Here is a 57,671-nt window from a genome sequence, read left to right as displayed (position 1 = left end):
GATTCGGTCATGATATACCTGATAAAGTCCGCGGTCTTGGATCAGACAAGGCCGGTTTAGTTAAGTTGTTACATTGTCCAAAAAATCTGATCAAGCAATGCTTCAACTGATAAAAAAATTGTGTATCTATTTTATACGGCTATTGATATAGTCAACCATCAACTGAAACACTTCATTGATGCCTATTGTAGAACTATCAATGACATACGCATCATCAGCGGGCTTGAGTGGAGCAACTGTACGCTCCATATCTCTTTTATCTCTAGCCTGTATGTTAGATAAAATGTCGCTTATTTTAGCATCAAGACCCATACCCTGCAACTGTTTTACGCGTCGCTCTGCACGAGACTCTGCCGATGCTGTTAAATAAATCTTGGCTTGAGCTTCTGGAAAGATCGATGTTGCCATGTCACGACCGTCCGCAACCAATCCTGGTGCTTGAATAAATGCACGCTGACGTGCAAATAATGCTTTTCTTAATTCAGGAATGGTTGCAACTTTAGACGCATACTCTCCCACTTGTTCAGTACGAATGGTCTGGGTGACATCGACACCTTCTAAGAGAATCTTTGTCGCAGCGTCTGAGGATTGAAACTCAATATCCAAATGTGTAGCGCATTCAACACATTCATCTAAATGCGCATCAATCTGATCCAGTAGACCACGTTGGAACAATGACAATCCAAGTAAACGATATAACGCACCAGAATCTAATAAATTAAAACCATAATGTGCGGCAATTTTTGCAGCCAATGTTCCTTTACCTGAACCACTTGGACCATCAATCGTAATTATATGAACTGTCATTCCCATCTCTTATGAAGCAACTGATTTGGCTAATTTTGAAAAACCTAGTGTAATCGCTGCTTTGAGTTGTGCAAGAACTAATTTGCTTACTAAGGGCGCTTTTGCCGTAAATTCAATCTTATAAGTGACTAAAGTAATAAAAGGAGTGATTTCCTTAAAGTCAATTTGCCCCAAATGATGCTTCACCAAAGGGTTATTGATTAATTTATACTCAATTCGCTTATTTTCTTCCAATAAAGTGATTTCTTCTTGAAGCGGCTTGATTGGACCAAAGCCCATACGACGAACCGAGCCAATACCATCAGGGCGTTTTGGATCAGCGGAGTCTTTGACACGTACAACCTGTAATGGTGCAAATGCCTTATTATAAGTGGCATGCTTTGACAGCAAGTCAAACACTTCAGAAATCGGTGCATTAAATTCTTTTTGTATGGTGATTGCATTACGCATAAGTTCGCCTTTTGATGTGACCCAAAATCATCGGAGGCTTAGTTTGCCACAACTCATGAGACATTTTTAATCATTTAAGGACGTTTTTGACGAACGGATTTTCTTCTTTTCATGTCTTCTTTGCTTAAAAAAATCACTCAATTGCAATGAGCATTGTTCTTGTAAACAACCCTGTTCGAAAACAAATTTATGATTGTAATAACCACTGTCAAGCAATTGTCTAGCACTCACCAATGAACCTGCTTTAGGTTCAGTCGTCGCAAAAACCACACGCTGAATTCGCGCATGAATTAATGCACCCACACACATGGTACAAGGTTCGAGTGTCACATAGAGCGCTGTATCTTCAGGCAACCGGTAGTTATTCAAAGACTGGCAAGCAGCACGTAAAGCCTGTATTTCAGCATGAGCCGTTGGATCTGACAATTTAATGGGTGCATTGTAGCCTGCACCGAGTACCTGTCCATTACTCACCAGAATAGCCCCGACGGGGATTTCACCCTGCGCTGCGGCTAATGCAGCCTGCTCATAGGCAAGCTGCATCCAATATTCATCATTACAATTTTCTGAACTCATAACAATCAGGCAATGACACCATATTGCTTTAATAACGCATTCCAGCTTTCAATATTAGTCACTGGAGCACAGTCACCCAAAATACCTTTTAAGCTCAATTGCTCGGTTGCTTTCCACTCTGGTGACAAATCTTTATCAACCAAACGGGCACGCACACCTTCGACAAAGTCTGGATGACGGATCTTCCAATCAGAAATTTGCGCTTCTAATGCAAACACTTCATCCCATGCATGACCTTGTTTGCCCCATTGCCATAACAGCCATGTGATCGCAGCTGTACTTGGAGAGCCCTTCTGCAAGTTCTCGCTGGCTTGGCGCAACCAATCACTACTTGCATCACTTAAACCAATAATAGATTGATAGTCATATTCAAAACTTTGTCCACGACAGACACTATGAATCACATCAATCGAGTTCTGTAATGGTCCAGATGCAACTGGGCGATGCAAACTATTTAAAGTGTCATCAATGGCTCTGAATGCACCCGCTGGATAATGATTCCAATCGACATTCAAAACTTTCTGAAGCACATTGTCACGTTGCGCTTCACAGATGTGTGTTGCCCAACCAATACTAAATGCGCCAGCGGCAGTCATGATTGAACCTGTTAAGCCAGTGAACAAGCCGATCTGCCCACGATCAGCCAAGAAGCGACTCGCACCAACATCAGGGTATAAACCGATATTGATTTCTGGCATCGCCAAACGTGAGTACGGCGTAACCAAACGGAATGGTGCAGCCATGAACAAGCCCAATCCACCACCCATCACATAACCTTCACCCCAGACAACAATCGGTTTGGCGTAATTATGCAACAGTAAATCAAGTGCATATTCTTGCTGGAAGAATAGGTTCGCAGCATCAACTTCCTGATTAATCACCAACTGGCGTAATTTGCGAACATCACCGCCCGCACAAAATGCTTTTGGTGTTGTTGAATCAAACCAAATCGCTTTTACAGTATCATCTACATGAAAATCTTCGAAAACTTGCAGTAGAGCACTTACGATTGGCTCATCTAAAGCATGCAAAGATTTAGGTCGATTAAGACGAATGATTCGCCAACCGTTTTTTGCATGTTCAATAACTAAATCTGGATGATAGCTATTTAAATCAGGAGAAGTCATTATGCGTCCAATTGCCAGTCTATAGGCTCAATGCCATGTTGTTTCAAATATTGATTGGTTTTAGAAAATACTTTACAGCCAAAGAAACCACCACGGTTCGCAGCAAGTGGTGATGGATGCGCTGCTGTTAGAACAAGGTGCTTATTACGGTCAATACGTTGCCCTTTACGTTGAGCATAAGCGCCCCATAAAATAAACACGATATGTTCACGTTGTTCATTTAATACATCAATTACAGCATCAGTGAAGTCTTCCCATCCCTGTTTCTGATGTGAGGTTGGTTGTCCTGCTTCTACCGTTAGTACACTGTTCAGTAACAGTACACCTTGTTCAGCCCATTTGCTCAAGTCACCATGACGTGAAACAGGCACAGCTAAATCTGTATGCAACTCATGGAAAATATTACGTAAAGATGGCGGTAATGCAACCCCTCTGTGTACCGAAAAGCTCAAACCATTGGCTTGATTCGGACCATGATAAGGGTCTTGTCCTAAAATCACGACTTTAACACCCGTTTGTGGCGTGGTATTCATCGCGTTAAAAATCTGTTTACTTGGTGGATAAATCGTTTTCTGTGCAAGTTTTTCTTGCTGTAAAAAATCACGCAAATTATCCATTTTTTGACTGAGCAAGAACTCTGACAATGAAATTTTCCAAGACTCGTCCAACTGAACTTTACTTAATTTGTCCTGTTGCTGTTCAGTAAATTGCATCCATATTCCTTGAAAATAAGTTCACTCACCTGAGTGAAAAGCACTCAAATATTAACTTGTAATTCTACGTTTGGATTTTGGAACTTGATTCCTTTTTTCAGATTTTCATACATCTGAACATCACTCCATTCAGCCTGTACTTGTTCTGAAAATACGATTTGATCCAGACTCAATGCACCCATTTGTGCATTATCAATATCTTCTTGAAAACTTTGAGCGTAGCCCGTATCGGTCTCATGTACGATCACTGAATAAACTTCAACATCACCCTCACCATTTTGAGTCGTTGTTGAGTTTAATACTTGCTGAGCAAGATAAAAGAAAATACGCGAAAACTGTTCGGCCGAAGGCGAAACGGGTAAAGCGATCCAACGTGCACTAAATGTTTTACATGCATCTATATAAGCAGGATCATCTTTCTGCCAAAAACAAATTGCATGATCAAAACTATCATACAATTCTTTGATCACGCCTTTGAGTAAGCCGAAATCATAAACCATTTGTCCGTGATCGAGCTTTGACGCTTTTAATAATAATTCAACTTTATAACTATGCCCATGAATCGAACGCTTACAGCGATCCGATGTACAGTTACGCACAATATGAGCATTTTCAAACTTAAACAATTTTCGAATTAACATGCACCAAGCTAATCTTTATCTGCAAACGGATTTTATTATAAAGCAAAAAAACGTGCATTGGGATTGATTTTAAATCTTGTCACCATTTGATAAACCAATATTAAAAGCTACTGAAATGGTGAAAGACTTCTTGAATATACAAAGACTTGCTTATCTTTCCGGATCAAAGAACTGGTAAATTGCCGTTTCCGTTCGCTTAAAACAACCTCAATTTGTGCAGTAAAATAATTGGACTTGCTATCCAATAAAGCAGCGGCATCAGTTTTATTTTGCTCTTCTATCCCAGAAAAAGCATTTAATTTCCACAAATCATCAACATTATTGAAATAGGTCAAATTCGCTTGCTTGGTTTTAAGCTCTTGCTCCACTGCTTTGATATCAACTTTTGGATCAATACTGGCAAGCAATAATGCTGGTGCGGTATTCATATTCACTTTCGTTTGTTCAGGCAATGCCGTGACATAGGGCTTAATTAAGTCGTAATTTTTACCCTCAAATCCCCTCACCAGCTTCAACTCTTCAACACTGTGAAACTTGGTGTTTGGGGCCAAATATGCAGGATCTAAACCTTGATAATAATTACTCTCAGCTCCCATTGCACCTGTAGTTTCATCATCGACATCTTGCCAATCAATGACCGCTTGACTCAACTCTGCTGGCAAGCCAACACGTTGCAGCAAATTTTCAAACCAACGTCGAGCAGAATCATCCACTTGACTTCCATCTGCTTTCACCAAATTATTAAGATTGAATTTGCCTGACTCATCCATCAAACGTCCAGAAACAGAGCCATCCTCAACTGGAAATGGGGGCATAGGCTTGGCCCAATTCTCTTGCAGGTGATCAATACTGCTTCCATTATCACTATCTTGAATCAAGAGTTCAGAAAAAAAGGCTTCAGCACTTTTTGCATACAATAAAGATTGATCTTGACGCATCAGATACCCTGTATTTTCAGAGGTATTGGTTTGTCGTTTAGCAATGGTCGCGGCAAGAATGGTTGCCAAAGCCACCATAACAAGAATGGTCAATAATGCAATGCCACGCTGAGATGTTCCATAACTTTGAGCTGTTTTAATCACGGGATATTGCCTCTTGCTCATTGTGTAGGAAGCTCAGTGGGACTTGGGGAATTTGATCCATCTTTATTTGGTGGATTTGTACCTCCACCCGTGCCATTTAAATTTCCTATCGCCTGCAAATACGCCTGTGTATTCAATAAGCTATAAATCCATTCATAATCTGTACCTGCAACAGTTAACTGTATCTTTATACCCAGCGGTAATTTTTTCAGTTCAGCAATATTGCTTGGATCATTATTTTCGGGCCACTGCATCAATTCTTGTGGATTCAAAACCATCACTTTAAATTGATCTACATTTTCCAATAATGTACTTGAAACAGGCTGTACACGATTGGGAATATTTAGATTTGAATATTTCAATCGATATACTTTCTTCTGTGCAGAATCATAGCGATATTCAATACGTTCATAGGGTGACAGCCCTTGCTTTAATGGATCTGAAACACCAGCCTTACTAAATATAAAACTTCCATTATTCAAGACCAAAGCTGCTTGCAGTTGCCTGCCATCATTGGCGGTCAATGGAATGATTTGCAGGCTGTCTCTTAAAACCTGCTGATAGGCATCTTGCAATGCAAATAGGTGTAACTCATGCTCAGCATTACGATCTTTTACTTTTAATAAATAATCAAAAACCTTCCAGCCCAACATAGAAAGTACTGCAAAGATTGCAATTGCAACCAGTAACTCAACCAGAGTAAATCCTGAGCGTGTATATTTCATTGTGTTCTAGCCTGTGCCGGATAGTTAAAGAACACAAGATTGGTAACACCTGCTTCAACCTTACCTTGCTCATTATTAAACAAGCTGACTTGCAATTCGATGCGCTGTATCTTGGGACTAATCGTGGATTGGGCTTTTTTGTCAATTTGCCATGTTTCACCTTGAGAGGTCACTTGTTTTGACTGTGTTCCGTCCAGCCATTCCTGATTGATTTCCATCATAGCGACTTCATTCATGGCCACAAATTGCGCCTTAGTACGTAAAATCGCATTGGACGTTGATTGTGTGTATTGCATAGCGACTTTAGTTAGTGCAATCGCTGCAACAGCAAAGATCGCCAGTGCAACCATCACTTCAAGCAATGTAAATCCTGAGCGAGGGTTAGTGAAACAACGTTTCACCCGAGCGCAAGACGAAGAGCTATGCTCGAAGTGAGCAGGTCTCCGCCGAGCACCGCTCTGCCCCGCTGCAAGACCGAAAGCTATGCTTGAGGTGCGAGATTTCTGTTCCTCTGCAAGAGAAAAAGCTACGCTTTGAGTGCAAAGGTTAACTTTATAAGACGGCAAAGCACGATCTTCTGAGTATTTAATTTTCATCTATTTTACCCAAGTGATCTAATGCAAACTCATGGCCAATAGGTTGTTGCTCATAATAGAACTGGATCCGAACAGGTTTCACTTCACCATTCCCAAACCAAATCAACTGAGGAGCTCTGCCGCCCAATAAGTCTTCATTTTTTGCTTTGTTATAGTTTTCAGCATCTAAGCTTTGAATACTAAAAGAGACACGATCTGGTAATTGACGTGTTTTAAATTCTTTATACAGTTGCCAAGTACGATCAGCCTGCTGAATTTGTTCACGGCTTTGGTCATGATATTCAAATAAATTATAACTAAATGGTGCAACATCGGTGGCATTTTGAGTATTTAAAGCAAAGACCTTGGCTTGATCAGTCGCTTCTTTATTAATTTTTTTGAGATCTAGAATAAACATCTCTCTGGCTTGCATTGCTCGGCGTTGATCGACCCCACCAATATTTAAGACCACCAAAGATGCCATGATGGTCATAATGACAATCACCACCATGACCTCAATAAGCGTAAAACCTGTTTGTAATCTCTGTGGTGATTTCATTCTATTTTCGACTATGGAACAGATTGTTCTAGTAGCTTTGGCAATGCTAAAGCTTGCTCTATATAAGCGACACGCAATGTATCTCTCGATCCCAAATAACGCTGATAGAAACTTGAATTCAGGATAACCGCCGCACCATAGGTCAACGACCAAACTGAAGCGAGATAATCGCGTGTGGTCATCGTACTATTAATGTCCAGCAAATAACTTTCAGTCATACGGATGATAATACGCAACCGCTGTCTTCTCACTTTATACAACTCACTGAATAGTAATTGAATACCCTGTCCAGTAGTTGATAGACGCTCCTCAATTTGGTGAAATAACGCAGTACGCTCAGGATGATGTAAATGATGCAACATGAAGAAAGCTAAATGTTCTGGAAAAGCCTTTTCAGTGTCTTGAATCATTTCAAGCAACATTCGCTCATTACGAATAATGAGTAACATATACAGTTCATCTTTACTCTGAAAGTGCTTATATAACGTACCCTTGGCAAGATCTAGCTCTGCTGCAAGAGCATCGAGCGTCATGCCAGCTTCACCATTTTCTAATAGGAGTTGCTCCGCGATTTGAAAAATTAATACTTCTCGTGCTCTAAACTGAGCTTGACGATCCATTTTCACGTAATAACTCTCTTTCCTAGTACAACAAAACCGTTTATTTCAAATTTAAGAGATTCTCAAAATTTTGCGTTGTAATCATGCCAATCTCTTCAACCGATTTATCATATACATCACTTAGCGCTTTTGCTACAAAAGGAACGTATTTAGGTTCATTGGTTTTACCACGATACGGGACTGGTGCTAAATAAGGGCTATCCGTTTCAATCAGTAAACGATCCAGTGGCACCTGCTTGGCAACATCACGCAAGTCCTGCGCATTTTTGAAAGAGACAATACCAGAGAAAGAAATATAATATCCGCAATCCAAAACAGCTTTTGCAGTTTCCCAATCTTCGGTAAAACAATGCAAAATACCATGCGTGGATTGTTCCGCGCGAATGATATCAACAGTATCGTGTTTTGCCGCTCGCGTATGAACCACGACAGGCTTTTTAACAATTTTAGAGGCTTCAATGTGACGTGCGAAACAACGCTTTTGCTCAGCCACAAAGTCAGTACTGTGATAATAATCCAGACCTGTTTCACCCAAAGCCCACACCTTGTCTGACTGAGCAAGATTGACCAGATACTCTGTTGTTGCACGTGCCATGATCTGCTCATCTTCACAAGGATGCACACCTACAGAATAGCCAACATCATCATGTCGGGCTGCAATTTCTGCCAATTTAATATGATCTTCCAGATCAACTGAAATCCCCATGAATTTCGAAACACCTACAAGTCGAGCTTGTTCAAGTGCTTGATCCAAATCTCCTTGATAAGGATTTAGATCTAACATGGTTAAATGGCAATGCGTATCAACAAACACTCTGTCTTCCTATTCTCTTTACAACTACATCGTATAACTTGGACGATCCAAGCCTTTCATACCCGCTAATAACTTTTCAGCTTCATTTTTATAATACACACCTTTTTCACCAACCAACTGGATTGCAAATCCTTGTGGCTTAAAATGTGTTTGTTTATGTGAAATCCAGATCACTTTACCCGTTAAAGGAATCTTCTGTGATTGCTCTGGTAAGGTCGCCAACACAAAAACTTCCTGCCCCATTTTAACGGCTTGCTTGGTCGGTACGAACAAACCACCACCGACAACAAAAGGCATAAAACTGGATTGCAATGTCGCTTTATCTGGAATATTAACCTGTATAATTCCACCCATCATTTGTGGTTGCATAACATTCCCCTGTTAAATACTTAATCGATTAAAACATTAATAATTTTATACCGTTGATAAATCTAAAAAAATATCATTCCTTTTGATAAGTTTTATAGAATTTCCATTGGTGACCGTTGAATAAAGATCTATATGTGATTTATGACCTGATTATAGAAAACAATCAAGCAAACAACAAATACTGTTTCAGCAAAAGCCTTGTAAAACAACTAAAATTACCATGATTAGAGCAAATAACGTATTGTATAAAGCGTTATTTAAAATCTTATGACAGTTACTTATGGATGGATAAGACCATTGGAAGGTATTGGTTAGCGACTCAGTACAATTGAGATAAAACAACAAGGAGATACATCAACCTAAATGCAATATGATCTAAATGAAGATGAATACTCTGAAACATAATTATTTAGTACATTTAGATAGCGATGCTGATGCCGATAAATGAAAACTAACTTAAACTACGCCGCTCACAAAAACTGCTCAACTTGTTAATAAACATCAGCTTTCATTTTCAAATCAAAGTGATATAGCAAGACCTGCTTGCTATATCTCCGTTATGAATTATTTTGCCGCCTTGACAATTTCTGCCTTGTCAAAGGAGAACCAACATTCGCCTTGAGTCGCCCACTTTGATTCTGTTGTGCCTAATACGCCAGTGACTACAATTCGATCACCAACTTTTAAATTGCTGATTTTGTCTGTATTTACTTTTAAATCATCACGAGTAAGTCCTTGCCCTTTACACTTCCCATTGCTTGGATCTTTAAAAATAATCGCAATCTGATTTTGAGAAACGATTTCACCCGTTTTAGTAATACGAGTAATAATTCCAGGTACCTCAAGGCGTTGTGAATCCCACTTGCGTTTCGCGGTGATTTCATTTTGCTGCCAGTCTTTCCATATTTCAGACAAAGTTGCTTTCTTTGCAGGCCCTAAACCGCGAAAGTCACCACTCAAAATATCTCCAGTTTTATTGAGTATCCCATCCGTTGCAGACATGGCCGAATCCAGAGTCTGGCAACCACTCAATGAAAGAAGGCTTAAAGTAACTAAAAGTGTTTTTATATGCATCTCAAAATTCCCTAACTTACATAGCAAATCGCTATGTGAAAAAATAACATATTTAATAAAAGATGTGAATTTTTAACATTCTGAAGAATGAAAATTTTTTTCCCATAAAAAAACCGCTCTTAAGAGCGGTTTTTTTCCTGTCTAGCTTATGTTTATGCTTTTCTATTTTTCGGTACATTTATAATCAAAGTTTAGCTTACTGATCATTTGATCGGTATTCCGCGTAAGTACCGAAATATTGTTTACCCCAGCTTCAATATAAAACTTACCACTAAACTGATTTCCAGCAGAACTTTGAGCATGATTAAAAGAATAGCTATAAACACACTCGTATGCCTGTGTACCCAAATTCGAAGCATTAATCTCAAAAGATGAGCCATTAATATTCGATACAAACTTTGGTTCAGCTTTCGTAATGCTTGGCATCATGGTAAGTGATAAAGCAATCGCTATAAATGTTGTTTTCATCTCTATATTCCTTATTTTTTAATATTATTGTGAAGTAACTCACATTTTATATACTTTCAATCAGGATTAAAGAGCGACGAACAATTTATATACAAAACTCACTTAAATGCTATAAAAACAAAGATCTATCAAAATCACAATAAAGCTTATTTGATAAAATCTAACTTCATTCTGTATTAAATCTTACTTAACTCACATTCATTAACTGAATAAATAATTCATCGAGAACCAATTGGGTTTGTACATTTTGCTCAACCATTAATTTCTTTTGCTGCAAATCCGAATAGATCGTAAACAAAGCGTCCAAACTATAAAATTCTGCCAATGGGTTAAAATCTAAATCATCATTTTTTAACGATTGGTTCAGTTTTAAACTCACGATATCAGCTAAAAGATATTCAAACATCGTGATAAATTCAGAAAAATTTAATTCTTTAGACCATTTATTTGAATAGTTTAAAGGCATATTTTTTTCAGCTACCAATTTAAACCAATCATTCAAGAATAAAGCTCGCTTTTGTAGCCAAACACTCTTTTCAATCTCAATGGCCGTCAGTGGCATATCATTGGCAAGATTCAATAACAGTTTGACCTGTTCTGCTGTGGTCTCTGGAATTTGTTGTTGTACAAATGCTTGTGCATCTTGAATCGACATTCGGTCTAGCGCAAAATGTTGTAAACGACTACGAATCGTGGCAGGAAGTTTTAAGTAATGATCTGCAAGTAAAATCAGAACAACTTTTTCACCAGGCTCTTCTAAGGTTTTTAACAATGCATTTGCTGATGCGGTATTTAATGCTTCAGCAGGTTCAATCATTACAACACGCCAACCTTCACCAGTTTGCTGAACAAAGGGCAAAAGTTCTCGGATTTTCTCAATTTTTATTTTGGCATTTTGTTTTTTATTATCTTCATCCGTCGTGATATGCACATAATTTGGATGCGTATCTGAGCGCAACCACTGACAACTTGAACATTCACCACAAGCATGTTGCTGCTGTTTATTCAAACACAGTACCCAAGCAATAAAACGCTCTGCAAACTCTTTTTTGGCACAGCCCTTCTTTCCATAAAACAATAGACCATGTCCAAGTTCTGGGAATCGTGTACTAAGCAATTCCCAAGTCTGCTCATGCCATGGGTAAATCACTGTTAATTGAGTATCGACCATAATATTATTCAAACAAGCTCACAGACATTGCATTTAATCGATCTAGATCCGCTTGGGTGTCTACACCAGGGGGTAAATTTGCTTCTGCCACAGCAATGGCAATACGATGACCATTTTCCAGTACCCGCAATTGCTCCAAGCTTTCCAATTTCTCAAGTTGGCCCTGTTCCCAAGTCACATACTCTTGTAGCAATTTGACACGATAGGCATATAAACCTAGATGACGATACGCTTGATTATGTAACTGCTGTTCTGCCTGCTTTGCTCCATCACGATCATAAGGAATAGTTGCACGGCTAAAATACAATGCCTCATTACGATTACTCATCACCACTTTGACAATACTATCGCGTTGAAATTCGTCTAACTGATGAATCGGCTCACATAAAGTAGACATGGCACAGTGTGGATGATCAATCAGAAGCTGACTCACCTGTTGCACTAGTTGCGCAGGAAGTAAGGGCTCATCCCCCTGAACATTCACAATAATATCGTCTGCTGACCATCCTTTAATACGAGCAACCTCACTAAGACGATCAGTACCCGAAGGATGATCTGGGTTTGTCAAAACCACATCAACCCCTTCAGCACGACATACTTCAGCAATGCGCTCATCATCGGTAGCAACGCACAAGTCATCAAAACCAGCAACTTTTTTCGCTTGATCGACCACACGAAGAATCATTGGACGGCCATGAATCAGGAGTAACGGTTTTGCAGGAAGACGAGAACTCGCAAAACGAGCTGGGATGACGATATGTTTCATGGTCGCTCTCTAAGAAAATTGGATACCGAGGTGCTGTAATTGTTGTTTCAATACATCATAACAATCTGCTGATAAAACAGCTTCTACGGGTACTACCCAAATCGGGGTCGTGAATTCAGGATGTTGCTTTAATAAAATCTTAAACTTTACGGCATCTTTTTCAGTGGTAATAATGGCATCATGATTTTCAAATATTAAATCATCAATTTCATAATCATGGTGATCTGGGAATTCATGTGCCTGGTATTGTTGCACACCCAAAGATGCTAAGGTTTGATAAAAACGTTGAGGGAAACCAATTCCAACAACCGCATTGAAATATTGATTGGGATCAAACCAATGTGTATCTGTATTTGCATTTAAAAGATAAGGCTTACCCACGGCTAGATGCATATTCTTTTGTGTTTGTGCAATTTTAGTATGCTCAATAACCGTACTTTCATTTAAGCGTGACTTAGGTTCACGTAAATAGCCTTCGGGCAATAACTTCTCATTGCCTAAACCACGATTTTGATCTAACACAATCCATTCAATCTGGCGTGCCAAAGCCCAATGCTGCAAACCATCATCACTAATAATCAGATCAAGCTGCCCATTTTCCAATAGCAACTCAATAGAAGCTTGACGATTAGGACCGACTGCCATGGGCACATGGGTAGATTGAACAATCAGACAAGGTTCATCACCTACAATATCAGGCTCGGAACGCGAAGTAACTAAAACAGGAAAAGGACCTGCGCCACCGTAACCACGGCTGATTACACCGACGCGCACATTGTGTTGCTGCAAATATTTGACCAATTGAATCAGCAGCGGTGTCTTACCACTGCCACCCACGGTAATATTCCCAATCACCATAACAGGTACAGGCGCTTTATATACGGGTTTAATCCCATGTTGATAAAGCGCTTTATTCGCACAAAAACCAAATCGGTATAACCATGACAAGGGGCGCAACACCACCAACCATGACGCTTGTTGATTCCAAGCGTCCTGAATACGTTGCGCCATCGACATGTTTAGTTTTCCTCGAAATTACGTTGATGTAATTGATAATACATACCATGTTTTGCTAAAAGCTCAGCATGTGTGCCTTGCTCAATAATCTGACCTTTATCCATTACCACGATCAGATCTGCATTTTCTACCGTAGATAAACGATGTGCAATCACAATCGTGGTACGGTCTTGCATCGCTTTATCAAATGCCTGTTGAATGAAATATTCTGATTCATTATCAAGCGCACTGGTTGCTTCATCTAAAATCAGAATTGGAGAATCTTTTAAGATTGCTCTAGCAATGGCAATACGTTGACGCTGACCGCCTGAGAGGTTCAAACCTTGCGCACCCAAAATGGTGTCATAACCTTGCGGCAGGTTCATAATAAAGTCATGTGCATACGCAGCTTTCGCTGCAGCAATGACTTGCTCATCGCTTGAGTCTTGTAACTGACCATAGGCAATGTTATCGCGAACTGAGCGATTGAATAACACAACTTGCTGATTCACTGTCGCAATTTGAGAACGTAAATAAGCCAGCTCAATATCCTGAACTGGAATATCATCAAAATAGATTTGCCCTTCACTCAACTCTTGGAAACGTGGCAGCATATTTACCAATGAAGTCTTACCAGCACCTGAACGTCCAACTAAAGCAACGGTTTGCCCTGCTTTGATATCTAAAGAAAAATCCTTGATCGCATGCGTACCGTCTTCATAACGCAAGTTGGCATGATCAAATTGAATATTGCCCTTTAAAACAGGTTTCAATTGACCATTATTAATTTCTTCAGGCGTATCCAATAGCTCAAACACAGAATGTGCTGCAGCTAAACCACGTTGTAACTTTTCATTGATATCGGTTAAATTCTTAACAGGCTTAGAAATGAGGCCCGCAGCGGTAATGAATGAAATAAATTCACCCGCAGAAGTATCACCAAAAACCTGCGGACGTAAAGCCAACCAAAGAATGATTGCCATCGCCATTGATAATAAAAGCTGAATGATTGGGCTGTTAATATTTTGCACCACAACCATTTTCAAACCACGACGCAAGTTCTCTTCAGACGATTTATAAAAGCGCTTCTGCTCAAACTCTTCTCCAGTAAAACTCTTCACAACTGAATTCGCGGTAATGGTTTCTTGTACCACGTGGTTTACATCACCCATGGTATTTTGTACTTGGATCGAAAGCTTACGCATCTTCTTGGATGCAACTCTGACCAATATACCAATAAAAGGCATGAAAACCACAATACATAAGGTTAATCGCCAGTTGGTGTAGAGCAAATACCCGAGCAAACCAAGAACAATCAAACCATCTTTGATCAGAGTCTGTAAAGATTCAGATGAAGCAGCGGTTAACTGCTCCACGTTATACATCAATTTTGCACTAATATGACCAGCACTATTATCTAAATAATATTGCGCTGGTAATCTCAATAATTTTGCATACACTTCTTGGCGGATGCTAAACACTAAACTACGCGAGATGACCGCTGAAAAGTAACCACCAAGGAACAGACCAACGCCACGAAAGAACATCAATAAAACAATAAGCGCTGGAAACCAATCCAGATTGCTACGACTACCCTCTTGAATAGCGTCAATGATGTATTTCAATAGCTTTGCGACAGAGACTTCCGTCGCCGCGTTGATACCAAAACCAAGCAAGACGAGTAAGGCAACGCCCCAATAAGATTTTAAATACGATATTAAACGGACATAAACCTTAAAATCTTGATTCACTCAGTAAAACCTCTCGTTGGGACTTTAGTGCTGATATTGACGTTAACAAAACCAAGTTGACCGGCGACATCCATTACACGAATTACATCTTGATGCGCTGCTTTGGCATCAGCTGCAATAATAAACATAAAATCACGACGATCTTGTGCAACTTGCTTAATCGCGGTGCTTAAATCAGCGATATCTTTACTAGATAACGCTTGACCATTTACAGAATAATGCCCTGTGGAGTCTACCATGATTTCAATTTTGTGATCGAATTGTTTAGGTGGAACACCTTGTGCATCGGGCAATGTCAGATTTATACGACTTTGCTGACTAAATGTCGTTGATAATAATAAAAACACCAAAATAAATAACATACAGTCAATCATTGGCGTCAAATTGATATGAATATCTTCAACTTGAGAGCGTTTAAACTTCATGATGCCACCTCGGCTTAGCTTGCACGACGGTGTTCTTGGACATGAGCAGCTTTTTTATAGAAAAGTGCTGCATGGAACAAGGTTGATTGCTGTTCTAATTCAGCAATATATTCATGTACTACACGCTGAAAATAACGATATGCAATCATTGCAGGAATCGCAATCAGCATTCCGACAGCTGTGGTAATCAAGGCCTTAGAAATACCTGGCATCATCATACTGGCATTGCCCGCAGAACCGATATCAATCACCAAAAAAGACTCAATGATGCCCAGAACTGTGCCGAGTAAGCCCAACAAAGGCGCAATTGCACTTAAGGTTCCAAGAAAGTTAATATTTTTTTCGAGATAACTGATTTCTTGAGAAGCTGTTGCTTCCATTTGCGCACGGGCAAATTGCTCACCTTGATCGCGCTGATCGTAGCCAGATTTAAGAATACGACCTAATGGACTTTTTTGAGCATCTTCTTGTTCTAATTGCACAATAACTGCATCAACATCAGAACCATTTACAAGCAATGCTTGCGGTAAAACTTGTGACCGTTTTAAACGAATGTATCGTTCAATTGTAATGGCAACCGTAAAAATTGATGAAAGAATAAGGGGCAGCATTAACCAGCCACCCGCTTTCACAAGTTCCCACATATTATTCCCCAATAATATCTAAAATATAAAAGGATGCGCCCTCAAGATTAGTTAGGTAAGCAAATATTGAGGATTCCATCCAATTCATCCAATGAGTGGTAATGAATGACCATTTTCCCTTTACCTTTCTGGTTATGGTCAATTTTCACATTCGCTCCGAAACGCTCGGAAAGCTTCTGAGTCAATTGTTCAATATCTGGAGAAATCTGAGCCTTTTCCTTTTCAGGTTTTGGTTCACTCCACTCACGAACTAACTGTTCAGTTTGACGTACCGACAAAGCTTTTTCAATCACGATTTGTGCAACCGCAATTTGATCTTTTGCCTTCAGCGTCAGGATCGCACGGGCATGCCCCATGTCAATCTGACCTTGTTGCATCAAGTCTTTAATCGGATCAGCCAAGCTCAATAAGCGTAACAGGTTACTCACCGTGGTACGTGCCTTACCTACCGTATCTGCAATTTCTTGGTGACTTAAACCAAATTCATCATGGAAGCGCTGTAAAGCAACTGCTTGATCAATCGGATTAAGATCTTGACGCTGAATATTTTCAATCAACGCCAAAGCAATTGCGACTTGATCATTTAAGTCACGCACAATTGCCGGAATTTCTGCCAAACCTGCTAATTGGGCAGCACGCCAACGACGTTCACCCGCAATAATTTCGTAAGGATGTTGTTCATCATCCACAGGACGAATCACAATTGGCTGCATCACGCCATGTTTTTCAATCGATGCTGCAAGCTCTTGTAAATCTTGTTCTTGGATAAAGCTACGTGGTTGATATTCACCACGTTTCAATAAACTGACATCAATTTGCTTGAGTTGACCATGATCCAAGGCTTGTGCTTCAAGTTGCAATTTCTCTTTTTGAATTGAACCTAATAGCGCATCTAAACCACGACCTTTAGCCAATCCGCGTTTTTTGATGCTCATACAGCACTTCCTTTTTTCACTTTACTTTTCTTCAACATTTCTGCGGCTAAATTCAAATATGCAATTGCACCTTTTGAACTCTTTTCAAAATAGATTACAGGTAAACCATGAGCAGGTGCTTCTGCCAAGCGAATATTTCGAGGAATCACCGTTTCATAGAGTTTTTTACCAAAATATTGCTCCAACTCTGCCGACACATCACGTGTCAACGCATTACGAGCGTCATACATGGTACGTAATACCCCAACAATTTCCAAGTTTGGATTAAGGGCTTTTTGTATACGATCAATGGTCTGGGTAAGATCAGCCAACCCTTCCAAAGCATAATATTCACATTGCATTGGAATAATTACACCATTCACGGCAGCCAAGGCATTGACGGTAATTAAGCTGAGGCTTGGCGCACAATCGACAATAATATAGTCAAATGCAGCATCTACTTCCTGCAAAGCATTCTTCAGAATAAACTCTCGGCCTTCTTGCTCGGCAATGGCAAGTTCTACACCTGCTAGCTCACGGTTTGCACCTAAAACTTTATAACCTACTTCTGCTTTTTGAATCGCAGTTTCAATTGGCACTTCACCCAACAACACATCTGTGACTGAGTAAAGTAAATCATTCTTTTGAATACCTGACCCCATGGTGGCATTCCCTTGTGAGTCCATATCGACTAACAAGACACGTTTTTTCAAGATCGCCAAAGAGGCAGCAAGATTGACTGCTGTCGTGGTTTTTCCCACACCACCTTTTTGGTTTGCAATCGCAATAATTTGAGCCATGACTACCCTTAATATTTTTTATTGAATACGTTGAAGTAAAAGTAAGTGACGCTGTTCATCCAATCTCGGCACACGCAGTTCAATGATCTTACATGAATACTGATCTTTCATCTGCTCAACTTCATCCTCTGGGATCAAGCCTTTCATTGCCGCAATGATACTTTGCTCATGCATATAAGGTTGTGCTGCATCAACAAAATCAGTCAAAGAAGCAAATGCTCGACTTGTAATGACATCGAACTGACCAAGTTCGCCAATGCTGTCTTCATTTTCAACACGTGTTTGAACTGCAATTACATTTTTCAGTTTTAAGTCAGCAATAAATTGCTTTAAGAAACGAATCTTTTTCCCATTCGAATCTAATAGTACACAAGAACGTTCTGGTTGACATAATGCAATGATCATGCCCGGCATACCACCGCCCGTACCTACATCTAATAAACGGCCTTGTGGCAAATCATTTAAAATACTTAAACTATCTAATAAATGTTTAACCAACATTTCTTTCGGCTCACGAATGGCCGTTAAATTATATGCCTTATTCCACAGCACCAGCGCATCTTGATATTTCAATAAGAGTGTTAGGGCTTCTTCACTCAGGTTGAGACCTAGAGCTTGACTACCTTGCTTTAATTCTTGAAAAAAAGGATGCATAACAGTGCGACATCTCGATAAACTTGCTGTGCAGTATACCGATTTCTGATACAAGGCACAGCAGGACTTGTTGAACGATTATGCAGTTAAACATTTACAAGCATGATAAACTGCACAATCCTTTAAGTTTTTGTCTTTTCTTATGCAAATCACAGATAGACAAAGCATTTTTTTATTATGCGAATGCGCCCTGCTTGATTTGTTGATCAAGCTGCTCCAAACGCTCAGGTGTACCAACATCCACCCAAATTCCTTGCAACTTTTCAGCTGAAACTTGCTGCTGCTGCATGGCTTGTTTCAATAATGGCGCTAAAGGTCGTTTACCATTTTCCAAACCTACAAACATGTGTGGTGCCAATACCGCAACACCACTATAAGTTAAAGCCTCACCCAACTGTTCCTGCTCAAAAGTGTAAGCCAAATCATTCGCAAGGATAAAGTCACCTTTTAAATGCTGGGGTGGATTTTCAACCAGCACTAAATGCGCTTGTTTATCCTCCAACTGAACATTTAACAAAGAAGCAAAATCCATTGTGGTCCAGACATCACCATTGACGAGAATAAAAGGCTCATCACCCAGCAATGGCAGCGCATTGATGATACCTCCTGCGGTTTCTAGACCTTCACCTTCGTGTGACCACAAAATAGTGACACCGAACTGAGAACCATCACCTAAAACAGCAGCAAGTTTTTCACCTAACCAAGCTGTATTAATCACAATCTCGGTAATGCCTATTTTTTGCAGCTTTTCGATATGCCAAACAATCAGTGGCTTGCCACCAACTTTGAGTAAAGGCTTTGGTGTGTGCAAGGTCAAGGGACGCATACGATTGCCCAAACCGGCAGCAAGAATCATCGCTTTCATTAGGCTGCAACCTCGTAATTACCGTATTTTTCAATAAACTTCGGCATCACGATGTCACGAATGAATTGCATAAAGTCATTCAGTTCATCATACCCTTGGCTTTCTTCCAGTAAATACCACATCACACGCGGTAAATCTTTTAAATAGCCCGACTTGCCATCACGTTCAAATAAACGGACAAAAATACCAAGAATTTTCAGGTGACGTTGAATCGCCATCAGATCTGCATCACGCTTGAACTGCTCAAAACTACGGTTTTCTTTCGCAGTTGCAGGTAAGAGTTTATAAAATACCTCAAACCATTCGTAGACACGTTCAGCATTCCACTGTACGTAGGCATCACGTGTAATCGAAATTAGATCATATGTATCCGCACCAATCACCGCATCCTGAAAATCAATCACCCCCAGCTCTTGCTCATTTTCGATTTTCATCAAATTACGACTGTGAAAATCACGATGAACGATCACTTGTGGCTGTTGAGTTGCTTCAATCGCAAGAAAGTCGAAAGCTTGTTCGATTGTTTCAAGTTGCTGCTCTGTTGGCTGAATTTGCAATGATGGCAACATCCAGTCGGTCAACAGACGCATTTCTGTCATCAACTTTTCATAAGAATAAGCTGGCAATTGCGTATCAGCATCGATCTGCTGTAACTCAATCAATTGCTTGAAACTTTGTGCATAGTATTGATCGACTGTCTCATCATTGAGTAAAGTTGATAAAACAACATCACCAAAATCTTCTAACAGCAACAATCCTAACGTTAAGTCTTTAGCAACGATATGCGGTACACGCACACCATTTTTGTCAAAGAACTCATCGATGCTAACAAATGGAATACAATCTTCTTTTTCAGGCGGTGCATCCATGAGCATATATGTTTTGTTTTGTAACTTAATTCGCGCGTAGCGGCGAAAGCTTGCATCTCCTGCCAAAAAGTTGATCTCAAATTGATCAGATTGGAGGGTGGCTTGAAGCCAAGTTTGTATCAATTGTTCACGTTGTGTATTCATTTGCAATAAAATCTAAAACTAGCTGAGATTTTGAAAGCTTAAGTGTAGCCACTTATCAACTTTTTCTCTATGATGCGACAATAATTAATTGTGAATTAGCGTATTGGTTAATGAGACAATGAAACATCAGTTTAAATTTAATCCTTTAGCAACAGCTATTTTGACACTCTTGTGTGGCGGCTCGATCCAATCAGGTTTCGCGGCCCCAGCTGATGCTGTCTCTACGCTTGACAACAAACAGCTTAAAGCAGCGATTCCAAATCAGGAACAGCAAGATCAGGAAAGTTATCCTGGGGAAAGTTTTTTCCAGCAATATTATGTAGACAAATCAGCACCAGAAGCACAGTTACGTGATAATCGTTATTTAAGCTCTTCGTTTTGCCAAGGAACTTGGGTCACTCCGATTAATCCTGAAGCAAAAGTTGGCGATGCGAGTACAACCACCTCTGTGCTCACCGCTGATTATGGGCATTACAACCCGACTGGTGACTCTGTTCTACAAGGCAATGTGGTAATTGACCAAGAAGGTCGCACCATTCGTGCGGATCAAGTCACGATTGACTCAACGCAAACATATGCCAATGCTGAAGGTCGTGTCCAAATTGCTCAATCTGGGTTACTGACTCAGAGTGATGCGATTAACTATAATTTAAAGACCCAAACAGGTGATTTAAACAATAGTTTCTACATCTCAGAGCAACAACACGCACATGGTCATGCGAACCAAATTAAACGCGCCAATGAAAATTTAGTTATTTTTAAAGATGCAAGCTACACAGCCTGCCCACCTGAACAAAAACCCGCATGGAAAATTCAGGCCAAAGAAATTGAATTAAACCAAGATACAGGTCGCGGTGTTACCCGTAATACAAAACTCTATATTAAAGATGTTCCTGTACTGGCTGTACCTTATTTTAATTTCCCGATTGATGACCGTCGTACCACGGGGCTTCTTAGTCCGAATTTTGGTTATAGCAATGACGGTGGTGCACAACTCATCACTCCAGTCTACCTCAACCTTGCACCTAATTACGATCTCACGCTTACACCAAGCTATATGAGTAAACGTGGTCCAAAATTAGATGCAGACTTCCGCTATATGACTGAAAACTTTGGTGCAGGTCGTATTTGGGGTGGTTATATTGCAAGTGACAATCAATATGACAATGAAGCGCGTGATGATCTTCATATCCTCCATAAGTGGCAAATCAACAATCAGTGGTCAACCAATTTAGAATATAACTACGCCTCTGATAAAGATTATTTTGCTGACTTTAACAATAATCCCAACACTAGAACGGATCTGAATTTACGCCGTGCTTGGGAACTCAATTATCAAAATGGAATTCCAGGTCTTAAAGCTCAGTTAAAAGTTGAAGATTTCCAAACTTTGGACAAAACGATTGAAGACAAAGACAAACCGTATGCACGACTTCCACAATTCCTATTAAATTATATTACTGGTGATCCACAAGGTCTGCAGTATGAGTTTAATAATGATACGGCTTATTTTAAGAAATCCATCGATGATGGTTCAGCTTTAGAATCGAGTGGTACCCGTATTTACAACCAATTTGCGGTTCGCTACAACTATTTAACCCCGTCTTGGTTCTATGCAATTCCAGAGGTTTCTGTTCGCAGTATCAATACCTTTTTTGATCAAGACTCAAAAGAAGGACGAGGACTTTCAGCGTCTGATGATTTAGAGAAATCAGTCGTCGTTCCTCAGTTCACCTTTGCAACAGGCGTCACTTTCGAAAAAGATGGTAAATACTTACAAAGTATTTCACCTCGTGCTTTTTATGCTTACTCACCTTATAAAAAGCAAGATGATCATCCTAACTTTGATTCGACCACGGCATCGATCAACTATGATCAACTTTTTAACCCTTATCGCTTCTATGGTCATGACCGCCTAGATGACAACAACTTCCTGTCACTTGGTGTCACTTATAGCTTACTGGATACGGAAGGCCTGGAGCGAATTAAAGCAAGTGTAGGTCAAAGTTATTATTTTAGTGACCGTCGCGTAAGCTTAAATGAAAAGCTTGACGATTTTGACACTCAAAACCGTACAGGTCCTATTGTTAGCTTATCAAGTCAGCTCAATCAAAACGTCACCATTTCGTCAAACTCAGCTTGGATGTCTAATGGCGACAATGCGCAACGAGATTTTCAAGCCTACTATACTGGCGATAAAGGCAATCTTTACAACTTAGGCTATTTTTATCGTAAGCACATTCCTGATCGTCAAGATGCCTATGATCAAGTTGTTGCATCCTTTATACAACCTGTAAAAGACAATTGGCGTATTATGGGCCATGCTCAATACGACATCGACAACAACGTGATGCGTGAATATTTACTTGGTGTAAATTATGAGTCGTGTTGTTGGGCTGTTTCAGTCTACGGTCGTTCTTACTATAACGATCTGGATGATCCAAATTCTCCAGACGTTCGTAAAAAGAATGCAGTGATGGCTGAGTTCACCCTAAAAGGCCTTGGTGCTTTAAACAATAAGCTTGCTTCTCTTCTCGAAAACAGAGTTTTAGGTTTCAACAAAATTAATCAATCTTGGACACAACGTTAATGAAGATAAAACCTTTTCAACATATCTTTAAAGCGACTGTTCTCGCTGCCCTAATTTCTTCATCAATGCAAAGCTTTGCACAACCTACGGATGAGGTTGTTGCAGTTGTGGATAGTAGTGTTATTCTAAAAAGTGATTTAGATCAAGGGATTGCAGAGACAGAACACCAGTTAAAAGCGCAAAATAAAACTGTACCGCCACAGCAGTACTTACAAATGCAGGTGCTTGATCAATTGATCATTCGTCAAGCGCAATTGGAACAGGTCAAACGTTACGGCATTAAACCAGATGAAAAAAGTTTAAATGCGGCTGTACTAAAAGTGGCAAACCAATCAGGTGCCAACAGCCTAGAAGCATTTCAACAAAAATTAGATGCGATTGCGCCCGGTACATACGAAAATTTGCGTAACCGTGTTGCAGAAGATTTAGCCATTGGCCGCTTACGCCAACAACAAGTGATGTCACGCATCAAAATCAGTGATCACGATGTTGAAAATTTCTTAAAGTCACCAGAAGGCCAAGCTGCACTCGGTACACAAGTTCATGTCATTCACATGCGTATCGCAGGTGAAAATACAAATGATGTACAGCAAGTTGCACAGCAAGTGAAACAAGCGCTTACTACCAGCGATGATGCCAAGGCAATCAGTTCAAAATTATCAACTGCGGCTGTCAAAGTTGATGGTGCTGATATGGGTTTCCGCTCTTTATCAGACATCCCAACTGAACTTTCTGCACGTATTGCGCCACTGCAAGTTGGACAAACCACTGAACTGATCAATGTTCGTGATGGCGTGCATGTATTAAAGTTGCTTGAACGCAAACAAAATGAGCAAAAAGCTTTAGTTCCACAATATCAAACTCGCCACATTCTAATTCAATCATCAGAAGTGGTTAGCTTGGATCGTGCAAAGCAAATGATTGATAGCCTCTACAATCGCGCTAAAGCAGGCGATGATTTTGCAACTTTAGCTGCAACTTATTCAAATGACACTGGTTCAGCACGTGATGGCGGTAGCTTAGGTTGGGTTAGCCCAGGTGTTATGGTTCCTGAATTTGAAAAAGTAATGAAAGAGACACCTGTTGGACAAATCAGCAAACCGTTCCAAAGCCAATTTGGTTGGCATATCTTACAAGTCATGGATACGCGTGAACAGGATATGACCAAAGAAGTTCAAGAACGTATGGCACGTCAAATCTTAGGTGAACGCCAGTTTGATACTGAAGTAGATAGCTGGATGCGTGAGCTTCGCGCCAATGCTTATGTTGAAATTAAAGATGCAAGCCTAGACTCAAAAGCACAACAGAAATAAATCAGTTAAAAGAATGCCAGCAATTGCTGGCATTTTTATTCTCTTGATAGAAATAAAAAAATAGCGGCAAATGCCGCTATTTTTCTGCATTACAAATTCATTATTTGTAACGATCAACCATTTTCTCTAAAGAAATTGGACGAATTTTGTCTGCATTACCCGCTGTACCGAATGCTTCGTAACGTGCAACACAAATCTCTTTCATTGCTACAACTGTTTCACCAAAGAATTTACGTGGGTCAAATTCACTTGGTTTCTCAGCCATCATACGACGCATTGCACCAGTAGAAGCCAAACGCAAATCGGTATCAATGTTAATCTTACGTACACCATGCTTAATCGCTTCTACAAGCTGATCAACAGGCACACCATAAGTTTCTTTAATATCACCGCCATACTGGTTAATCACTGCCAACCACTCTTGTGGTACAGAGCTAGAACCATGCATAACAAGATGCGTATTTGGTAATGCAGCATGAATTTCTTTAATACGGTCAATTGCTAAGATATCGCCTGTAGGTGGACGCGTAAACTTGTATGCACCGTGTGAAGTACCGACAGCAATCGCCAAAGCATCTACATTGGTATCAGCAACAAACTGAGTTGCTTCTTCAACAGATGTTAACAACTGAGAGTGGTCAAGTACACCTTCTGCACCCACACCATCTTCTTCACCAGCCATACCAGTTTCAAGGCTACCTAAGCAACCGATTTCACCTTCAACTGAAACACCACATGCATGCGCAATAGATACAACTCGACGCGTTACATCCACATTGTAATCATACGATGTTGGTGTTTTGCCATCTTCGCCCAATGAACCATCCATCATAACTGAGCTAAAGCCCAACTGGATTGAACGCTGACAAATATCAGGGCTAGTACCATGATCTTGATGCATTACCACTGGGATATGCGGCCATTCTTCAATCGCAGCTAAAATAAGATGACGTAAGAAAGGTGCACCTGCATATTTACGCGCACCAGCCGAAGCTTGCACGATCACAGGTGAATTGGTTGCATCCGCAGCGAGCATGATTGCACGCATTTGTTCTAAATTGTTTACGTTAAACGCTGGTACGCCGTAGTTATGTTCTGCAGCGTGATCCAAGAGCTGGCGCATTGAGATTAGAGCCATAATATCCTCCCAGGTAATGCGGCATATTCTACATGTTGATCTATTTCAATTCAGCAACTAATCACAGTAATTCTAAAAAAATCTTTAATCTTTTGTGTAATTTGAGTAGTAATTCTTACTAAATAATCAAAAAAGCCAAATCACAGAATGATTTGGCTTTTTTTAGAGAAAGTTTCTTGTTCTAAAAAACCTAAATAAGACTGATCAAGACTTAGCAATAACCTTCTAAACGAGTCAACGGCAATTTTTTTCCAATCGCTTTTTCGATTTCTGGCAAATAGAATGCATCATCTTCCGACAAGAAACTAATACTCACACCTTGCGCACCCGCACGACCTGTACGACCAATACGATGCACATAATCATCAGACTGTTCAGGTAAGGTATAGTTAATCACATGCGAAACGCCGTCCACATGAATACCACGACCTGCAACATCTGTTGCAATCATAATATTGTTCTTACCTTGCTTAAATTGATCAAGCATCTTTAAACGCTTATCTTGGGCAATTTCACCAGATAACATACCAACTTTATAGCCATCGCGTTTCAAATGATCGTACAAGCGACGAACCTGATCTCGGCGATTCGCAAAGATCATCACCTTATCAATTGGCTCTTCTCTTAAAATTTCTTGTAAAAGCTTATACTTGTCTTCTTTCGCAACCACATAGACACGTTGCTCTACATCACTATTGGTTTTTTGCTCAGGTTCAATTTCTACTGTAACTGGTTCAAATAACCACTGACGTGCAAGATTTAAAACATCATAGCTAAATGTTGCAGAGAACATTAAAGTCTGGCGTTGCTCTTTAAACGGTGAATAGCGAACGATTCGTTTAACCGATGGAATAAAGCCCATATCAAGTAAACGATCGGCCTCATCAATCACTAAAAATTCGATTTTATCCAACCAAACTTCTTTCTGCTCAACAAAATCAATCAAACGCCCAGGCGTTGCAACAATAATATCAACGAAGTTGCGATCCAGCATTTTCTTTTGTTTGTCAAAATCCACACCACCCAATAAGGTCACAAGGTGCAAATTTGAAAATTTCGTGAGTGCTTGTGCATCACTTTCAATCTGTAGCGCCAACTCACGTGTTGGTGCTAAAATTAACGCGCGTGGCTCACCACGGAAACGTTGCTCTTGAACTGGATTATTTAATAGATCATTGATCACACTAATCAAAAAGGCAGCTGTTTTCCCAGTACCCGTTTGCGCTCGACCAATGGCATCATGCCCTGCTAATGTATATTTTAAAACCTTTTGCTGAATTGGGGTCATTTGTGTAAAACCCAAAGCATCAATCGCTTTTTTCAGCTGCGGATGTAAATTTAAGGTTTCAAAACCAGATGTCATATATGCACTCGAACCATCAATGAGCAAAATAAAGTCGCTATTATAAACTATAAAAAACAAAAACGCCCCAATCTTATTGGGGCGTTTTTTATTGCGTTAAGGCAACAAATTAGTCTAAAGGCTGAACGTTTTCAGCCTGGAAACCTTTTTGTCCTTGAACAACACTGAATTCTACGCGTTGGCCGTCACGTAAAGAACGGTGGCCATCACCCATAATTGCGCGGAAATGAACAAATACGTCATCACCACCATTACGCTGAATAAAACCAAAGCCTTTAGTGTCGTTAAACCACTTTACTACGCCTTGTTCACGAGCTGTCATAAGTCAATCCTCAGATATTGAAAGATAAGGACCTTCCGGTGTTGCAAACAGCAGAGCCAACAAGGTTTTAAAATATTTATAATTTTAAAGCTTGTAATCATTCTGTAAAACTATCAACAATTTCCGGTTACATCCATTTGTTATAGAGTTTAATATAATAAAATTTAATTAAACACTTTCTAAAACGCATCGAGCTTACCATGGGTTTATTACAATTAATAGAAGTTTTTTTAGTTATTTCCGATATTTCTATCTGTTTTTTTCAATAATTTAGCTGTTTTTTTAATGGAATTTTTCTCTCAAAAATTACGCGAAAATTTGTTAATATGATGATGAAAAAATCGATTTAGATGAATATGAGCAACCCACACAACTCGCCCGTCATTATTGATGCTTTAGGACAACCCTGTCCAATGCCACTCTTGATGTTGAAGCGTGCGTTAAAGAAAGCCAATGGCATACAGCAATATCTATTGAAATCTTCAGATCCACACAGTGAAATTGATGTAACACGATATTGCCAAATTCAGCAACTTCAATGTTTAACTCAAAAAATTTCAGACAATGAATTTCACTATTTAATTGAAACTACGTGATTCTTTGCTAAACTCTAGCTAAAGATAAACTAGATAACTTTACATTTTTATACTCAAATTTCCTTAGTGATGAAGAACATTCGCATTAAGATGAAATTGTTGACTTAAATACCATCCTATAAGGAGACTCCATGACTACTGACAGCAGCAATCAATTGATGCCCCTGTCACTGTCTGCGCCAGGTGTAAATCTTGGTGCATATATCAGCACTGTCAATCAAATTCCAATTTTAACGGCCGAGCAGGAAAAAGAACTTGCTGAGCGTTATTATTATGATCAAGACCTCGATGCTGCCAAACTATTGGTAATGTCGCATCTACGCTTTGTTGTCCATATTGCACGTAGTTATGCAGGTTACGGATTACCACAAGGTGATCTCATTCAAGAAGGTAACCTTGGATTAATGAAAGCTGTTAAACGCTTCGACCCCAATATGGGTGTTCGTTTAGTTTCTTTTGCCGTGCACTGGATCAAAGCTGAAATTCATGAATACGTGATTCGTAACTGGCGTATTGTCAAAATTGCGACCACCAAGGCACAACGTAAATTATTCTTCAATTTGCGTAGCCTTAAAAAATCAAGCAAACGATTAACGCTAGAAGAAGCAAAATCAATTGCCAATGATTTGAATGTGACACCTGAACAAGTGTTAGAGATGGAAGGTCGTTTAACCGCCTATGATGCTGCTTTTGAAGCACAGGGCGATGACGATGATGACACGCCCCATACGGCACCTGCACTTTTTCTAGAAGATAATCGTTACGATCCAGCACGTCTTGTAGAAGAAGAAGATTACGAACAGCAAAGTACTTCTGCCCTGCATGAAGCAATGGATCAGCTTGATGACCGTTCACGTAATATTTTGCAACGCCGCTGGTTAGATGATGACAAATCAACTTTACATGAGTTGGCTGCTGAATATAACGTTTCTGCTGAGCGTATCCGCCAGCTAGAAAAAAATGCAATGGAAAAAATCAAAACTGCCATGTCTGCGAGTTAAGATTAAATCAAACACAAGGGCTTTCATGCCCTTTTGTTTTATCTGGCTTTGTTTAAACACCCGAATATGTTAAGTTTGTTCATCAAATTTCTAGTTCCATTCTCATTATGTGGATAGCAATCTCTGCGCTTAATCTTGCGCTTGCGGTCATGTTAGGTGCTTTCGGTGCACATGGTCTCAAATCTTTTGCAACACCTGAGCAACTGGCTTGGTGGAGTACAGCAACTCAATATTTCTTCTACCATGCACTTGGCATGCTGATATTGGGTGTTCTATATAAAACCACACCAACTTTTCCAATAAAAATTCCTTTTATTTTGATGCAAATTGGTATCATCTTTTTCTGCGGTTCGTTGTACATTATGGCGCTTGGTTTACCTCGAATCTTAGGTGCAATCACTCCGATTGGTGGTGCATTTATGATTGCAGGCTGGGTGCTACTCGCATGGCAAGCGATTAAGCATGCGAAATAAGGATTGATCATGCACATCTATTTAAACGGCGAGTCAACAGACACGTCTTGTGAAAATCTACAGCAATTGATTCAAAGCTTAGCACTTGAAGGCAAGCGCTTCGCTGTAGAGAAAAACCAACAGATTATTCCGAAAAGTAGACTTGAGCAAACTGTCATTGCTCCTGAAGATCGTATTGAAATTATTCAAGCTGTTGGTGGCGGCTGATTGGCTAAAAATGGAGTAAGCCCATGCAAGATTCCCCTTTAATTATTGGTTCACGGACGTTTCAATCACGTTTATTGGTCGGAACTGGTAAATACAAAGATTTAAATGAAACCGATTTAGCTATTCAAGCCAGTGGTGCAGAGATTGTTACCGTTGCGATTCGTCGTGTAAACATCGGTCAACATGCAGATCAACCGAACTTACTTTCAGTGATTCCACCTGAGAAATACACGATTCTGCCAAATACCGCAGGCTGCTTCGATGCAGATAGCGCGATTCGTACCTGTATGCTGGCACGTGAACTGCTTGATGGTCACAATCTGGTTAAGTTAGAAGTTCTCGGTGACGAAAAAACCTTATATCCCAATGTGACCGCAACGCTAAAAGCAGCGCAAACATTGATTGATGATGGTTTTGAAATCATGGTCTACACCTCGGATGACCCGATTGTTGCGCAAGAACTTGAAAGCATGGGCTGTGTAGCAATTATGCCTTTGGGTAGTTTGATTGGTTCAGGCTTGGGCATTCTCAATCCACACACCATTTCCATCATTAAGGAAAATGCCAAAGTACCTGTCTTGGTCGATGCTGGTGTCGGTACAGCCAGTGATGCTGCCATTGCAATGGAATTGGGCTGCGATGGTGTATTGATGAATACCGCGATTGCTGCTGCTCAAAATCCAATTTTGATGGCTTCTGCAATGAAAAAAGCGGTTGAAGCAGGTCGTGAAGCATTTTTAGCAGGTCGTATGCCACGTAAGCGTATGGCGAATGCGAGTTCACCCGAGACAGGGTATTTCTTTAAGTAAAGCAATTTCATCATGCCCTAGGGCGAACGGTGTTCGCCCACTACATTCGCATAATTTTTTCAAACAATTGTTATCATAAAAAGTATAAATAAACATCGCTACAATAAAATGAGGAAAAGAGGTGGTTTGTGACAGATTTTATTTTAGAACCAACATATGAAATCATACCCGTTCAACTCGAATATGGCGCTGAAGAGTTTTTTTGGGAAACCCCTTTTGAGACGCTTACAGAAATTATAACGTGGTGGGAAAACAAAGAGGATCTAGATATTTATAAGAATGATATTATGGATATTCTTGGTAGAGGTGTAATACGACCTATTGAAACTGATCTTGAGCATACACTGTTTTATAAATTATGTGACTATTCAATCAAACTAATGATAGATGATAATTACTCATCTTATTTATTCTATCAAGGGAAAAAGTATATTCATAAAGGGATAAAATATTATCCATAATTGAATTTTATTTTTTCAAATTATACTGATCTCTCAGTTTTCTAATAAAAGGCGCTATATTCCAACTATCCTCAAATGGCTCTGCTCCATTTGCCCAATAAAGAACTGTTTGTGTATGCAAATAAAGATTATTTTCAACAATAGATAATGTCCGATACCAACGAGTGTCTTTCTCTAAATCATCCATTTCCTCAAAAGCTTGAAAAAGCATTTCAATCAGCAAAATTCGTTCATCTTCTGTAATATCGTTTAGATCATAAGCATTCAAAAAGTCATCTATGAGGACTGCATCAGCAACTTCATACTCCCAATCTTGCATATTCTCGTGGTAAGGCAAATTCAATCGCTTTGCCAATGCCATCCTAGCATTTGCGTTAGGGAACTTAGGAATATTTAAACTATTTTCCATCCAATATTTCCCTCAAATTCCCTTTCGCTCTTTGCTCAAAATTCTTTTGAAAATACTCCGTTTGATACAGCGGTTCTGCTTGATAAAAATGCGCTAAAACTTCTTTTCTTTTAATAGAATAAACATCAGGATCAACCCAAGCATACTCTTTTTGAATCTGTTGTTCATATTCTGCAAAACGCACTGGAGATGCAGCCAAGATCGCTAAATCAATATCCAACAAAAATTGCAAATCTAGCTCATCAGTCGATGCATGCTTTTGCGTCGCGACAATCCATCGTTTTATTTTCCCAACGATATCTACAGGTAAATCTTGAACCAAATACTGCTCAAATAATTCAGCACTTTTTAATTCATTATCTTTCGCTTGCGGATCATAAACCGCATCATGGAACCAGAGTGCCAATGCTACAGCATCTGCATCATTCAAATCAGCCCGAATGGATTCAAGTAAAACCAAACACTCATATAAATGCTGAACGGTATGATACGCCCGCTGCTTTTCACTATAGGCAACAATCAACTTGTTAAAAACTTTCTGCGGTTCAGAAAAATGATAATGCTGATGCAGCTCAAACCATGATTTTTCTAATACGGTTAAATATTGCTGCATTGCCAATCCTCACTGGATCTCTTTATTAAGCCACTTTGCCAAAGATTCTGCGTCTTTACGCTCTAAAAAAAGTTGATATAAGGTACAGGAACCAAACTCATGTTTCAGTTCCTGTTGACGCATAGGATGATTACCAAATCTGAACCGCCGAGAGCCATCCCGATCTAAAGGCAGTGCATAGACCCCATAACTGCGAGGCTCAGTCAAATGCCCTTTAATACTGACTTGGTCAGACGAAATTGCATGTTTTAATAAATATTCTTTGGTTAACATCCCACCCTGCCTAAGGCATATTTAAGATGCGTGCTGTTCATCTCGCTTAAAGACCAATTCTTTATTCGATGAACTTTCAGCATCAAAATAATACCCTTCACTATTAAATGCTTTTAATTGTTCTACTTGGCTTAATTTATTTTCAATCAAGTATCTTGCCATGAGACCACGCGCTTTTTTCGCATAGAAACTAATGACTTTATATTTTCCATTCTTCTGATCCAAGAATACAGGCTTAATAATTTCCGCCTGAATGTTCTTCTCATTCACAGATTTATAATATTCGTCAGAGGCTAAATTTACCAATACTTTCGAATCAATTTCAGCTAAATCTTGGTTAATTTGATTGGTAATGATACTGCCCCAGAACTCATATAGATTATGACCACGCTTGTTTTTTAATTTTGTACCCATCTCCAAGCGATATGGCATCATCAAATCCAACGGACGCAATAAACCATAAAGTCCAGACAACATCCGCAAATGCTGTTGGGCGAAATCAATATCTTGATCTTTTAAGTGATAGGCATCCAGACCTGTATACACATCCCCTTTAAAAGCAAACATCGCTTGGCGTGCATTGGAAAAATCAAAATCAGCATTCCAGTCTCGAAAACGCTCTGCATTTAAGTTGGCAATTTTTTCACTTACCGTCATCAATGAAGCGATTTCTGTCGCTGAAAGCTTACGACAAACATCGATCAGCTGTTGAGATTGCGCCAATAAACGAGGTTGAGTATAAGTGTCCGTTGGTAAAGCAGTCGTGTAATCAAGTGTTTTGGCAGGAGAAATTAAAGCAAGCATAATCAATCAAAATAAATTTATCTTGGTGAAACTATAACAGCTGATAATTTTTAATGCCAATTCGTGTTCTCGTTCAGTTTTATCGGTAAAATAGTGGATTCTTCCATTATCCATTGCGTATCTTATGTCTGAGCAATTATTCATCCAAGGTCCTGTTGGTCAAATCGAAATGTTTGTCGATCAACCCCAAGGTGAAATCACAGGTTTTGCTGTTGTTTGCCATCCACATCCTTTACAAGGCGGTACACCACACCACAAAGTCCCTGTTTTATTGGCTCAGATTTTCAATGAAATGGGCTGTATTGTCTATCGTCCAAGTTTTCGCGGTTTAGCTGGCAGCGAAGGTACACATGACCAAGGGCACGGCGAAACTGATGATATTATGACTGTGATTGAATATGCACGTGAGAAGCATGCAGGTTTAACCTTCTACGCAGGTGGTTTTAGCTTTGGTTCACATGTACTCGCAAAATGCCAAGCACAACTCAGCAATGATTTACGTCCGAAGCAATTGGTGTTATGTGGCTTGCCAACAGGTTCAGTGGTTGACTTGCGCCATTATAAAACCCCTGCAATTGACGGCGATATCTTATTTGTTCATGGCGAGCAAGATGATATTACTTTGCTTTCAGATATGGTTGCATGGGCAAAACCACAAAAACATCCAATCACGATTTTGCCAGGTGCCAATCATTTCTTCACAGGTTATTTAAAACAGCTCAGACAAGTCATTGCTCGCTTTTTAAAACTGTAGACTTAACAACAAATTACTAAGAAAACTATACGTCTTTTCAATCCAATGTCTGTTATATCAGTATAGATGTACAGACATTCGGGTTCTTAAATGAAATTAAATAAAAAACAAGGACTTTTTTTAAAGCAAACCATTGAACAATGGCAACAACAAGGCACGATTACGCCCGATGTAGCCGACGATTTAAATCAGAGTTTTTCGATTCGACCTTTTGACTGGGAACGTTTGGCAAAATACTCATTCTGGATTTCGATGATTTGTGCCGTGATTGCCATCGCAGCAATTACTGCAGATCAGTTTTTAATGGAACTGATTGAAAAAATCTTTGTTGATTCCAAAATCATTCCTTGTCTGATTTTTGCAGTAGTTGCTGCGGCCTTTTATGGCTTTGCTTACAGACGACGCAAAACTAAACCGCTGCATCAATTTAGCAATGAAGCCATTATTTTTGCTGGTGTGCTCTCCACCGCAGCCTCTGTAGCTTATTTCGGACAAGCCATTGATACAGGCAGCGGACATTTCTCTTTATTATTCCTGCTCTCAACCATCATTTATGCAGCACTTGCCTTCTGGTTCCCATCCAAATTAATTTGGGTGTTTTCCTTACTTTCACTGGGTTCATGGTTCGGGACTGAAACAGGTTATATGTCTGGCTGGGGTGCGTATTATCTAGGGATGAACTTTCCTTTACGCTTTGTCTTTTTTGGTGGTGCATTGATTGGGTTGAGCCTGTTATTTAAACGCCATGCGTATTTTAGGGATTTTGCACATTCAACTTATGTCATGGGTCTGCTGTATCTGTTTATTGCCTTGTGGATTCTCTCAATCTTTGGCAATTATGGGGACTTGAGTAGTTGGTATAACGTTAAACAATATGAGCTGTTGCACTGGGGTGTCTTGTTTGCCTTTATTGCCATCATCGCAATTGTTTATGGTTTAAAGCACGATGATGCTACCTCACGTGGTTTTGGTATCACCTTTTTATTCATTAACCTCTACACCAAGTATTTTGAGTTCTTTTGGAATGGTATGCATAAAGCCATTTTCTTTATTCTGCTGGCAGCATCTTTCTGGTGGCTTGGTCGACATGCCGAAAAGCTCTGGAATTTAGAGTTTCTAACCAACCAATCGCAAAGCAAGAAAGATCATCTAGGTAAATGATTACTGGAAGTCACTCCAACTCAAACCAAACCGAGCCAAATACTTTTTGACTCGGTCACTGTCATTGGTGCTATTACGTTGCTGGCGTGAAGCTGCAAACAGTTGACGTCCAGCATCAGCCATGGACTTGGCATTTTCACAAACATGAAGTACGCCACGTAGTTGAATCTGATCAAACTCATCGATCTCGCTCAACTGCGTTTGATCTAAATATTTGAGTAAAATATCCGCTTCAGCAGATTGTTCTTGTGCTGTTTGAATCGACCACAATTGCTTTAAACGCTGAATCTCTTTTTCCACCGTCTCTGAGCGGATCAGCTCACCACTAGATAAAGTCGCTAATCGTGTCACGCTGGCGGTCAAATCACGGAAATTGCCCTGCCATGATGCTTCTCTAGACTTGGCAAATTTCAAATACACATCGAGTGCATCTCGTTGAAACCGTAACTGTCGTTGATGATTTACTGCAAAGCGTTGCAATTCAAACTCAATATTCGGTGCAATATCTTCGATTCGATCTTTAAGATTGGGCAAAAAGAAAGTCCATGTATTGAGTCGCGCCCATAAATCTTCACGAAAGCGCCCTGCTTGCACTTCGGCTCTTAGGTCTTTATTCGTCCCTGCAATCAATTGAAAATCTGCCTGAACTTCTTTATCACTTCCCACAGGAAAAAAGGATTTGTCCTCAAGTGCCTTGAGTAGCATCGCTTGTTCATCCAATCCAAGTTCACCAATCTCATCCAAAAACAGAATACCCTGATCGGCACTTTTCAATAATCCTGTTCGCGAAGCTGCTGCGCCAGTAAATGCACCTTTGATATGACCAAACAAACTGGACATGGCACTATCACCACGTAACGTTGCACAATTCACGTCAATAAAGCGTCCACTTAAATGAAACTTATCCTTTTTTAATAGAAAGATTTGTTTAGCTAAGTGTGATTTTCCAACCCCTGTTGCTCCCATAATCAAAATCGGAGCACTCGAGCGTGTTGCCACCAACTCAACCTCGGTAATGAGTTGATTGAATTCATGGTTATAAGTTGAAATATTGGCTTTCAGTTGTTGCCAGTTTTGTTGCTGCTCGTCTTCAAAACGCTGCTTTAGAACATCATAGCGAGACAAATCCAGATCAATGATGCGATATTCACCTTCTGATGTTTTCTGTTGATTTGGCGCACTTTGAATCAGCTTGGCAGGTAAATAATTGGCATCAACTAGAAGATACCAGCAGATTTGACCCACGTGTGTACCTGTAGTGATATGCAAAAGATAGTTATTTTTTTCAGTATCAAATGGATACGTTTTTACAAAGTCATACAGCGCACCATAAACCTCGGCAAAATCCCAAGGATCACGAATACTCACTCGATGACCTGACACTGTGGTTGATGGAGATACATTCTGTGCATCTTCAGCAATAAACTTGACTAAATTATGGTGTTGCCGATCGTGTAGTAGCACCAGTTCATCGACAATCAAATCCTCATGCATTAGAAGGCTCAAAGTCGGACGCCAGCGTTGCCATCGATCTGGACGCTTTCCCTGATCTAAAGTAGAACCAACAAAGCCAATTACGACAGTTTTCTTTGCATTCACCATAATTTCTATAATATTTTATACATCTCTATCATATACAATACGCATTTCAGTGAAAAATTCCAACAATATGCTTCATTTTACTTTCTTAGGTACATCTTCTGGTGTACCCACACTGACACGCAACGTTTCTGGTTTAGCCATCCGAAACAGCAAGAATAAAGATTGGATATTGGTTGATGCAGGTGAAGGCACTCAGCATCGAATTCAGCAGGCCAAGCTTTCATTACAAAGCTTAATTGCGATCTGCATTAGCCATGTTCACGGCGATCACTGCTATGGTCTAATCGGCTTACTTGCAAGTGCAGGTATGAATGCCCGTACTACACCTTTAACCATTATCGCGCCTAAAGAAATTCAACAATGGATTGAAGTTACAGCACAGCTTACTGATCTGCATTTACCTTACCCACTCCACTTTATCGATGTAAATGAAGCGACTCAGATACAGCAACTGACCGATAATCTTTCAATTCAAGCCCACCCACTCAGTCATCGTGTAGCCAGCTTTGCATTTAGTATTATTTCGCAATACACTCAAAAGCGATTAGATACACAGGCTTTGATTCAACTCGGTGTGCCAAAAGGCAGAGCTTGGGGTGATTTACAACAAGGTCTGGACATCCAATTCAATGGGCAAACTTTAAAAGCCGTCGATTTTACCCAGTTACAGATCCAACGCGCACATGCTATTGTCGGCGGCGATAATGACCGTCCTGAATTATTGGCGCAGGCTTGTGAAGATGCTCAACTGTTGATTCATGAAAGCACCTACACCCAAGCTATTTTAGATAAAGTGGGTCCAAACCCAATGCATAGCTCAGCAAAAATAGTTGCTGAATTTGCTCAACAACAGGGTCTAAGCAATCTGATCCTGACGCACTTTAGTCCAAGACATCAAGATAGTGCTGGACAGCAAGCCATCACAGAAGAAGTGCAAGCTTTCTATCAAGGCAACTTCTATTTAGCCCATGATTTCGATCAATTTAGCTTAGATGAGACAGGTCAACTCAGTAAAGTAAATCCTAAATAACATGGGATGACAGCATTCTCATTAGGGGATATCCGGCGAAAAGAAATCAAATATTCTTCGTAATAGGCGAAATGGTAAGGTAATGATTCGATAAACAAGTTCAACAGATATATCGATCAAATCGAACCAGTACCACGTATCATTGCTACGACCGTGATTTTCACGATCTGGTTTCACCCAATAAGCAAATAAAAAACAAGTAAAGCTTAGCGCAAGAAATATAAGATTAAAATCTTGCAACAGGAACTGCAAAACACAAAATACCCCTGCAACAAATAAAATAATCGAGAGTAAATAACGAAAAATATCCATTCGACTGAGCAATTTATTTATATTTTGTTATGGTTATAACATGCCTTTATATAAAGACCTATTGGCATTTCTTATAAAGCGCTGACATCCATCTGAAAAATATCAAATACCTATCACTGCCTACCTCAAAACCTCAAGATTAAATGCCAATCATAAAAATGAAACGGATATTGAGTAGAGATATCTCAGCTTCCCTCCCAATTCATACTCTCAGTAATCCTTTATGTTGAGAAGCTTGAAAGAGAACTGTAATTTGCTCAATTGAGCAAAAGATTAAAATATATTTAAAGATATAAAAGTATATATACATATATTTAAATTCTTAATTTGTTTTATACAAACAGTCTAAAGCATCTAAATTAAATAAAATAAAATATTTAATTTCAATATGATATAAGTTTTTTATACGCGCTTTGAAAAAGTTGGCACACTCACTGCAATAGTATAAGCACACAACATCATTGGGATATTGTGAATATCACCTGCCTGCAAACGCTTGGCAGGCAGGCTTTGAAAGGAAAATGAAAATGTCTGTCGTTGAACAAATCAACCAACAAGCTCAATTTGAACAAGAACAACAACAACGTGCTTACCAGGTTCTACAAAATGAAAAAAGTATGCCTGTGAAAATGTGGACCAATGGTGTACTTGTTGATGACAACTCAAAACAACAATTACTACAAACAGCACAGATGCCCTTTATTTATAAATGGATGGCAGTGATGCCAGACGTTCACTTTGGTTTAGGTGCAACGATTGGAAGTGTAATTCCAACCAAAGGTGCGATTATCCCTGCTGCGGTAGGTGTGGATATTGGGTGCGGGATGATGGCCAGCCGTACCAACTTAACCGCTTCTGATCTACCAGATAATTTACATGGCTTACGTACTGAGCTTGAACGTTTAATTCCACATGGAATGACAAAAGGTCGTGGACGAGATAAAGGTTCTTGGGAAACACCACCTGAAATGGTAGATCAAGCTTGGGCAGATTTAGTTGCAGATTTTGAGTTAATCTGTATGAAGCACCCTCGCCTAAAAAATACCAATAACCGCAAACAATTGGGAACTTTAGGGACAGGAAATCACTTTGTAGAAATCTGTTTGGATGAACACGATCACGTTTGGGTTATGTTGCACTCAGGTTCACGCGGTGTCGGAAATGCTATCGGTAATCATTTTATTGAGCTTGCGCGTAAAGATATGCAAAAACACTTTATTAATTTACCCAATAAAGATTTGGCGTATTTAGTTGAAGGAACAGAACATTTTGATGATTACTGGTTTGCTGTAGGCTGGGCACAACGCTTTGCGATGAAAAACCGCGAAATTATGATGCAGTCTGCGATTAAAGCTTTAGCAACGATTATTCCCAAGCCTTTTCAAGCACGATTGGAAGCCGTGAATTGCCACCATAATTACGTGGAAAAGGAAGAACATTACGGCGAAGAAGTGATGGTGACCCGTAAAGGCGCTGTTCGTGCACGTTTGGGAGAGTATGGAATTATCCCAGGTTCAATGGGTGCCAAGTCCTTTATTGTTCGCGGTCTTGGAAATCAGGAATCATTTTGCTCATGTTCGCATGGTGCAGGTCGTGTGATGAGCCGTGCTGAAGCAAAACGTCGATTCACGGTGGAAGATCAGATTGCACAGACTGAAGGTGTGGAATGCCGTAAAGATGCTGCTGTGATTGATGAAATTCCATCGGCCTATAAACCGATTGAAGATGTCATGAAAGCGCAACAGGATTTGGTTGAAGTGGTTTATACATTAAGACAAGTGGTGTGTGTAAAAGGATAAAAGTTATTTATATGACTTTATTGAAGCAAAAAACTATTGATGAAAAAATCGCATACTTTAATGGTTTTCTAAGTACTATTGCTATTTTAGATACGATCGCCTGTCGTGCGATGTGTGAATATTTCATAGAACCCATTGAAGATAAAGGCTCAATAGATGCAACGTTACAGCATCACTATACTGCATTTTTTATGTTAGTAAATGCTCATGTATTACCTAACACACCTTTATATTCTGTTGAAAATATCGAATATTTGAAGTTACAAGATTGGCAAGAAATACTGAAACACACAATTCAATCTTGGTGTATAGATACTGGATTTGGTTCTAATCAGTTTAAGACAGTACAGCAACAATCTGAGTTGATTGATTTATTCATGAAAAAACTTGCCAATGTATTTTCAGGTGCAGTTGAAGTATGGGAAGTATTTAATGGTGCAACTGATGTTTACTATAAAGAGTATATTTTTGGGGATACACATCAATATTTTTTATTGCATTTCGGTATAAATGATTAATTTATATTCATAAAAATATCTGGGTATAAGGATTTTTCTATGAATCAAATTGAAGTAATTATACATCTCTTTCAAAAAAATAGTTTGATTAAAGGGGTAGGCTGTTTATGGTGGTATGCTTGTAATAATGCTCTCATCCAAGATAAGCACCCCAATACCAAAATAGAATATGATTCAAACTCTGCATTTTTTAAGGCTTTGGAAATATTACTTAATTGTGGTGATTATTGCCTATTTTATACGCTCAATAGTGAAGATCCATTAAGAGATGGAGAGCATTTGAGCGAGTTACCACAAGAACAACTTGAATTACTTCAACGAGTTTGGATTGATAAAGAAGCTATGGATAAAATGGATGAGGAAAACGGTTATTTAGGATGGTACTTCTTGATATATTGCCCATATTCATTGGCACATAAAATATATGATGAAAATGGAAATTTCATAAGATGGCATCATGCAGTATAGTTTTTCATCTTATTCATGGTTATATGATTAAACGAAATAATTTATTTTAAAAGAGTTAGATAAAATGAAACTCGCAGAAGCACTTTTACTGCGAAGCGATCAACAAAAAAAGCTCGCTTCATTAAAACAACGGATCAATGCCAATGTCTTGGTACAAGATGGTGATGAACCGAGTGAAGATCCAAATGAACTCATCAAACAAGTATTTGCTTTAACCCAAGAAAGCAATCAACTGATTTGTCGTATTCATTTGACCAATGCACAAGCAAAGTTAGAAGACGGCAAAATACTGCTGTCTCTATTAAGCTTACGCGATAGTTATGCTGAGCAACATAAGATTCTCATTGATGCAATTGCCAATACTCATCGTGAACCAGATCGTTATAGCTCGCGTGAGATTAAATGGAAGAAGGTTATTCCTGTTTCTAGCTTGCAAAAACAAGCCGATGATATCAGCGCGAAACTACGCGATTTAAATATCAAGATTCAGGCTGCAAACTGGCAAATTGATTTGGTTGAATAGACAACAGATTTTGTGAATTTAGTTCACAATCACAGTTTGGGCATACTGGGCGAGTACAAGATCCTGCGTTACTCCGATCTGAGGGATTGAAAATAATTCAGGCGGCTATGGCAGCATGTGAGCCGTGCACCAATCTTCACTGATTAGGCTCAGCACCATGTACCTAGTAAACCTTTGCCAACAGCAAAGTCACGCGTTACTTCGCATTACCATGTACTGACAGTATGTTCATTTAATTAGAAAATAAGGAAAATAGACGTGAATAAGGCTTTGGCAAATATGCCAGCAACCATCCAGATTGATGGTTCACAAGGTGAAGGCGGTGGGCAAATTTTAAGAACAGCCCTTGCCCTTTCAATGATTACAGGTCAAGCATTTGAATTAATCAACATTCGTGCTGGCCGTAAAAAACCAGGCTTAATGCGTCAGCACTTAGTCTGTGTACAGGCATCGCAAAATATCAGCCAAGCTTATGTGGAAGGAGCTGAACTACATAGCCAACGTTTGTACTTCACGCCACAGCAGGTACAAAGCGGAAAATACCAATTTCAAATTGGTTCGGCAGGCAGCACAACACTGGTTTTGCAAACCCTATTGCCTGCTTTGTTATTGCAAAATCAAGCCAGTGAACTCACGATCTCTGGTGGCACACATAACCCGCTTGCACCAACAGCGGATTTTATTGAACAATGTTTTTTACCCGTATTAAAAGAACTGGGAATAGAAGCTGAATTTAAATTAAACAAAGCAGGTTTCTTCCCAATTGGTGCAGGTGAAATTCAAATCAAGATTCAGCCATGGCTACATCGAAACAAGTTAAATCTATTAGATCGTGGCGCTTTACAAAGTACTGAGGCTTTTGCAGCAGTATTAAATCTTTCAGAAGAAGCACAAATTGCACAGCGGGAATTAACAACTTTAAATAAAAGACTGAAACTAGATACGCAACAGCAGTTCCATTTAAATGGGATTAGCCAAGGCAATACGGTATATGTCAAAGTTAAGCACCAACACCACACTCAGCTATTTACTGCTTTAGGTGAAATGCGTAAAAGTGCAGAACAAATTGCCAATCATTTGGCTAAACAGGTGAAGCAATATATTAATTCCCAAGCCGTAGTAGATGAATATTTAGCAGATCAATTGTTATTGCCTATGGCATTGGGTCAAGGGGGTGAATTTACTGCACAATGTATTAGTGAACACACCTGTACTCAGGCCACAATGATTGAAAAATTTATTGATTGTGAAATTGAATTTGTCGAACTAGACAAAAACCTATTTCAGGCCAGAGTAAATCTTGATGGCAAAATTTAAAGTTTCATTATTTTGTGTTTTTCTACCACAATCAGTATTGACTATCGTGGAGGCGGCATGGAGGCCGCCCTGTTAGACTGCGGTAGCAAGGACGTACCGTCAGTCTAACAAAAGGGTTTTGTTACTTTTGCCCAGTCAAAAGTAAAGTACCACTTATTCCTAAGACTTTTGATTACTGAACCATAAACAGAAATTACTCGATAGATTCTAGCGCCGTCACCAACAACTTCCAGCATTTCTCTACGGTATCCACTTTAACTCGCTCACCTGGTGCATGCGCCCCCTGAATATCAGGACCGAAAGACACCATCTGCAAATCTGGATAATGTTCTGCAATAATGCCGCACTCCAAACCTGCATGAATCACTTTCAAGTTTGGCTCAATTTTAAATGCGGATTGATACGCTTGTTGCAAGCATTTCAATGCAGCCGATTCTGGATTCGGTGTCCAACCTGACACTAACGGCGTCAACTCAGATTGAATCTGGAAACTAACAAAGTGCTGTTGAATATTCTGCGCAAAGGCTACCGCCTGCTGATTCACCATCGAACGAACCATAATTAAGGTTTTTGCTTCATCTTTAGTCAGTTTGACCACACCGATATTATTCGAGGTTTCAACCACATCAGCTAAAGCACTACTCCATTGAGCAATACCATATGGACAAGTTGCCAATGCTTTTAACCAAGCTTGCTGCTGCTGCAAGGCAATAACGTCATTTATCTGATCGGTATTCTGTTGTGCGGTGATTTGTAACTGATCATCAATACCCTGTAGCTTTTGTTGCCATTCAGTTTGTGTAGCTGCAACGGCATTTTCCAACTCGGGTAATTGCTCTGCTTGAATTGCAATGGTTGCCACAGCTTCACGCGGGATAGCATTGCGTGCTGTTCCACCCACAAACTCTACCAGTCGACCATTGGATTGTGCCAAATAATCATTAAGAAAATTGGCTAGAATGACATTGGCATTGCCACGACCTAAATGAATATCAACCCCAGAGTGACCACCTTTCAAGCCTGATACCAGTAAATCTACAAAGATTAAATCACTTGGTGCTGTTTCATATTCAAGTGACTGTCCCACTTCCAGATCAATACTGCCTGCACAGCCAAGATACAGCTCACCCCATTCTTCGGTATCAATATTGAAAAGCCACTGTCCAGTTAACACGCCTGACTCAAGCAAACGAGCACCACTCATTCCTGCTTCTTCATCAATAGTTAATAGAACTTCAATCGGCCCATGGGCAATATCATTTGATTCCAATACAGCCAGTGCAAGTGCAACACCAATCCCATTATCAGCACCTAAGGTCGTATTTTCAGCAATTAGCCAGCCGTCTTTTAATACAGGTTGAATTGGATCTTTAAAAAAGTCATGTTGGGTTCCGCGATTTGCCTGAGTCACCATATCTAAGTGCCCTTGCAAAATCACACCAGCAGCTTGTTCTTTACCAATAGTTGCCGCTTTTCGAATAATTAGGTTACCAATGTCATCAACATAGGTTTCCAAATTGCGCTGTTCTGCCCAATCTTTTAAATGTTGTCTTAACTGTTGTTCATGTTTAGATGGTCGAGGAATCGTACATAAGGTCTCAAAATGTTGCCAAACCACTTGTGGTGATAATTTAGAAAAATCGACCTGTATCATGCACCTATACTCTCAAATAAAGCGTGTAAAAGAACATACACCATACACCCAAACGGCGATGATGGTAAATCACTTCATTTAAGATGGTATTCGCAAAATGAACTTAGCTTTTCCACACAAACTGAGAAAAACTATGTTCTGCTTTTAAGCTATTTTCTACTGCCTGAGCCAGTTGGCGAATAATGCTTTGCGTCTCTATCTTTTCAAACCAAGCTTGTTCTTGCTGCGAATTGGCAGAGATTTCACACAGGATATGACCTTCCGTATCCTGCTGAGAGCAGAGAATAGACAGTGGAAGTTGATGATTGTCGATACGCACTTCAATTTTTTCATGCTCATGGCGAATATGCTGGGCATCAAAGCCGTATTGTTCTAATTGTTTATACAATAATGCAGCCACATACTCTTGCGTGATATAGCATTCGTTGGGGGGATGCTCGACCATCCCATGCTTTGGGCAATCTGCTATAAATTGCAACGTTTTCATGCTATTCCCTCTATTTTTATGTTTTTAACTCTGGATCGCAGAGTAAATCCGACGCGAACGGTAAGAATTATTATATATACAATTTTCTTTAATAGATTAGCTGATTGTCTTAGTTCTATGGCTAAATTGATAAATTTAGACCCGATTAGATATGTACATCTGCAAACCCATCATTTTTATTATTTAAGCGTTTTTGCTTAACAAAGGTAATCATTTTCTAAACATGTTAATTACCATTATTTTGCTACATTTACAGGTATGAGGTGGTTAAAAGTCAGAGCTGTTGTTATAACTAAAAACGAAAGCCCTTTCAAAACACTAGTAGCTGCATGTCAATTTACACAAAATTTGTATGAACAACAAACAAGTAGATCAATAATATGAATCAAGTATCAATCAATGAACTAAAAGCTAATTTTGAAGTTTTAAAAAATCAAAAAATTGATATAAATATGATGCGAGGTTTACCATCAAAAGAACAACTTGATTTATCTAGTCGTTTCATGATGCTACCTGGAAATACCACTTTTCAATGTCAGGATGGTTCTGACTGGAAAAATTATGGTGGTTTACAAGGCATTAAAGAAGTCAGAGAGTTATTTGCGAAACCACTATTCAGTACACGTCCTGGGTTAGTTGCAATTGGAGAAAACTCCAGTTTAGCTTTAATGCATGAGTGTATGTCTTATGCATTTATTCATGGTGTTCCTGATGGAGAAAAACCATGGGGAAAACAAGAACGTATCAAGTTTCTTTGCCCTTCCCCAGGTTATGACCGACACTTTTCTATTTGTGAATCTTTTGGTATTGAAATGATCACCGTTCCAATGACTGACAACGGTCCAGATATGGATATCGTTGAAAAATTAGTCTCTGAGGATTCTTCGATTAAAGGAATATGGTGTGTACCTAAATATAGTAATCCTACAGGTGCTATCTATAGTATAGAGACTGTTTCAAGATTGGCTTCTTTGTCTGCTTGTACAGATTTTCGCATATTTTGGGACAATGCTTATGCTGTACATCATTTAACAGAGGATAAGGTTGCTAATCTAGATATTTTAGAGTTATGTCGCGCTGCTGGGCATGAAAATCGAGTAGTCATGTTTGCTTCAACATCCAAAATTGTCTATCCAGGATCTGGCTTAGCATTTTTTGCGGCATCTTCCGAAAATATCGAATGGTGGCTACAACATCGCAGTCATAAGACCATTGGACCTGATAAATTAAATCAGGTACGCCATTTGAGTTTTTTTGAGAACGAGGATGGAATTGTCCGACATATGGAGGCTCATGCCAGATTATTAGCAGAAAAGTTTGATATTGTTGATCAATGCTTAACTGAGCTATTTAGTTATCATCCGGAAATTAAATGGACTCGCCCGAAAGGAGGCTATTTTATTAGTTTAGATGTTCCGTCAGGATGTGCAAAACGCACAGTTGAACTTGCCAAGCAAGCCGGAGTCTCAGTTACGCCAGCTGGTGCTACCTTCCCAAAAGGCATAGACCCTCAGGACAGTAATATTCGTATTGCACCAACCTATCTTGATGTTCATTCTTTAAAACGTGCTACACACATCTTAGGATTGGCTGTGCAACTGGCTGCCGCTGAGAGATTTTCAGCTTTACCAGGTTAAGATATATTGACATTTTCTGCATAAAAAATAGTGAGATAAGAAAATTTAATTGTTAAACCAAATTTTACTCTTACGATAAGCAGCACTGGTCAAAGTTAGAATATCCTCTCCGCAACAATGACAATAAACTCATCAAAAAAGCAGCATTTAACTTTCTCAAGCTCAATGCTGCTTTTTCAGATCAACTTATGGATTCACGACCTGTAAATCCAATCCAGCTGAATTTGCAAGCTCTGTAAAGGTCGGGAAACTGGTCGCTACGGTTTCTGTACCATGAATGGTAATCTCACCTGAAGTACGTAAACCTGCCATACTAAAACTCATGGCAATACGATGGTCGTGGTGTGATTCAATTTCACCACCCGCAAAGATTGCAGACCAGTCGCCAGCTTTACCTTTACCTTCGATAATGATGCCATCTTCGGTTGGCGTACAGTCGATGCCCATGATCTTCAAACCATCAGCCATCACTTGGATACGGTCAGATTCTTTGACACGAAGCTCAGCAGCACCCGTCAACACCGTTTGACCTTCTGCACATGCAGCTGCAATAAATAATGCCGGGAATTCATCAATTGCTAAAGGCACCTGATCTTCGGGCATATGAATACCTTTCAATGTTCTTGAACCTTTGATATGAATATCTGCAATCGGCTCACCGCCTGCAATACGTTCATTCTCAACCGTCAGGTCAGCGCCCATTTGCTTAAGAATTTCGATCACGCCTGTACGAGTTGGGTTGATCCCCACCGCTTCAAGAACCACATCGGCACCTTCAGTGATTGCAGCACCTACCATAAAGAATGCAGCAGATGAAATATCAGAAGGCACTTGAATATCTGTACCAACTAATTTACCACCACCCACAAGCGAGATTTTATTCCCTTCAGTTTTTACATCATAACCAAAGGCTCGCAACATACGTTCAGTATGATCACGAGTCGGTTCTGGCTCGGTTACTGAAGTTTCACCAGCTGCCCATAAGCCTGCCAATAAAATACCTGATTTAACCTGAGCAGATGCCATCGGCAAATCGTATTGAATCCCTTTGAGTGCTTGACTACCTGTGATACTCACTGGTGGCGTACCTTTTTCACCTGTGGTTTGGATGAATGCACCCATTTCACGAAGTGGTTTGGCAATACGCTCCATTGGGCGTTTAGACAATGATGCATCGCCAGTCATTACAGAATCAAACTTCTGTGCAGAAAGCATGCCTGATAGCAAACGCATACTGGTACCTGAGTTACCCATATACAATGCACTTGCTGGCGCTTTCAAACCTTGCATGCCGACACCATGAATCGTCACTTCGCCATTCTTCGGTCCTTCGATGCTCACACCCATATCACGGAATGCCTGCAAAGTTGCGAGTGCATCTTCACCTTCCAAAAAGCCTGTCACATGGGTGGTGCCTTCAGCAATCGCACCGAACATAATGGAGCGATGTGACACAGATTTGTCACCGGGTACGGTGAATTTACCTGTAAATGTTTTCTTTCCCGGTAAAATAGTAAATTGCTGTGTCACCTTGTTTTTCTCCATCAAAGGTTTCTTGGCTAACATATGATTAAAATGTTGGCGTGCTGCTTGCGCGTGTCCAAGTAGGCCCATCAACGCTTGCGAATCTTCCTGTTCAATCAATTTTTTCAAAACTGACAATTGCTGCTCAAAGCCATCAACAGCATTCAGAATTGCAGTTTTATTGGCAAAGAAAATATCATGCCACATCTGCGGATCACTGGCTGCAATCCGAGAGAAGTCTCGAAAACCACCTGCAGCATAGCGGAAAATATCTAAATTATCTTCACGATTAGCCAGTTGCTCAACCAGATTGAATGCCATCAAATGTGGTAAATGACTGGTATGTGCCAACACTTCATCATGTTTAGCAACATCCATACAAATCACTTCGGCTTTTGCCGCAGACCAAAGCTGAATCAACTTTTCAACCGCCCACTCCGCACTGGTCGGAAGAGGAGTCAAAATCACTTTGTGATTGACGAATAAATCAACTTTACCTGCATGTACACCTGTATGCTCAGCACCTGCAATCGGATGCCCTGGCACAAAGCCTACTGGTAGATTTTCACCAAATACTGCTTTAGCCGCATCAACAACATTGCCTTTGGTACTGCCCACATCAGTAATAATGACATTGTCTGCGAGATAAGGTTTGATCTGCTCAAGTACTTTTTGCGTTGCACGAACGGGTAAGGCTAAAACAATTAAATCTGCATCCTGAACCGCTTCTTCAGGCGTTGCGTAACCGTGTTGGATAAGACCGAGTGCCTTGGCATCTTCTAATGTTTTTTTTGAGCGTGTTGAAGCCACAATTTGAGATGCAAGTTGTTCTGCCACAATCACACGAGCGAGACTCGATCCAATCAGTCCAAGCCCAATAAATGCAACTTTCTTAAATAATGGTTGAGACATAAAACATATTTGCCTAATGAGACGACTTTGATATGGATAGATACCGAAGTCATCTATCCATACGATAAAACGGGATTATAAAACAGCGATTGGATAAGATCCGAGTACACGTAACTCTTTTACCATTGGACGAATTTCTTCCAATGCCGCCGCAACATTTTCCTGACCGATATGTCCTTCTAAATCGATAAAGAACACATAAGCCCATTTTTCAGGCAATGCTGGGCGCGTTTCAATACTGGTCAAACTGATCTGATGCTTGGCAAACGGTGCTAGGATTTCCAGTAAAGCACCTGCACGATCATGTGCAGAGATCAATAACGAAGTTTTATCATTCCCGCTTTGAGGAATCTTCTCACGACCAATTACAAGGAAACGTGTGGTATTTTCAGGGTTATCTTCGATATTGCTATGTAAAATTTCAAGGTTATACATGCTTGCAGCAATATCAGATGCAATCGCAGCAGAATGCCATTCGTTACGAATACGACGTGCCGCTTCTGCATTTGAGTTCAGTGCAACACGCTCAACTCCTGGATAGTGTGCATCTAACCATTTACGGCATTGTGCCAAGGTTTGCTGATGTGCATAAATCTGCTTAATACTGTCTTTACGGGTATTTTCAGATACAAGGAACTGATGGTGGATACGAAGTTCAACTTCACCAATCACATTCACTGTCGATGATTTAAAGCAGTCCAGTGTATGGTTGACAATCCCTTCAGATGAATTTTCCACTGGAACAACACCATAATGTGCACTGCCCGCTTCAACTTCACGAAACACTTCATCAATGGTTGGTAATGGACGTACCACAGCATCTTTACCAAAATGCTTTAACACAGCCGAATGCGTATAAGTGCCTTCTGGCCCTAAGAATGCAATGCTTTGTGGAGCTTCAAGTGCCAAACATGCTGACATGATTTCACGGAATAAACGCGCCATAGTTGCATCAGACAAAGGCCCCTGATTACGCTCCATGACTTTACGTAGAACTTGCGCTTCACGTTCTGGGCGATAAAACAGTGGATTCTCTTCAGATGCAAATTTCGCTTTGGCTACAGCCTCTGCCAGCGTCGCGCGGCGGTTGAGTAACTCTTGGATTTGTTGATCAACACTATCAATATCGTTACGAATTTGGTCTAAATTAAGTGAATTCGATGTGTTTTGTCCATCGTTTACCATTGAATGCAGCCTCAGCAAAATCATCTATAAGAATCGATTACAATTCGTCTGTGAATTGATTATCCGAGCTAGTATAACAACACTTTAAGCTATTAAACACGCTGAGTTTTAACTCTTTTTATTACCAAACTTTATTGATAATGATTTTCATTATATATTGCTAGCAAAATTTCACTGCTTGCGAATAAATTATGTTTAAACAAATCGGTATTTTGACTTTTTCTCTACTCGTAGCTACATCATTGGTCTTTGCCCAACCAAACACTTCCAGTACAAACAAGCCGCCGCTGAAAGCACAAACCAATATTCAGCAAAGCTTTGAAATAAAGTCAAAATATACAAAACATGATTATTTGATTCAGATTTCCATTCCTGCGGGTGAGGCACCGAGTGAAGGTTTTCCAGTACTGTATGTACTTGATGGCAATGCTGCTTTTGATAGTGCGGCCAATATCGCCAAATCAGTGGGTGGCGGTGCCAATCGCTTGGGTTTGAGCCCAGTCGCCATTGTTGCGATTGGCTATCCCAAACAAAGTACCTTTGATGTAGAAAAGCGTGCTTTAGACTACACGCCTAAAGCTTCGGCTGAATTTCAAAAACAAGCCAAGTACACTTATGGTGACGCAGACCAATTCATTCAATTTATTGAAAAAGAACTCAAGCCTGCGATTCAGACCAAAATTAAAGTTAATCCACAGCAACAGAGTTTATTTGGACATTCCTTCGGTGGACTGTTTGTTTTACATACCTTTTTTAGCCAACCGCAAATGTTCCAACGTTATATCGCTGCCAGCCCTTCACTGTGGTTTGACAACTATGCCCTATTAAACCGACAGGCAGATTGGTTAAAGAACAAAAATAAAACTCAAGATCTTATGCTCATGACCACAGTGGGTACGCATGAGCATGGTCGAAGTCCAACACCTGATGCCGAGTCGTTGCAAAAGCAGCATGACTTCTATCAAAATTTTAATCAGCAACGTTCAAAACAGTTCTTATTTTGGAATTATCGACATCCTGCTGAGCAGCATCTCACCAATATGTATGCTAGCTTACCGAAAGCGATTATGTTGGCAGGTTGTCAACCGCAAAGCTGTTCAAATCTTTTTGATGAACCAACACCATAAAATCCTGAATAAACACCGCTACATTTAAGCGGACGATTCTCTCCGCTTAAATTTGGACCTTTCAGTAGGATAGATTGGTTATACTGTCTGAAGATGTCATAACAACAGTAAATAAAATGAATAAGATTTTCAGCTTAGCTTTATTGAGCTTATTTAGTATCGGTTTAAGCGCATGTGGTGGTTGCCCATTGATTGCGGGTTGCAATGGTACCGATCGCTCACCTTATTTTATCAGCCCTGTGAGTAGTCATGCTCGGGGAATTCCTGTGCCACCTCAAACCAGACTGACCTATCAATCACAACACTTTAGGCAGACCCATCAGCAAAGCCATGCTTTAAAAGAACAAAACTTAACAGGCATCGCCTTTCCTGAAAATACAGCAATCCTTTGGGGTGGCATGCCCGTTGAGAGGTTCATTCAATTTTCCAATCCTGAAATGAAAGGATTTTCTGTCTACCCTGCTATAGGGTTTAAATCAGAACAATCGAATACGTTTCTAAATTTATGGAAAAGTTGTGAAAGCGATTTAAGTATTTACTTAAAGAACCCAAATGATTGGTCATTTAATCCCTCCAATATGGAAATACGAGGCTGTGGTCGCTATCAACAACGCAGTGAATATATGGAAGATAATTTTCGGCAAAATGAAGCCGATGAGTTTCTAAGCAAGATCAATCAAGCCTTACAGCAATTGCCTAAACAACACAGCTATCCTGTCATTCAGAAACCGAGTAAGTAGTAAAAACAAAACAGCCTGCTCAAAAGCAGGCTGTTTGACTCGATAAATGCAGATTAAGCTTTACCGATAATGCCACGCGCCACAATTTCTTTCATAATTTCGTTGGTACCGCCGTAAATACGCTGAATACGTGCATCAACAAAGAAACGTGAAATTGGATATTCAGTCATATAACCGTAGCCACCAAATAATTGAAGCAAGTTATCTGCAACTTTCATTTGCATATCGCTACTAAAGCTCTTCAATGCAGCGGCAGTTTCAACATCCAATTTGCCTTCATTGTATAAAGCTACGTTTTGATTATAGAAAGCGGCTGTTGCTAATTCATCAATCTTCGCTTGTGCCAATACAAAGCGTGTATTTTGGAATTGAGAAATTGCCTGACCAAAGGCTTGACGCTCTTTTACATATTGCGTCGTAATATCAATCGCACCACGAATCGCACCTAAAGCAGTAGATGCAATCGCCGTACGTTCACGTGGAAGTTCTTGCATCAAATAAGCAAAACCTTGCCCTGCTTGACCCAACAATTGATCCTTAGGCACTTTGACATTATCAAAGAACAATTCTGAGGTATCTTGTGAATGTAAGCCAATTTTGTCGAGGTTGGTGCCCTTTTTAAAGCCTTCTAAGTGCGTATCCACCAACATGAGTGAAACACCTTTAGCACGTGCTTGCGGATCTGTTTTAACTGCAAGAACTACGAGATCAGCATGCTGACCATTTGAAATAAAGGTCTTTGAACCATTTAACAGATAATGATCATCTTGCAAGATGGCACTGGTACGCATTGCTTGTAAATCTGAGCCTGCACCTGGTTCAGTCATACCAATCGCACCAACCACTTCACCAGACACCATTTTTGGCAACCAGTACTGTTTTTGTTCTTCTGTGGCAATATGCTGGATATAAGGAGCCGCGATTTCAGAGTGACATGAAATTGCTGTTGATAATGCACAGTAGCCTGCACGTGCAGACTCTTCAACCAACATCAATGAATAATGGGTTGGCACGCCATAACCACCGTATTCTTCTGGTACATCAACACACAAGAATCCATTTTCGCCCAATGCGCTCCAAACTGAACGTGGCATGATGCCTTCACGTTCCCATTGATCGTAATGCGGTGCGATCTGCTCGCTCATAAAGCGTTTAAAGTTATCACGGAAGAGTTCTAAATCTGAATCATAAGCTAACATCATTATTTCCTTTCGCTTTCATTGTTCTTAAAAATTTGTTCGCAGTCATGCTAATAACTTTTAGATCGGATGTCATGTCCCGTTTACATCAAATCACTAGACTGATTCGGTCAATAATTTTGTTTGCATCGTCCATCTTTAAACCACAAGCGCTTACTCATTAATCAGCCTCTCTTATTTTTTACGCTAAATACGTCAATTTTATGTCATATTAATTTTATTCTTTGCGACTACCTCAAATACGACCATGAACACAAAACGTAATATTTATAAGACCGTAGAACATCCGTTTGCTCAGTATGTTCGTATTTTAGGTAAGGGCAAAACAGGTTCTCGTTCGCTTAGTTATGAAGAAGCCTATCAAGCATTTAGCATGATTTTAAAAGGTGAAGTACTGGATGTGCAGTTGGGTGCATTCTTAATGCTACTTCGTGTGAAAGAAGAATCAGTTGATGAGCTTGCAGGTTTTGTACAAGCCACCCGTGACCAACTCAATTTTCAGCCACTTGAAGTTGATCTTGACTGGTCTTCTTACGCGGGCAAACGTAAACACTACCCTTGGTTTTTATTGGCTGCACTGACTTTAGCGCATCATGGTTACAAGATTGTGATGCATGGTGCATCTGGCCATACCGTTAACCGTGTTTATACGGAACAAGTTCTCCAATATTTAGGTTATTCGATTTGCCAAAATGAACAAGAGGTTCGTGAACAGCTTGAACAGCATAATTTTGCCTATCTTCCTCTTGAAGCCATCTCACCAATTTTAAGCGAATTAATCTCACTGAGAAATGTGATGGGGTTACGCTCTCCAATTCACACCTTGGCACGCTTGATTAATCCTTTTAATGCCAAAGCAACCTTACAAGCGATTTTCCACCCTGCTTATCGAAGCTCACATCAACAAACGGCATCCCGTTTGGGTTATCAAAATAGTGCAGTGATTAAAGGTGAAGGTGGCGAGTTTGAACGTAATCCTGATGCAAAAACCTTAATTTGTGGGATTCAAAATGGTGGATTGTACGAACATGAACTACCCAAATTGACACCTGATCGCAGCCCGATTGAAGAAGAGCTTGATCTAGCAGTCTTTAAAGCGGTTTGGTTGGGTGAGCAAACGCATGAATATGGTGAAATGGCGATTACTGAGACGATGGGTATCGCGCTGTATACCATGGGTGTGGTTAGTAATTACGATGATGCAATGAAGAAAGCCAAAGCGTTGTGGGATAGTCGTTTCTGATCAAAAATAACCCAAGATTATTTATATAACCTTGGGTTATTTGCTGAATATAAAAATTTATAAAATTAGAGTTTATTCACTTATTATAAAATCATAAGTTTTACTTAACTCATCATCACCTTTACCATAAAAACCTGTAGAAATTTCAATAGAAAACTTTCCATAATCTTTCGGAGTACCTTTTATATTGATATTATTATACCCATCTAGCTCATTATCAGGTTCAATCACAACACCAACATCATGTGGAAGGTTTGTTTTAGATGAAAAATTTATCCACAACTTTACCTCCTGTAATTATTAAAATCTGCTGATATGGTTGCCCTACTCTAGTATTAAGCAGCTCGTTAGGTTCTATTTTACACCCGTTACTACAACCCATCATAAGTGTAATACTAATATTTTTATTCATCATTTATTTAATAATAATTCCAACCATTTCACCATTCTTATACATAATTTTTCTATTCCTCAATTTTCAAAACAAACTCCTTATTAAAATCTTTCAATCCATCCCTAACAGTCCCAGAAATATTTATTTTGTAAATACCAGACCTTTTTGGTGTACCTTCAATAACAGTCAAAGCATGGCCAGCATATTCCTTTTCCCCTTGATCTGGTGAAACAACTAAACCACTATTTTGATCTACATTAGACTTTACAAGAAAAGTATCTTCAATCACACGGTACTCTTTCATTTTTATTTCTGCAAAATAAGGCGTTCCAACTTTTCCTACTGGAATTTCTTTTGTCAAAAAGACATCATTGTTTACATTAGAACAACCTAATAAACATAATGATATCAGCAATACAATTTTCAGATTCATTTCATACTTTTACCATAATAGTGACCAAATAAAATGACTCGAAATTTTAAATAAAAATTTCAACTTCATGACCCGAGTTATAGAGGAATTTAATATTTTCTGGAGTTTCCACTGAATTTATTATGGTAAATCTACTTCAATCTCTGTCCAGTTTGTAACTAGCTCTCTTTTGCTATTTTTCAATAATAGATAATGATCCAAACACTCTTTCTGATTAATCACTGTTTTTTTCTGACGACTTCCAATAACCAACATGGCCTGACTTAACCATTTATAGTATTGACTTTGATACTCTTTACTATACGTCTCATTCACTTCATCATAATATTTTTTTATTGCACAAGCCTCATTCTCGTCTTCGTCATTCCAACTCACTTTATAGGCTAGAAGCTCAGCATACCTTGTAAAAGCATATAAATAAGGCAAGCCTTTAATATAGCCTTCTGTTTTTAAAACGAGCTCCTTAGCAATTGGGGTGGCGATAATATATTTATTCTCATTTTTATCATTCCACAATACTTTATAGGAAACCTCTTTAAATTCTGGATTTATTCCTAAAGCATATAAATAGCTTAATTTTGCACTATTTATATTACTCTTTAAAGCAAGTTCAAGATACTTAAACTCTTTTGTTTTTAGCTTTACAGTGTCTAAACCTGTTATTTTTTTCCAATCATTAAACGACTGTTGTGAACTATATAACTCATCAGCAATATTGAGTGCAGCATATGGATGTCCACTTTCAGCTAATTTATATAATTTTCTTTTCCCCATTATTTGCTTTTCTTCATCCTCACTCCATATAAATAGTTGTGCTTGTGCATATTGCGCATGAACTTGCCGCTCATCTTGCTGTAACTTGTCCAAAAACTCTAGATTTTTAACTGTCTCAGGCGTCAATTCAGGTGATAGCGCGCCTTGCAACAGATTCATAGCAGATAAATAGCTTATTCTTTCCATATTGATTTTATGCTCGACATTTAGTTGTGTTTTTTCATCATTTTCTTGATCACTTGAAGAAGAATTACAAGCTACTAAAGACGTTATGAATACACATAACAATAAGTTTTTATATAACATCTTTATCCTCAAGTTTTTATTGTTTCTGCACCGTTAAATATTCTCATATGACCAGACAACCTAGGTTCTGCCTTGCGTTCAGTAGCGGATTTCTTAAATCTCGCATATACCCTCACATCAGGTAATGTAGAATAATACCAACCTAAAGATGTTGGTGCATAAACAGTACCAATGCCTTCCTGTTTAGATAATATTTCAGCTATTGGTGCTAAACCATTTCCGGTATTACACGAAACTAATACTAAGGTCTGTTCTTCACTATAACCTTCAGATTTGAGTCTTTCAATAAACTGCATTATGGTTACATTTTTGTTCTTATCAACAAAACTTCTTCCGTTTGTTCCCAGCATTAAACTCGTATTACCATGCGCAAAAACATAGAAATATTGACTAGGTAAATATTTTCCATCGATCATCATCTTAATCGTTGTATGGAATGTAGTTTCAGAAGGTGCAAACAAGTTTAAATATTTATAACTCGATCTTCCTGTATTTGGGGCCATGACCAATAATCGCTTCGGTTCAATCAATCGACTGCCTGTTGGTACAATGGGCAGTGAATCAAGTTGGTATCCATCTGCTTTCATTTTGTTAATATAATCTTTTAACTCAGGGTGTTTTTTTATAGCAGCAGCAATTACCTGCTCAGAACTCGCTAAATCCTTTGCTTTTAATACCTTACCCTTCTCTTCTTTGCCTGCAGCTTGTGGCTCAATAATCGTCTTGGGTAAACTTTTTAAACTATCTTGATATTTTTTGCCTGAAATAGGTAGAACCTCAAGTAACATTTCAGGTTTTAGGGAGTCAATTAGCCCCTCTGAATCAGACTGACCTTGAATTTCAGTACCTAAAAAGGGATCAATTAATCTATATTTCCGATTAGCCAAGATTCTTCCTGTTGAACTATCAATTAAGTAGCTTTTATTTTCTGTTGACTTCACATCAGACTTAGGAAGATATGGAAGTTTAGCAGATACAGATTGCCCCCCCATAAACAAATGCTGCCCTGCCTTCACCTCAAACTTACCACCTGTTACAGGAAAAATACCTGAGCCATTCAGTTTGATCTGAGAACCACCCGCAGTAATCACAATCTCTTTTGGACTGGTAATCTCAATTCGATCTTCGGTCGAAATGATCTGAATGCCTTGCTTGGCAAGTAAATCCATTCCATCGCCTTGAGCTTGAACCTCAAACTTACCTTTGGCAGCCACTTGCTTAATGCCATTCTGTGCAGCAAAAAGACTGATTCTGTTTTGGACATGCGTAATCAGATTCTTCTGCGTACTCAGATTAATACCGTCGCCAGCAAACTGATTGATCTGTCCATCCGCGGATAGGTGAATATCTTCATTGGTGCTCAGGCCAATGCCAGCGGGTGAATTAAGTAATAATAGTGATTTTTTAAATTGAGCTATTTTCTCTTGAATCTGCCCAGCAAACTCTTTTAGTTGATCCAATGATTGGATCTCATCGGTCTGCTGATTCTTGGCAACTTCGCTAAGTGCTTTGGCGTTGCTTTGGTTGCCTTCAAGTTGTTGCTTGGCAGGCTGCGCATCAAGATGCTCGCCTTGGGCTTGATCTTGTTTGTGCGTAGAAAG

At 39.5% G+C, this 57,671-nt stretch carries 65 protein-coding genes (1 of these 65 running past the window's edge); 20 read left to right on the top strand and 45 right to left on the bottom strand.

Annotated elements, in window-relative coordinates; genetic code table 11:
• From rpsA to MMO42_RS00195, 27 genes are all read right to left on the bottom strand, one after another.
• Positions 1-11: the 5' portion of a 30S ribosomal protein S1 gene (rpsA, locus tag MMO42_RS00325; RefSeq protein ID WP_005053831.1), read on the bottom strand. Its footprint begins 1,672 nt before the window's first position; 11 of the gene's 1,683 nt are visible here — the first part of the coding sequence; the start codon lies at positions 9-11; its stop codon lies beyond the left edge, outside the window.
• Between the two features lie 115 nt (positions 12-126).
• Positions 127-807 carry a (d)CMP kinase gene (gene cmk / locus MMO42_RS00320; RefSeq protein ID WP_241318692.1) on the bottom strand — a complete coding sequence of 227 codons (681 nt, stop codon included), beginning with the start codon at positions 805-807 and terminating at the stop codon, positions 127-129.
• Positions 808-816: 9 nt separating this feature from the next.
• Complete coding sequence (locus tag MMO42_RS00315; protein WP_005294649.1) at positions 817-1,257, bottom strand: SRPBCC family protein; 441 nt, start codon at positions 1,255-1,257, stop codon at positions 817-819.
• A gap of 66 nt (positions 1,258-1,323) precedes the next feature.
• Complete coding sequence (gene tadA / locus MMO42_RS00310; RefSeq protein WP_241318691.1) at positions 1,324-1,833, bottom strand: tRNA adenosine(34) deaminase TadA; 510 nt, start codon at positions 1,831-1,833, stop codon at positions 1,324-1,326.
• Positions 1,834-1,838: 5 nt separating this feature from the next.
• On the bottom strand, positions 1,839-2,963 hold the full coding sequence (locus MMO42_RS00305) for an enoyl-CoA hydratase/isomerase family protein (protein ID WP_171067358.1): 1,125 nt from the start codon (positions 2,961-2,963) through the stop codon (positions 1,839-1,841).
• The gene (gene ung / locus MMO42_RS00300; protein WP_241318690.1) at positions 2,960-3,673 is read right to left on the bottom strand and encodes a uracil-DNA glycosylase; all 714 of its coding nucleotides are present in this window, start codon (positions 3,671-3,673) and stop codon (positions 2,960-2,962) included. Before ung ends, MMO42_RS00305 begins: the two co-directional genes overlap by 4 nt.
• Positions 3,674-3,717: 44 nt before the next feature.
• The gene (locus MMO42_RS00295) at positions 3,718-4,314 is read right to left on the bottom strand and encodes a 6-carboxytetrahydropterin synthase (RefSeq protein ID WP_004653863.1); all 597 of its coding nucleotides are present in this window, start codon (positions 4,312-4,314) and stop codon (positions 3,718-3,720) included.
• A gap of 107 nt (positions 4,315-4,421) precedes the next feature.
• Positions 4,422-5,396: a type II secretion system minor pseudopilin GspK gene (gene gspK, locus MMO42_RS00290; RefSeq protein ID WP_241318689.1), complete on the bottom strand. Its 975-nt coding sequence runs from the start codon at positions 5,394-5,396 to the stop codon at positions 4,422-4,424.
• Between the two features lie 17 nt (positions 5,397-5,413).
• Positions 5,414-6,121 (bottom strand): type II secretion system minor pseudopilin GspJ, encoded by a 708-nt coding sequence (gene gspJ, locus MMO42_RS00285; protein WP_241318688.1) that lies wholly within the window; start codon positions 6,119-6,121, stop codon positions 5,414-5,416.
• Positions 6,118-6,522: a type II secretion system minor pseudopilin GspI gene (gene gspI / locus MMO42_RS00280; RefSeq protein ID WP_347005663.1), complete on the bottom strand. Its 405-nt coding sequence runs from the start codon at positions 6,520-6,522 to the stop codon at positions 6,118-6,120. The genes gspJ and gspI overlap by 4 nt, the downstream gene beginning before the upstream one ends.
• 184 nt (positions 6,523-6,706) lie before the next feature.
• Entirely contained in the window at positions 6,707-7,255 is a 549-nt protein-coding gene (locus tag MMO42_RS00275; RefSeq protein WP_005153451.1) for a type II secretion system protein, read from the bottom strand.
• An 11-nt stretch (positions 7,256-7,266) separates the two neighbouring features.
• Entirely contained in the window at positions 7,267-7,875 is a 609-nt protein-coding gene (locus MMO42_RS00270; RefSeq protein ID WP_032862890.1) for a TetR/AcrR family transcriptional regulator, read from the bottom strand.
• A gap of 40 nt (positions 7,876-7,915) precedes the next feature.
• On the bottom strand, positions 7,916-8,689 hold the full coding sequence (locus tag MMO42_RS00265) for a TatD family hydrolase (RefSeq protein WP_241318687.1): 774 nt from the start codon (positions 8,687-8,689) through the stop codon (positions 7,916-7,918).
• 24 nt (positions 8,690-8,713) lie between these two features.
• Positions 8,714-9,058 carry a PilZ domain-containing protein gene (locus MMO42_RS00260; RefSeq protein ID WP_005187977.1) on the bottom strand — a complete coding sequence of 115 codons (345 nt, stop codon included), beginning with the start codon at positions 9,056-9,058 and terminating at the stop codon, positions 8,714-8,716.
• 564 nt (positions 9,059-9,622) lie between these two features.
• Entirely contained in the window at positions 9,623-10,132 is a 510-nt protein-coding gene (locus MMO42_RS00255; protein ID WP_005294667.1) for a hypothetical protein, read from the bottom strand.
• A gap of 162 nt (positions 10,133-10,294) precedes the next feature.
• The gene (locus MMO42_RS00250) at positions 10,295-10,600 is read right to left on the bottom strand and encodes a hypothetical protein (protein ID WP_241318686.1); all 306 of its coding nucleotides are present in this window, start codon (positions 10,598-10,600) and stop codon (positions 10,295-10,297) included.
• A gap of 187 nt (positions 10,601-10,787) precedes the next feature.
• Positions 10,788-11,771, bottom strand: coding sequence for a DNA polymerase III subunit delta' (locus MMO42_RS00245; protein WP_241318685.1), 984 nt, complete (start codon positions 11,769-11,771; stop codon positions 10,788-10,790).
• A 4-nt stretch (positions 11,772-11,775) separates the two neighbouring features.
• The gene (gene kdsB / locus MMO42_RS00240; protein ID WP_241318684.1) at positions 11,776-12,537 is read right to left on the bottom strand and encodes a 3-deoxy-manno-octulosonate cytidylyltransferase; all 762 of its coding nucleotides are present in this window, start codon (positions 12,535-12,537) and stop codon (positions 11,776-11,778) included.
• A gap of 9 nt (positions 12,538-12,546) precedes the next feature.
• Complete coding sequence (gene lpxK / locus MMO42_RS00235; protein ID WP_241318683.1) at positions 12,547-13,554, bottom strand: tetraacyldisaccharide 4'-kinase; 1,008 nt, start codon at positions 13,552-13,554, stop codon at positions 12,547-12,549.
• Positions 13,555-13,556: 2 nt separating this feature from the next.
• A complete protein-coding gene (gene msbA / locus MMO42_RS00230) occupies positions 13,557-15,284 on the bottom strand; it encodes a lipid A export permease/ATP-binding protein MsbA (protein ID WP_241318682.1) in 1,728 nt (575 codons plus the stop codon).
• Entirely contained in the window at positions 15,281-15,709 is a 429-nt protein-coding gene (locus MMO42_RS00225; RefSeq protein ID WP_004806616.1) for a biopolymer transporter ExbD, read from the bottom strand. The genes msbA and MMO42_RS00225 overlap by 4 nt, the downstream gene beginning before the upstream one ends.
• Before the next feature lie 14 nt (positions 15,710-15,723).
• Entirely contained in the window at positions 15,724-16,353 is a 630-nt protein-coding gene (locus MMO42_RS00220; protein WP_005294679.1) for a MotA/TolQ/ExbB proton channel family protein, read from the bottom strand.
• A 47-nt stretch (positions 16,354-16,400) separates the two neighbouring features.
• On the bottom strand, positions 16,401-17,288 hold the full coding sequence (locus MMO42_RS00215) for a ParB/RepB/Spo0J family partition protein (protein ID WP_241318681.1): 888 nt from the start codon (positions 17,286-17,288) through the stop codon (positions 16,401-16,403).
• Positions 17,285-18,067 (bottom strand): ParA family protein, encoded by a 783-nt coding sequence (locus MMO42_RS00210; RefSeq protein ID WP_005294681.1) that lies wholly within the window; start codon positions 18,065-18,067, stop codon positions 17,285-17,287. Before MMO42_RS00210 ends, MMO42_RS00215 begins: the two co-directional genes overlap by 4 nt.
• Before the next feature lie 18 nt (positions 18,068-18,085).
• Entirely contained in the window at positions 18,086-18,721 is a 636-nt protein-coding gene (rsmG, locus tag MMO42_RS00205) for a 16S rRNA (guanine(527)-N(7))-methyltransferase RsmG (protein ID WP_004806608.1), read from the bottom strand.
• A gap of 175 nt (positions 18,722-18,896) precedes the next feature.
• On the bottom strand, positions 18,897-19,586 hold the full coding sequence (gene murU, locus MMO42_RS00200; RefSeq protein WP_241318680.1) for an N-acetylmuramate alpha-1-phosphate uridylyltransferase MurU: 690 nt from the start codon (positions 19,584-19,586) through the stop codon (positions 18,897-18,899).
• Positions 19,586-20,599, bottom strand: coding sequence for a phosphotransferase (locus MMO42_RS00195; RefSeq protein ID WP_241318679.1), 1,014 nt, complete (start codon positions 20,597-20,599; stop codon positions 19,586-19,588). Before MMO42_RS00195 ends, murU begins: the two co-directional genes overlap by 1 nt.
• A 118-nt stretch (positions 20,600-20,717) precedes the next feature.
• Here MMO42_RS00195 and lptD point away from each other — a divergent pair, with 118 nt between their 5' ends.
• Complete coding sequence (gene lptD / locus MMO42_RS00190) at positions 20,718-23,189, top strand: LPS assembly protein LptD (protein ID WP_241318678.1); 2,472 nt, start codon at positions 20,718-20,720, stop codon at positions 23,187-23,189.
• On the top strand, positions 23,189-24,502 hold the full coding sequence (locus MMO42_RS00185) for a peptidylprolyl isomerase (RefSeq protein WP_241318677.1): 1,314 nt from the start codon (positions 23,189-23,191) through the stop codon (positions 24,500-24,502). The genes lptD and MMO42_RS00185 overlap by 1 nt, the downstream gene beginning before the upstream one ends.
• A 100-nt stretch (positions 24,503-24,602) precedes the next feature.
• Here MMO42_RS00185 and fba read toward each other — a convergent pair whose 3' ends face one another.
• The 3 genes from fba to MMO42_RS00170 all read right to left on the bottom strand — a co-directional run bounded on the left by fba (position 24,603) and on the right by MMO42_RS00170 (position 27,325).
• Entirely contained in the window at positions 24,603-25,640 is a 1,038-nt protein-coding gene (gene fba / locus MMO42_RS00180) for a class II fructose-bisphosphate aldolase (protein ID WP_005153496.1), read from the bottom strand.
• 211 nt (positions 25,641-25,851) lie between these two features.
• Positions 25,852-27,003 (bottom strand): ATP-dependent RNA helicase RhlB, encoded by a 1,152-nt coding sequence (rhlB, locus tag MMO42_RS00175; RefSeq protein WP_005294698.1) that lies wholly within the window; start codon positions 27,001-27,003, stop codon positions 25,852-25,854.
• 109 nt (positions 27,004-27,112) lie between these two features.
• Positions 27,113-27,325 (bottom strand): cold-shock protein, encoded by a 213-nt coding sequence (locus tag MMO42_RS00170; RefSeq protein ID WP_004653893.1) that lies wholly within the window; start codon positions 27,323-27,325, stop codon positions 27,113-27,115.
• A gap of 356 nt (positions 27,326-27,681) precedes the next feature.
• Here MMO42_RS00170 and MMO42_RS00165 point away from each other — a divergent pair, with 356 nt between their 5' ends.
• From MMO42_RS00165 to MMO42_RS00140, 6 genes are all read left to right on the top strand, one after another.
• Positions 27,682-27,921: a sulfurtransferase TusA family protein gene (locus tag MMO42_RS00165; protein WP_241318676.1), complete on the top strand. Its 240-nt coding sequence runs from the start codon at positions 27,682-27,684 to the stop codon at positions 27,919-27,921.
• 131 nt (positions 27,922-28,052) lie between these two features.
• Positions 28,053-28,922 carry an RNA polymerase sigma factor RpoH gene (rpoH, locus tag MMO42_RS00160; protein ID WP_005294703.1) on the top strand — a complete coding sequence of 290 codons (870 nt, stop codon included), beginning with the start codon at positions 28,053-28,055 and terminating at the stop codon, positions 28,920-28,922.
• 107 nt (positions 28,923-29,029) lie between these two features.
• On the top strand, positions 29,030-29,395 hold the full coding sequence (locus tag MMO42_RS00155) for a DUF423 domain-containing protein (protein ID WP_005294706.1): 366 nt from the start codon (positions 29,030-29,032) through the stop codon (positions 29,393-29,395).
• A gap of 9 nt (positions 29,396-29,404) precedes the next feature.
• The gene (gene thiS, locus MMO42_RS00150; RefSeq protein WP_241318675.1) at positions 29,405-29,602 is read left to right on the top strand and encodes a sulfur carrier protein ThiS; all 198 of its coding nucleotides are present in this window, start codon (positions 29,405-29,407) and stop codon (positions 29,600-29,602) included.
• A 23-nt stretch (positions 29,603-29,625) separates the two neighbouring features.
• Positions 29,626-30,411 carry a thiazole synthase gene (locus MMO42_RS00145; protein ID WP_004639328.1) on the top strand — a complete coding sequence of 262 codons (786 nt, stop codon included), beginning with the start codon at positions 29,626-29,628 and terminating at the stop codon, positions 30,409-30,411.
• 128 nt (positions 30,412-30,539) lie between these two features.
• Entirely contained in the window at positions 30,540-30,872 is a 333-nt protein-coding gene (locus tag MMO42_RS00140) for a hypothetical protein (RefSeq protein ID WP_241318674.1), read from the top strand.
• A 7-nt stretch (positions 30,873-30,879) separates the two neighbouring features.
• Here MMO42_RS00140 and MMO42_RS00135 read toward each other — a convergent pair whose 3' ends face one another.
• The 4 genes from MMO42_RS00135 to yaaA are packed head-to-tail and all read right to left on the bottom strand — an operon-like array spanning position 30,880 to position 32,971.
• Positions 30,880-31,281 (bottom strand): hypothetical protein, encoded by a 402-nt coding sequence (locus tag MMO42_RS00135; protein ID WP_241318673.1) that lies wholly within the window; start codon positions 31,279-31,281, stop codon positions 30,880-30,882.
• Positions 31,271-31,894, bottom strand: a complete 624-nt coding sequence (locus tag MMO42_RS00130; RefSeq protein ID WP_241318672.1) for a metal-dependent hydrolase — start codon at positions 31,892-31,894, stop codon at positions 31,271-31,273. The genes MMO42_RS00135 and MMO42_RS00130 overlap by 11 nt, the downstream gene beginning before the upstream one ends.
• A gap of 9 nt (positions 31,895-31,903) precedes the next feature.
• Positions 31,904-32,167 (bottom strand): hypothetical protein, encoded by a 264-nt coding sequence (locus MMO42_RS00125; protein WP_005053756.1) that lies wholly within the window; start codon positions 32,165-32,167, stop codon positions 31,904-31,906.
• Between the two features lie 21 nt (positions 32,168-32,188).
• Positions 32,189-32,971 carry a peroxide stress protein YaaA gene (yaaA, locus tag MMO42_RS00120; protein ID WP_241318671.1) on the bottom strand — a complete coding sequence of 261 codons (783 nt, stop codon included), beginning with the start codon at positions 32,969-32,971 and terminating at the stop codon, positions 32,189-32,191.
• Between the two features lie 124 nt (positions 32,972-33,095).
• Here yaaA and MMO42_RS00115 point away from each other — a divergent pair, with 124 nt between their 5' ends.
• Together MMO42_RS00115 and MMO42_RS00110 are read left to right on the top strand one after the other, a co-directional pair.
• On the top strand, positions 33,096-33,725 hold the full coding sequence (locus MMO42_RS00115; protein WP_241318670.1) for a hydrolase: 630 nt from the start codon (positions 33,096-33,098) through the stop codon (positions 33,723-33,725).
• Positions 33,726-33,815: 90 nt separating this feature from the next.
• Positions 33,816-34,886, top strand: coding sequence for a DUF2157 domain-containing protein (locus MMO42_RS00110; protein ID WP_241318669.1), 1,071 nt, complete (start codon positions 33,816-33,818; stop codon positions 34,884-34,886).
• On the opposite strand, the gene rtcR is transcribed toward MMO42_RS00110, so the two are convergent.
• A complete protein-coding gene (gene rtcR, locus MMO42_RS00105; protein WP_241318668.1) occupies positions 34,887-36,488 on the bottom strand; it encodes an RNA repair transcriptional activator RtcR in 1,602 nt (533 codons plus the stop codon).
• Between the two features lie 67 nt (positions 36,489-36,555).
• Here rtcR and MMO42_RS00100 point away from each other — a divergent pair, with 67 nt between their 5' ends.
• Positions 36,556-37,518, top strand: a complete 963-nt coding sequence (locus tag MMO42_RS00100) for a ribonuclease Z (RefSeq protein WP_241318667.1) — start codon at positions 36,556-36,558, stop codon at positions 37,516-37,518.
• A gap of 21 nt (positions 37,519-37,539) precedes the next feature.
• Here MMO42_RS00100 and MMO42_RS00095 read toward each other — a convergent pair whose 3' ends face one another.
• Positions 37,540-37,830 (bottom strand): hypothetical protein, encoded by a 291-nt coding sequence (locus tag MMO42_RS00095; RefSeq protein ID WP_241318666.1) that lies wholly within the window; start codon positions 37,828-37,830, stop codon positions 37,540-37,542.
• A gap of 527 nt (positions 37,831-38,357) precedes the next feature.
• On the opposite strand from MMO42_RS00095, the gene MMO42_RS00090 reads away from it, so the two are divergent.
• The 5 genes from MMO42_RS00090 (at position 38,358) to rtcA (ending at position 42,455) form a co-directional block, all read left to right on the top strand.
• Positions 38,358-39,629 (top strand): RtcB family protein, encoded by a 1,272-nt coding sequence (locus tag MMO42_RS00090; protein WP_241318665.1) that lies wholly within the window; start codon positions 38,358-38,360, stop codon positions 39,627-39,629.
• 11 nt (positions 39,630-39,640) lie between these two features.
• Entirely contained in the window at positions 39,641-40,147 is a 507-nt protein-coding gene (locus tag MMO42_RS00085; protein ID WP_241318664.1) for a hypothetical protein, read from the top strand.
• A gap of 39 nt (positions 40,148-40,186) precedes the next feature.
• The gene (locus tag MMO42_RS00080; RefSeq protein ID WP_241318663.1) at positions 40,187-40,615 is read left to right on the top strand and encodes a hypothetical protein; all 429 of its coding nucleotides are present in this window, start codon (positions 40,187-40,189) and stop codon (positions 40,613-40,615) included.
• 64 nt (positions 40,616-40,679) lie between these two features.
• Positions 40,680-41,138: a DIP1984 family protein gene (locus MMO42_RS00075; protein WP_005212730.1), complete on the top strand. Its 459-nt coding sequence runs from the start codon at positions 40,680-40,682 to the stop codon at positions 41,136-41,138.
• A gap of 258 nt (positions 41,139-41,396) precedes the next feature.
• Positions 41,397-42,455, top strand: a complete 1,059-nt coding sequence (gene rtcA, locus MMO42_RS00070; RefSeq protein WP_241318662.1) for an RNA 3'-terminal phosphate cyclase — start codon at positions 41,397-41,399, stop codon at positions 42,453-42,455.
• A 193-nt stretch (positions 42,456-42,648) separates the two neighbouring features.
• Here the strand turns inward: rtcA and MMO42_RS00065 are convergent, their stop codons facing one another.
• Both MMO42_RS00065 and MMO42_RS00060 read right to left on the bottom strand, forming a co-directional pair.
• Entirely contained in the window at positions 42,649-44,109 is a 1,461-nt protein-coding gene (locus tag MMO42_RS00065) for an aminoacyl-histidine dipeptidase (RefSeq protein WP_241318661.1), read from the bottom strand.
• 103 nt (positions 44,110-44,212) lie between these two features.
• A complete protein-coding gene (locus MMO42_RS00060) occupies positions 44,213-44,596 on the bottom strand; it encodes a hypothetical protein (protein ID WP_241318660.1) in 384 nt (127 codons plus the stop codon).
• A gap of 380 nt (positions 44,597-44,976) precedes the next feature.
• Between MMO42_RS00060 and MMO42_RS00055 the strand changes: the two genes are divergently transcribed.
• Complete coding sequence (locus tag MMO42_RS00055; RefSeq protein ID WP_241318659.1) at positions 44,977-46,233, top strand: aminotransferase class I/II-fold pyridoxal phosphate-dependent enzyme; 1,257 nt, start codon at positions 44,977-44,979, stop codon at positions 46,231-46,233.
• A 186-nt stretch (positions 46,234-46,419) separates the two neighbouring features.
• On the opposite strand, the gene MMO42_RS00050 is transcribed toward MMO42_RS00055, so the two are convergent.
• Both MMO42_RS00050 and pheA read right to left on the bottom strand, forming a co-directional pair.
• Complete coding sequence (locus tag MMO42_RS00050) at positions 46,420-48,669, bottom strand: bifunctional prephenate dehydrogenase/3-phosphoshikimate 1-carboxyvinyltransferase (RefSeq protein ID WP_241318658.1); 2,250 nt, start codon at positions 48,667-48,669, stop codon at positions 46,420-46,422.
• A gap of 75 nt (positions 48,670-48,744) precedes the next feature.
• On the bottom strand, positions 48,745-49,854 hold the full coding sequence (pheA, locus tag MMO42_RS00045) for a prephenate dehydratase (RefSeq protein WP_005153565.1): 1,110 nt from the start codon (positions 49,852-49,854) through the stop codon (positions 48,745-48,747).
• Between the two features lie 191 nt (positions 49,855-50,045).
• Between pheA and MMO42_RS00040 the strand changes: the two genes are divergently transcribed.
• Both MMO42_RS00040 and MMO42_RS00035 read left to right on the top strand, forming a co-directional pair.
• Positions 50,046-50,981 carry an alpha/beta hydrolase-fold protein gene (locus MMO42_RS00040; RefSeq protein WP_241318657.1) on the top strand — a complete coding sequence of 312 codons (936 nt, stop codon included), beginning with the start codon at positions 50,046-50,048 and terminating at the stop codon, positions 50,979-50,981.
• Between the two features lie 116 nt (positions 50,982-51,097).
• The gene (locus tag MMO42_RS00035) at positions 51,098-51,721 is read left to right on the top strand and encodes a hypothetical protein (RefSeq protein ID WP_241318656.1); all 624 of its coding nucleotides are present in this window, start codon (positions 51,098-51,100) and stop codon (positions 51,719-51,721) included.
• Between the two features lie 53 nt (positions 51,722-51,774).
• Here MMO42_RS00035 and MMO42_RS00030 read toward each other — a convergent pair whose 3' ends face one another.
• Positions 51,775-52,920, bottom strand: coding sequence for an acyl-CoA dehydrogenase family protein (locus MMO42_RS00030; RefSeq protein ID WP_241318655.1), 1,146 nt, complete (start codon positions 52,918-52,920; stop codon positions 51,775-51,777).
• 247 nt (positions 52,921-53,167) lie between these two features.
• On the opposite strand from MMO42_RS00030, the gene MMO42_RS00025 reads away from it, so the two are divergent.
• Positions 53,168-54,163: a glycosyl transferase family protein gene (locus MMO42_RS00025; RefSeq protein WP_241318654.1), complete on the top strand. Its 996-nt coding sequence runs from the start codon at positions 53,168-53,170 to the stop codon at positions 54,161-54,163.
• 72 nt (positions 54,164-54,235) lie between these two features.
• On the opposite strand, the gene MMO42_RS00020 is transcribed toward MMO42_RS00025, so the two are convergent.
• The 4 genes from MMO42_RS00020 to MMO42_RS00005 form a co-directional block, all read right to left on the bottom strand.
• The gene (locus MMO42_RS00020) at positions 54,236-54,445 is read right to left on the bottom strand and encodes a hypothetical protein (protein ID WP_241318653.1); all 210 of its coding nucleotides are present in this window, start codon (positions 54,443-54,445) and stop codon (positions 54,236-54,238) included.
• A gap of 182 nt (positions 54,446-54,627) precedes the next feature.
• Entirely contained in the window at positions 54,628-54,990 is a 363-nt protein-coding gene (locus tag MMO42_RS00015; RefSeq protein WP_241318652.1) for a hypothetical protein, read from the bottom strand.
• A gap of 120 nt (positions 54,991-55,110) precedes the next feature.
• Positions 55,111-56,070 (bottom strand): hypothetical protein, encoded by a 960-nt coding sequence (locus MMO42_RS00010; protein WP_241318651.1) that lies wholly within the window; start codon positions 56,068-56,070, stop codon positions 55,111-55,113.
• A gap of 8 nt (positions 56,071-56,078) precedes the next feature.
• A partial coding sequence (locus tag MMO42_RS00005; RefSeq protein ID WP_241318650.1) for a DUF2345 domain-containing protein occupies positions 56,079-57,671 on the bottom strand: 1,593 nt, incomplete at its 5' end.

The sequence above is a fragment of the Acinetobacter sp. ANC 3882 genome, from assembly GCF_022549545.1.
Classification (GTDB): domain Bacteria; phylum Pseudomonadota; class Gammaproteobacteria; order Pseudomonadales; family Moraxellaceae; genus Acinetobacter.
The sequence above is the reverse complement of the archived record's forward strand: the minus strand, read 5'-3'. Positions and strand labels throughout refer to the sequence as shown.

Excerpts from the sequence above, each read along its gene's own strand:
- MMO42_RS00145 (WP_004639328.1), top strand. The coding sequence starts at position 29,626 with ATGCAAGATTCCCCTTTAATTATTGGTTCACGGACGTTTCAATCACGT.
- lpxK (WP_241318683.1), bottom strand. The coding sequence starts at position 13,554 with ATGTCGATGGCGCAACGTATTCAGGACGCTTGGAATCAACAAGCGTCA.
- MMO42_RS00015 (WP_241318652.1), bottom strand. The coding sequence starts at position 54,990 with ATGAATCTGAAAATTGTATTGCTGATATCATTATGTTTATTAGGTTGT.
- MMO42_RS00225 (WP_004806616.1), bottom strand. The coding sequence starts at position 15,709 with ATGAAGTTTAAACGCTCTCAAGTTGAAGATATTCATATCAATTTGACG.
- lptD (WP_241318678.1), top strand. The coding sequence starts at position 20,718 with ATGAAACATCAGTTTAAATTTAATCCTTTAGCAACAGCTATTTTGACA.
- MMO42_RS00275 (WP_005153451.1), bottom strand. The coding sequence starts at position 7,255 with ATGAAATCACCACAGAGATTACAAACAGGTTTTACGCTTATTGAGGTC.
- rsmG (WP_004806608.1), bottom strand. The coding sequence starts at position 18,721 with ATGCATCCTTTTTTTCAAGAATTAAAGCAAGGTAGTCAAGCTCTAGGT.
- tadA (WP_241318691.1), bottom strand. The coding sequence starts at position 1,833 with ATGAGTTCAGAAAATTGTAATGATGAATATTGGATGCAGCTTGCCTAT.
- rhlB (WP_005294698.1), bottom strand. The coding sequence starts at position 27,003 with ATGACATCTGGTTTTGAAACCTTAAATTTACATCCGCAGCTGAAAAAA.
- MMO42_RS00055 (WP_241318659.1), top strand. The coding sequence starts at position 44,977 with ATGAATCAAGTATCAATCAATGAACTAAAAGCTAATTTTGAAGTTTTA.
- MMO42_RS00095 (WP_241318666.1), bottom strand. The coding sequence starts at position 37,830 with ATGGATATTTTTCGTTATTTACTCTCGATTATTTTATTTGTTGCAGGG.
- rtcR (WP_241318668.1), bottom strand. The coding sequence starts at position 36,488 with ATGGTGAATGCAAAGAAAACTGTCGTAATTGGCTTTGTTGGTTCTACT.
- murU (WP_241318680.1), bottom strand. The coding sequence starts at position 19,586 with ATGAAAGCGATGATTCTTGCTGCCGGTTTGGGCAATCGTATGCGTCCC.
- MMO42_RS00195 (WP_241318679.1), bottom strand. The coding sequence starts at position 20,599 with ATGAATACACAACGTGAACAATTGATACAAACTTGGCTTCAAGCCACC.
- MMO42_RS00185 (WP_241318677.1), top strand. The coding sequence starts at position 23,189 with ATGAAGATAAAACCTTTTCAACATATCTTTAAAGCGACTGTTCTCGCT.
- cmk (WP_241318692.1), bottom strand. The coding sequence starts at position 807 with ATGACAGTTCATATAATTACGATTGATGGTCCAAGTGGTTCAGGTAAA.
- MMO42_RS00065 (WP_241318661.1), bottom strand. The coding sequence starts at position 44,109 with ATGATACAGGTCGATTTTTCTAAATTATCACCACAAGTGGTTTGGCAA.
- fba (WP_005153496.1), bottom strand. The coding sequence starts at position 25,640 with ATGGCTCTAATCTCAATGCGCCAGCTCTTGGATCACGCTGCAGAACAT.
- MMO42_RS00165 (WP_241318676.1), top strand. The coding sequence starts at position 27,682 with ATGAGCAACCCACACAACTCGCCCGTCATTATTGATGCTTTAGGACAA.
- MMO42_RS00255 (WP_005294667.1), bottom strand. The coding sequence starts at position 10,132 with ATGCATATAAAAACACTTTTAGTTACTTTAAGCCTTCTTTCATTGAGT.
- MMO42_RS00080 (WP_241318663.1), top strand. The coding sequence starts at position 40,187 with ATGAATCAAATTGAAGTAATTATACATCTCTTTCAAAAAAATAGTTTG.
- MMO42_RS00115 (WP_241318670.1), top strand. The coding sequence starts at position 33,096 with ATGTCTGAGCAATTATTCATCCAAGGTCCTGTTGGTCAAATCGAAATG.
- MMO42_RS00050 (WP_241318658.1), bottom strand. The coding sequence starts at position 48,669 with ATGTCTCAACCATTATTTAAGAAAGTTGCATTTATTGGGCTTGGACTG.
- MMO42_RS00035 (WP_241318656.1), top strand. The coding sequence starts at position 51,098 with ATGAATAAGATTTTCAGCTTAGCTTTATTGAGCTTATTTAGTATCGGT.
- MMO42_RS00315 (WP_005294649.1), bottom strand. The coding sequence starts at position 1,257 with ATGCGTAATGCAATCACCATACAAAAAGAATTTAATGCACCGATTTCT.
- MMO42_RS00085 (WP_241318664.1), top strand. The coding sequence starts at position 39,641 with ATGACTTTATTGAAGCAAAAAACTATTGATGAAAAAATCGCATACTTT.
- rpoH (WP_005294703.1), top strand. The coding sequence starts at position 28,053 with ATGACTACTGACAGCAGCAATCAATTGATGCCCCTGTCACTGTCTGCG.
- MMO42_RS00110 (WP_241318669.1), top strand. The coding sequence starts at position 33,816 with ATGAAATTAAATAAAAAACAAGGACTTTTTTTAAAGCAAACCATTGAA.
- MMO42_RS00155 (WP_005294706.1), top strand. The coding sequence starts at position 29,030 with ATGTGGATAGCAATCTCTGCGCTTAATCTTGCGCTTGCGGTCATGTTA.
- MMO42_RS00040 (WP_241318657.1), top strand. The coding sequence starts at position 50,046 with ATGTTTAAACAAATCGGTATTTTGACTTTTTCTCTACTCGTAGCTACA.
- kdsB (WP_241318684.1), bottom strand. The coding sequence starts at position 12,537 with ATGAAACATATCGTCATCCCAGCTCGTTTTGCGAGTTCTCGTCTTCCT.
- MMO42_RS00245 (WP_241318685.1), bottom strand. The coding sequence starts at position 11,771 with ATGGTCGATACTCAATTAACAGTGATTTACCCATGGCATGAGCAGACT.
- MMO42_RS00270 (WP_032862890.1), bottom strand. The coding sequence starts at position 7,875 with ATGGATCGTCAAGCTCAGTTTAGAGCACGAGAAGTATTAATTTTTCAA.
- yaaA (WP_241318671.1), bottom strand. The coding sequence starts at position 32,971 with ATGCTTGCTTTAATTTCTCCTGCCAAAACACTTGATTACACGACTGCT.
- thiS (WP_241318675.1), top strand. The coding sequence starts at position 29,405 with ATGCACATCTATTTAAACGGCGAGTCAACAGACACGTCTTGTGAAAAT.
- MMO42_RS00250 (WP_241318686.1), bottom strand. The coding sequence starts at position 10,600 with ATGAAAACAACATTTATAGCGATTGCTTTATCACTTACCATGATGCCA.
- gspJ (WP_241318688.1), bottom strand. The coding sequence starts at position 6,121 with ATGAAATATACACGCTCAGGATTTACTCTGGTTGAGTTACTGGTTGCA.
- pheA (WP_005153565.1), bottom strand. The coding sequence starts at position 49,854 with ATGGTAAACGATGGACAAAACACATCGAATTCACTTAATTTAGACCAA.
- ung (WP_241318690.1), bottom strand. The coding sequence starts at position 3,673 with ATGCAATTTACTGAACAGCAACAGGACAAATTAAGTAAAGTTCAGTTG.
- MMO42_RS00030 (WP_241318655.1), bottom strand. The coding sequence starts at position 52,920 with ATGTTAGCTTATGATTCAGATTTAGAACTCTTCCGTGATAACTTTAAA.
- MMO42_RS00220 (WP_005294679.1), bottom strand. The coding sequence starts at position 16,353 with ATGTGGGAACTTGTGAAAGCGGGTGGCTGGTTAATGCTGCCCCTTATT.
- MMO42_RS00130 (WP_241318672.1), bottom strand. The coding sequence starts at position 31,894 with ATGCAGCAATATTTAACCGTATTAGAAAAATCATGGTTTGAGCTGCAT.
- MMO42_RS00215 (WP_241318681.1), bottom strand. The coding sequence starts at position 17,288 with ATGAGCATCAAAAAACGCGGATTGGCTAAAGGTCGTGGTTTAGATGCG.
- MMO42_RS00075 (WP_005212730.1), top strand. The coding sequence starts at position 40,680 with ATGAAACTCGCAGAAGCACTTTTACTGCGAAGCGATCAACAAAAAAAG.
- MMO42_RS00295 (WP_004653863.1), bottom strand. The coding sequence starts at position 4,314 with ATGTTAATTCGAAAATTGTTTAAGTTTGAAAATGCTCATATTGTGCGT.
- MMO42_RS00010 (WP_241318651.1), bottom strand. The coding sequence starts at position 56,070 with ATGTTATATAAAAACTTATTGTTATGTGTATTCATAACGTCTTTAGTA.
- MMO42_RS00260 (WP_005187977.1), bottom strand. The coding sequence starts at position 9,058 with ATGCAACCACAAATGATGGGTGGAATTATACAGGTTAATATTCCAGAT.
- MMO42_RS00025 (WP_241318654.1), top strand. The coding sequence starts at position 53,168 with ATGAACACAAAACGTAATATTTATAAGACCGTAGAACATCCGTTTGCT.
- MMO42_RS00210 (WP_005294681.1), bottom strand. The coding sequence starts at position 18,067 with ATGGCTCAAATTATTGCGATTGCAAACCAAAAAGGTGGTGTGGGAAAA.
- MMO42_RS00170 (WP_004653893.1), bottom strand. The coding sequence starts at position 27,325 with ATGACAGCTCGTGAACAAGGCGTAGTAAAGTGGTTTAACGACACTAAA.
- MMO42_RS00060 (WP_241318660.1), bottom strand. The coding sequence starts at position 44,596 with ATGAAAACGTTGCAATTTATAGCAGATTGCCCAAAGCATGGGATGGTC.
- MMO42_RS00125 (WP_005053756.1), bottom strand. The coding sequence starts at position 32,167 with ATGTTAACCAAAGAATATTTATTAAAACATGCAATTTCGTCTGACCAA.
- MMO42_RS00100 (WP_241318667.1), top strand. The coding sequence starts at position 36,556 with ATGCTTCATTTTACTTTCTTAGGTACATCTTCTGGTGTACCCACACTG.
- MMO42_RS00135 (WP_241318673.1), bottom strand. The coding sequence starts at position 31,281 with ATGGAAAATAGTTTAAATATTCCTAAGTTCCCTAACGCAAATGCTAGG.
- MMO42_RS00090 (WP_241318665.1), top strand. The coding sequence starts at position 38,358 with ATGTCTGTCGTTGAACAAATCAACCAACAAGCTCAATTTGAACAAGAA.